The 55397-nt window shown below is 71.4% G+C and carries 61 protein-coding genes (2 of these 61 only partly in view); 18 read left to right on the top strand and 43 right to left on the bottom strand.

The window, feature by feature from the left end; genetic code table 11:
• The 18 genes from lepB (ACQPZF_RS33975) to allB form a co-directional block, all read right to left on the bottom strand.
• On the bottom strand, nucleotides 1-827 hold the 5' portion of the coding sequence (gene lepB / locus ACQPZF_RS33975) for a signal peptidase I (RefSeq protein ID WP_433264057.1). Its footprint begins 79 nt before the window's first position; only the first 827 of its 906 coding nucleotides appear in the window; the start codon lies at nucleotides 825-827; the stop codon falls past the left edge of the window.
• A 4-nt stretch (nucleotides 828-831) separates the two neighbouring features.
• Nucleotides 832-1746, bottom strand: coding sequence for a signal peptidase I (gene lepB / locus ACQPZF_RS33980; RefSeq protein WP_433264059.1), 915 nt, complete (start codon nucleotides 1744-1746; stop codon nucleotides 832-834).
• 34 nt (nucleotides 1747-1780) lie between these two features.
• Nucleotides 1781-2140 carry a 50S ribosomal protein L19 gene (rplS, locus tag ACQPZF_RS33985; RefSeq protein ID WP_184690378.1) on the bottom strand — a complete coding sequence of 120 codons (360 nt, stop codon included), beginning with the start codon at nucleotides 2138-2140 and terminating at the stop codon, nucleotides 1781-1783.
• Nucleotides 2141-2300: 160 nt separating this feature from the next.
• Nucleotides 2301-3038, bottom strand: coding sequence for a tRNA (guanosine(37)-N1)-methyltransferase TrmD (gene trmD / locus ACQPZF_RS33990; protein ID WP_433264061.1), 738 nt, complete (start codon nucleotides 3036-3038; stop codon nucleotides 2301-2303).
• Nucleotides 3028-3543 carry a ribosome maturation factor RimM gene (gene rimM / locus ACQPZF_RS33995; RefSeq protein ID WP_433264063.1) on the bottom strand — a complete coding sequence of 172 codons (516 nt, stop codon included), beginning with the start codon at nucleotides 3541-3543 and terminating at the stop codon, nucleotides 3028-3030. The genes trmD and rimM overlap by 11 nt, the downstream gene beginning before the upstream one ends.
• Nucleotides 3544-3551: 8 nt before the next feature.
• The gene (locus ACQPZF_RS34000) at nucleotides 3552-3791 is read right to left on the bottom strand and encodes an RNA-binding protein (protein ID WP_015104447.1); all 240 of its coding nucleotides are present in this window, start codon (nucleotides 3789-3791) and stop codon (nucleotides 3552-3554) included.
• Nucleotides 3788-4216 carry a 30S ribosomal protein S16 gene (rpsP, locus tag ACQPZF_RS34005; protein WP_433264066.1) on the bottom strand — a complete coding sequence of 143 codons (429 nt, stop codon included), beginning with the start codon at nucleotides 4214-4216 and terminating at the stop codon, nucleotides 3788-3790. The genes ACQPZF_RS34000 and rpsP overlap by 4 nt, the downstream gene beginning before the upstream one ends.
• Nucleotides 4217-4367: 151 nt before the next feature.
• A complete protein-coding gene (locus ACQPZF_RS34010) occupies nucleotides 4368-5123 on the bottom strand; it encodes a LamB/YcsF family protein (RefSeq protein WP_433264067.1) in 756 nt (251 codons plus the stop codon).
• Nucleotides 5120-5896, bottom strand: a complete 777-nt coding sequence (locus ACQPZF_RS34015) for a lysostaphin resistance A-like protein (RefSeq protein ID WP_433264069.1) — start codon at nucleotides 5894-5896, stop codon at nucleotides 5120-5122. Before ACQPZF_RS34015 ends, ACQPZF_RS34010 begins: the two co-directional genes overlap by 4 nt.
• Before the next feature lie 94 nt (nucleotides 5897-5990).
• The gene (locus ACQPZF_RS34020) at nucleotides 5991-7067 is read right to left on the bottom strand and encodes an amidohydrolase family protein (RefSeq protein WP_433264071.1); all 1077 of its coding nucleotides are present in this window, start codon (nucleotides 7065-7067) and stop codon (nucleotides 5991-5993) included.
• Nucleotides 7064-8596 carry a signal recognition particle protein gene (ffh, locus tag ACQPZF_RS34025; protein WP_433264073.1) on the bottom strand — a complete coding sequence of 511 codons (1533 nt, stop codon included), beginning with the start codon at nucleotides 8594-8596 and terminating at the stop codon, nucleotides 7064-7066. Before ffh ends, ACQPZF_RS34020 begins: the two co-directional genes overlap by 4 nt.
• A 36-nt stretch (nucleotides 8597-8632) precedes the next feature.
• A complete protein-coding gene (locus tag ACQPZF_RS34030) occupies nucleotides 8633-9190 on the bottom strand; it encodes an AAA family ATPase (protein ID WP_433264075.1) in 558 nt (185 codons plus the stop codon).
• A gap of 271 nt (nucleotides 9191-9461) precedes the next feature.
• On the bottom strand, nucleotides 9462-11813 hold the full coding sequence (locus tag ACQPZF_RS34035; RefSeq protein WP_433274836.1) for a [protein-PII] uridylyltransferase: 2352 nt from the start codon (nucleotides 11811-11813) through the stop codon (nucleotides 9462-9464).
• Nucleotides 11814-11832: 19 nt separating this feature from the next.
• Nucleotides 11833-12171 (bottom strand): P-II family nitrogen regulator, encoded by a 339-nt coding sequence (locus tag ACQPZF_RS34040; RefSeq protein WP_433264077.1) that lies wholly within the window; start codon nucleotides 12169-12171, stop codon nucleotides 11833-11835.
• A complete protein-coding gene (locus ACQPZF_RS34045; RefSeq protein WP_433264079.1) occupies nucleotides 12168-13514 on the bottom strand; it encodes an ammonium transporter in 1347 nt (448 codons plus the stop codon). The genes ACQPZF_RS34040 and ACQPZF_RS34045 overlap by 4 nt, the downstream gene beginning before the upstream one ends.
• Nucleotides 13515-13745: 231 nt before the next feature.
• Nucleotides 13746-15293 (bottom strand): alpha/beta hydrolase, encoded by a 1548-nt coding sequence (locus ACQPZF_RS34050; protein WP_433264081.1) that lies wholly within the window; start codon nucleotides 15291-15293, stop codon nucleotides 13746-13748.
• Nucleotides 15294-15411: 118 nt separating this feature from the next.
• Nucleotides 15412-16410: an allantoicase gene (gene alc, locus ACQPZF_RS34055; RefSeq protein WP_433264083.1), complete on the bottom strand. Its 999-nt coding sequence runs from the start codon at nucleotides 16408-16410 to the stop codon at nucleotides 15412-15414.
• Complete coding sequence (allB, locus tag ACQPZF_RS34060) at nucleotides 16407-17711, bottom strand: allantoinase AllB (RefSeq protein WP_433264085.1); 1305 nt, start codon at nucleotides 17709-17711, stop codon at nucleotides 16407-16409. Before allB ends, alc begins: the two co-directional genes overlap by 4 nt.
• A 119-nt stretch (nucleotides 17712-17830) precedes the next feature.
• Between allB and uraD the strand changes: the two genes are divergently transcribed.
• Complete coding sequence (uraD, locus tag ACQPZF_RS34065; protein WP_433264087.1) at nucleotides 17831-18334, top strand: 2-oxo-4-hydroxy-4-carboxy-5-ureidoimidazoline decarboxylase; 504 nt, start codon at nucleotides 17831-17833, stop codon at nucleotides 18332-18334.
• A 3-nt stretch (nucleotides 18335-18337) separates the two neighbouring features.
• The gene (gene pucL / locus ACQPZF_RS34070; protein WP_433264089.1) at nucleotides 18338-19210 is read left to right on the top strand and encodes a factor-independent urate hydroxylase; all 873 of its coding nucleotides are present in this window, start codon (nucleotides 18338-18340) and stop codon (nucleotides 19208-19210) included.
• Between the two features lie 49 nt (nucleotides 19211-19259).
• Here the strand turns inward: pucL and ACQPZF_RS34075 are convergent, their stop codons facing one another.
• On the bottom strand, nucleotides 19260-19478 hold the full coding sequence (locus tag ACQPZF_RS34075) for a hypothetical protein (RefSeq protein ID WP_433264091.1): 219 nt from the start codon (nucleotides 19476-19478) through the stop codon (nucleotides 19260-19262).
• Between the two features lie 112 nt (nucleotides 19479-19590).
• Between ACQPZF_RS34075 and ACQPZF_RS34080 the strand changes: the two genes are divergently transcribed.
• From ACQPZF_RS34080 to ACQPZF_RS34090, 3 genes are read left to right on the top strand one after another with little or no spacing between them, the layout of a single operon-like run.
• Nucleotides 19591-20448: a helix-turn-helix domain-containing protein gene (locus ACQPZF_RS34080; RefSeq protein WP_433264093.1), complete on the top strand. Its 858-nt coding sequence runs from the start codon at nucleotides 19591-19593 to the stop codon at nucleotides 20446-20448.
• Nucleotides 20449-20450: 2 nt separating this feature from the next.
• On the top strand, nucleotides 20451-20630 hold the full coding sequence (locus ACQPZF_RS34085) for a DUF397 domain-containing protein (RefSeq protein WP_433264095.1): 180 nt from the start codon (nucleotides 20451-20453) through the stop codon (nucleotides 20628-20630).
• 31 nt (nucleotides 20631-20661) lie between these two features.
• Complete coding sequence (locus tag ACQPZF_RS34090) at nucleotides 20662-20841, top strand: DUF397 domain-containing protein (RefSeq protein ID WP_433274838.1); 180 nt, start codon at nucleotides 20662-20664, stop codon at nucleotides 20839-20841.
• Here the strand turns inward: ACQPZF_RS34090 and ACQPZF_RS34095 are convergent.
• The 5 genes from ACQPZF_RS34095 to aceB form a co-directional block, all read right to left on the bottom strand.
• Nucleotides 20831-22198, bottom strand: coding sequence for a hypothetical protein (locus ACQPZF_RS34095; protein WP_433264097.1), 1368 nt, complete (start codon nucleotides 22196-22198; stop codon nucleotides 20831-20833). The genes ACQPZF_RS34090 and ACQPZF_RS34095 overlap by 11 nt on opposite strands.
• A complete protein-coding gene (locus ACQPZF_RS34100; protein ID WP_433264099.1) occupies nucleotides 22198-22758 on the bottom strand; it encodes a hypothetical protein in 561 nt (186 codons plus the stop codon). The genes ACQPZF_RS34095 and ACQPZF_RS34100 overlap by 1 nt, the downstream gene beginning before the upstream one ends.
• On the bottom strand, nucleotides 22755-26990 hold the full coding sequence (locus tag ACQPZF_RS34105; protein WP_433264101.1) for a CHAT domain-containing protein: 4236 nt from the start codon (nucleotides 26988-26990) through the stop codon (nucleotides 22755-22757). The genes ACQPZF_RS34100 and ACQPZF_RS34105 overlap by 4 nt, the downstream gene beginning before the upstream one ends.
• A gap of 82 nt (nucleotides 26991-27072) precedes the next feature.
• Entirely contained in the window at nucleotides 27073-28269 is a 1197-nt protein-coding gene (locus ACQPZF_RS34110) for a DUF6986 family protein (protein ID WP_433264103.1), read from the bottom strand.
• A 1-nt stretch (nucleotide 28270) separates the two neighbouring features.
• Nucleotides 28271-29800 carry a malate synthase A gene (aceB, locus tag ACQPZF_RS34115; RefSeq protein ID WP_433264105.1) on the bottom strand — a complete coding sequence of 510 codons (1530 nt, stop codon included), beginning with the start codon at nucleotides 29798-29800 and terminating at the stop codon, nucleotides 28271-28273.
• An 85-nt stretch (nucleotides 29801-29885) separates the two neighbouring features.
• On the opposite strand from aceB, the gene ACQPZF_RS34120 reads away from it, so the two are divergent.
• A complete protein-coding gene (locus ACQPZF_RS34120) occupies nucleotides 29886-30641 on the top strand; it encodes an IclR family transcriptional regulator (protein WP_433264107.1) in 756 nt (251 codons plus the stop codon).
• Nucleotides 30642-30708: 67 nt separating this feature from the next.
• Nucleotides 30709-31071: a hypothetical protein gene (locus tag ACQPZF_RS34125; protein ID WP_433264109.1), complete on the top strand. Its 363-nt coding sequence runs from the start codon at nucleotides 30709-30711 to the stop codon at nucleotides 31069-31071.
• A 3-nt stretch (nucleotides 31072-31074) separates the two neighbouring features.
• Here the strand turns inward: ACQPZF_RS34125 and ftsY are convergent, their stop codons facing one another.
• A complete protein-coding gene (gene ftsY / locus ACQPZF_RS34130; RefSeq protein ID WP_433264111.1) occupies nucleotides 31075-32397 on the bottom strand; it encodes a signal recognition particle-docking protein FtsY in 1323 nt (440 codons plus the stop codon).
• 84 nt (nucleotides 32398-32481) lie between these two features.
• Between ftsY and ACQPZF_RS34135 the strand changes: the two genes are divergently transcribed.
• Together ACQPZF_RS34135 and ACQPZF_RS34140 are read left to right on the top strand one after the other, a co-directional pair.
• Nucleotides 32482-33627 carry an anhydro-N-acetylmuramic acid kinase gene (locus tag ACQPZF_RS34135; RefSeq protein ID WP_433264113.1) on the top strand — a complete coding sequence of 382 codons (1146 nt, stop codon included), beginning with the start codon at nucleotides 32482-32484 and terminating at the stop codon, nucleotides 33625-33627.
• A complete protein-coding gene (locus ACQPZF_RS34140) occupies nucleotides 33614-35164 on the top strand; it encodes a sodium:solute symporter (protein WP_433264115.1) in 1551 nt (516 codons plus the stop codon). The genes ACQPZF_RS34135 and ACQPZF_RS34140 overlap by 14 nt, the downstream gene beginning before the upstream one ends.
• Nucleotides 35165-35197: 33 nt before the next feature.
• On the opposite strand, the gene ACQPZF_RS34145 is transcribed toward ACQPZF_RS34140, so the two are convergent.
• A complete protein-coding gene (locus ACQPZF_RS34145; protein ID WP_433264117.1) occupies nucleotides 35198-36133 on the bottom strand; it encodes a GNAT family N-acetyltransferase in 936 nt (311 codons plus the stop codon).
• Nucleotides 36134-36183: 50 nt separating this feature from the next.
• Here ACQPZF_RS34145 and ACQPZF_RS34150 point away from each other — a divergent pair, with 50 nt between their 5' ends.
• Genes ACQPZF_RS34150 through ACQPZF_RS34160 form a run of 3 tightly spaced genes read left to right on the top strand, consistent with a single transcriptional unit; the run spans nucleotide 36184 to nucleotide 37538 of the window.
• Complete coding sequence (locus tag ACQPZF_RS34150) at nucleotides 36184-36420, top strand: hypothetical protein (RefSeq protein ID WP_433264119.1); 237 nt, start codon at nucleotides 36184-36186, stop codon at nucleotides 36418-36420.
• Between the two features lie 47 nt (nucleotides 36421-36467).
• On the top strand, nucleotides 36468-36806 hold the full coding sequence (locus tag ACQPZF_RS34155) for a hypothetical protein (protein WP_433264121.1): 339 nt from the start codon (nucleotides 36468-36470) through the stop codon (nucleotides 36804-36806).
• Between the two features lie 15 nt (nucleotides 36807-36821).
• Complete coding sequence (locus tag ACQPZF_RS34160; protein WP_433264123.1) at nucleotides 36822-37538, top strand: lysophospholipid acyltransferase family protein; 717 nt, start codon at nucleotides 36822-36824, stop codon at nucleotides 37536-37538.
• 71 nt (nucleotides 37539-37609) lie between these two features.
• Here the strand turns inward: ACQPZF_RS34160 and smc are convergent, their stop codons facing one another.
• The 4 genes from smc to ACQPZF_RS34180 form a co-directional block, all read right to left on the bottom strand.
• On the bottom strand, nucleotides 37610-41287 hold the full coding sequence (gene smc / locus ACQPZF_RS34165) for a chromosome segregation protein SMC (RefSeq protein WP_433264125.1): 3678 nt from the start codon (nucleotides 41285-41287) through the stop codon (nucleotides 37610-37612).
• Between the two features lie 69 nt (nucleotides 41288-41356).
• A complete protein-coding gene (locus ACQPZF_RS34170; RefSeq protein WP_433264127.1) occupies nucleotides 41357-42001 on the bottom strand; it encodes an anti-sigma factor family protein in 645 nt (214 codons plus the stop codon).
• Complete coding sequence (locus ACQPZF_RS34175) at nucleotides 41998-42504, bottom strand: sigma-70 family RNA polymerase sigma factor (protein ID WP_433264129.1); 507 nt, start codon at nucleotides 42502-42504, stop codon at nucleotides 41998-42000. The genes ACQPZF_RS34170 and ACQPZF_RS34175 overlap by 4 nt, the downstream gene beginning before the upstream one ends.
• A gap of 33 nt (nucleotides 42505-42537) precedes the next feature.
• A complete protein-coding gene (locus ACQPZF_RS34180) occupies nucleotides 42538-42834 on the bottom strand; it encodes an acylphosphatase (protein ID WP_433264131.1) in 297 nt (98 codons plus the stop codon).
• A 64-nt stretch (nucleotides 42835-42898) separates the two neighbouring features.
• Between ACQPZF_RS34180 and ACQPZF_RS34185 the strand changes: the two genes are divergently transcribed.
• The 4 genes from ACQPZF_RS34185 (at nucleotide 42899) to ACQPZF_RS34200 (ending at nucleotide 45604) form a co-directional block, all read left to right on the top strand.
• The gene (locus tag ACQPZF_RS34185) at nucleotides 42899-43585 is read left to right on the top strand and encodes a CAP domain-containing protein (protein WP_433264133.1); all 687 of its coding nucleotides are present in this window, start codon (nucleotides 42899-42901) and stop codon (nucleotides 43583-43585) included.
• Between the two features lie 40 nt (nucleotides 43586-43625).
• Nucleotides 43626-44111 (top strand): hypothetical protein, encoded by a 486-nt coding sequence (locus ACQPZF_RS34190; RefSeq protein ID WP_433264134.1) that lies wholly within the window; start codon nucleotides 43626-43628, stop codon nucleotides 44109-44111.
• 140 nt (nucleotides 44112-44251) lie between these two features.
• Nucleotides 44252-44707, top strand: a complete 456-nt coding sequence (locus ACQPZF_RS34195; protein ID WP_433264136.1) for a hypothetical protein — start codon at nucleotides 44252-44254, stop codon at nucleotides 44705-44707.
• A gap of 45 nt (nucleotides 44708-44752) precedes the next feature.
• Nucleotides 44753-45604, top strand: coding sequence for a class I SAM-dependent methyltransferase (locus tag ACQPZF_RS34200; RefSeq protein WP_433264138.1), 852 nt, complete (start codon nucleotides 44753-44755; stop codon nucleotides 45602-45604).
• A 62-nt stretch (nucleotides 45605-45666) separates the two neighbouring features.
• Here ACQPZF_RS34200 and ACQPZF_RS34205 read toward each other — a convergent pair whose 3' ends face one another.
• Nucleotides 45667-46194, bottom strand: a complete 528-nt coding sequence (locus ACQPZF_RS34205) for a GNAT family N-acetyltransferase (protein ID WP_433264140.1) — start codon at nucleotides 46192-46194, stop codon at nucleotides 45667-45669.
• 189 nt (nucleotides 46195-46383) lie between these two features.
• Between ACQPZF_RS34205 and ACQPZF_RS34210 the strand changes: the two genes are divergently transcribed.
• A complete protein-coding gene (locus tag ACQPZF_RS34210; protein WP_433264142.1) occupies nucleotides 46384-47508 on the top strand; it encodes an NAD(P)/FAD-dependent oxidoreductase in 1125 nt (374 codons plus the stop codon).
• Between the two features lie 15 nt (nucleotides 47509-47523).
• Here ACQPZF_RS34210 and ACQPZF_RS34215 read toward each other — a convergent pair whose 3' ends face one another.
• Nucleotides 47524-48201, bottom strand: coding sequence for a response regulator (locus tag ACQPZF_RS34215; protein WP_433264144.1), 678 nt, complete (start codon nucleotides 48199-48201; stop codon nucleotides 47524-47526).
• Nucleotides 48202-48457: 256 nt separating this feature from the next.
• Here ACQPZF_RS34215 and ACQPZF_RS34220 point away from each other — a divergent pair, with 256 nt between their 5' ends.
• On the top strand, nucleotides 48458-48895 hold the full coding sequence (locus ACQPZF_RS34220) for a MarR family winged helix-turn-helix transcriptional regulator (RefSeq protein ID WP_433264146.1): 438 nt from the start codon (nucleotides 48458-48460) through the stop codon (nucleotides 48893-48895).
• 128 nt (nucleotides 48896-49023) lie between these two features.
• Here ACQPZF_RS34220 and mutM read toward each other — a convergent pair whose 3' ends face one another.
• From mutM to ACQPZF_RS34275, 11 genes are all read right to left on the bottom strand, one after another.
• Nucleotides 49024-49887: a bifunctional DNA-formamidopyrimidine glycosylase/DNA-(apurinic or apyrimidinic site) lyase gene (gene mutM / locus ACQPZF_RS34225; RefSeq protein WP_433264148.1), complete on the bottom strand. Its 864-nt coding sequence runs from the start codon at nucleotides 49885-49887 to the stop codon at nucleotides 49024-49026.
• Nucleotides 49888-49896: 9 nt separating this feature from the next.
• On the bottom strand, nucleotides 49897-50115 hold the full coding sequence (locus tag ACQPZF_RS34230) for a hypothetical protein (RefSeq protein ID WP_433264150.1): 219 nt from the start codon (nucleotides 50113-50115) through the stop codon (nucleotides 49897-49899).
• 5 nt (nucleotides 50116-50120) lie between these two features.
• A complete protein-coding gene (gene rnc, locus ACQPZF_RS34235) occupies nucleotides 50121-50924 on the bottom strand; it encodes a ribonuclease III (RefSeq protein WP_433264152.1) in 804 nt (267 codons plus the stop codon).
• Nucleotides 50925-50953: 29 nt separating this feature from the next.
• Nucleotides 50954-51136, bottom strand: coding sequence for a 50S ribosomal protein L32 (gene rpmF / locus ACQPZF_RS34240; protein WP_015104500.1), 183 nt, complete (start codon nucleotides 51134-51136; stop codon nucleotides 50954-50956).
• Between the two features lie 2 nt (nucleotides 51137-51138).
• Complete coding sequence (locus tag ACQPZF_RS34245) at nucleotides 51139-51726, bottom strand: YceD family protein (protein WP_433264154.1); 588 nt, start codon at nucleotides 51724-51726, stop codon at nucleotides 51139-51141.
• Nucleotides 51727-51948: 222 nt separating this feature from the next.
• Nucleotides 51949-52680, bottom strand: coding sequence for a DivIVA domain-containing protein (locus ACQPZF_RS34250; protein WP_433264156.1), 732 nt, complete (start codon nucleotides 52678-52680; stop codon nucleotides 51949-51951).
• Nucleotides 52681-52773: 93 nt separating this feature from the next.
• A complete protein-coding gene (locus ACQPZF_RS34255) occupies nucleotides 52774-53199 on the bottom strand; it encodes a ribonuclease domain-containing protein (RefSeq protein WP_433264158.1) in 426 nt (141 codons plus the stop codon).
• Between the two features lie 65 nt (nucleotides 53200-53264).
• Nucleotides 53265-53747, bottom strand: coding sequence for a pantetheine-phosphate adenylyltransferase (gene coaD / locus ACQPZF_RS34260; RefSeq protein ID WP_433264160.1), 483 nt, complete (start codon nucleotides 53745-53747; stop codon nucleotides 53265-53267).
• Nucleotides 53748-53801: 54 nt separating this feature from the next.
• Complete coding sequence (gene rsmD, locus ACQPZF_RS34265) at nucleotides 53802-54368, bottom strand: 16S rRNA (guanine(966)-N(2))-methyltransferase RsmD (RefSeq protein WP_433264162.1); 567 nt, start codon at nucleotides 54366-54368, stop codon at nucleotides 53802-53804.
• Between the two features lie 255 nt (nucleotides 54369-54623).
• Nucleotides 54624-55298: an SDR family NAD(P)-dependent oxidoreductase gene (locus ACQPZF_RS34270; protein ID WP_433264164.1), complete on the bottom strand. Its 675-nt coding sequence runs from the start codon at nucleotides 55296-55298 to the stop codon at nucleotides 54624-54626.
• Nucleotides 55250-55397 carry the 3' portion of an MBL fold metallo-hydrolase gene (locus tag ACQPZF_RS34275; protein WP_433264167.1) on the bottom strand. The gene runs 965 nt beyond the window's last position, so 148 of the gene's 1113 nt are visible here — the last part of the coding sequence; the start codon falls outside the window, past its right edge — the gene reads right to left on this strand; it ends in the stop codon at nucleotides 55250-55252. Before ACQPZF_RS34275 ends, ACQPZF_RS34270 begins: the two co-directional genes overlap by 49 nt.

Raw genomic sequence — 55397 nt, forward strand, 5'->3', positions numbered from 1 at the left:
ACCCCGGCCGGCGCGACGTCCTGCCACGCGGGCGCGCCCAGCGCCACGGCCTGCGGGTTGTGGTCGGACACGCCACCCCAGCGGGACGGCGGCAGCACGATCACCCGGGCCTTGCCCACCACGTTCTCCACCGGCACCAGCCCGCCGAGCCGTTTGTCGCCCTGGCACCGCGAGTCGCACGAGTCGTTCCGGTTGTCACCCATCACGAACAGGTACCCGTCCGGGATCTTCAGCTCCTCGAACGACTCCTGGAAGCTCCCGCGCGACGGCTCCCAGTACACGTACGGCTCGTCCAGCGGCTTGCCGTCGACCAGCACGCGGTTCTTGTCGTCGCAGCACTTCACGGTCTGCCCGCCGACCGCGATGATCCGCTTGACGAAGTCCTCCTCGCTCGCCGTCGGGATGCCGATCAGCGAGCCCAACCCCTGGAAGAACGACACCACCGGGTTCGCCGGCTCGGCGGGCGCGAAGTCCTGGTTCGTCCAGCTATCCGGACCGTGGAAGACGACCACCTCGCCCGCCGAGGGCTCGGTGAAGTCGTAGACCAGCTTGTCCACCAGCACCCGGTCGCCGAAGCACGGCGCGGCGCAGCCGTGCAGCGTCTGCTCCATCGACTCCGACGGGATCATGTAGACCCGCGCCAGGAACGTCTGGATCAGGAACGCCAGCCCGACCGCCACCACGACCAGGATCGGCAGCTCACGCCAGAACGAGCCCTTCCGCTTGGCCTTCTTCGAGCGCTCGCGGAACTCCTCGATCTTCTCCTCGTCGGAGGCGCGCTCGGGGTCCTCGTCGGACGAACCGCGGGAAGGTGCGACGTCTACCACTGGGTCAGCGTACCGATCCGGCCTGTGAGGCCCTGGTCAACCGCTTGCGGAGTTTCCGGCCGAGGAACACCACGGGCCACGCGGCGACCAGCCCCGCGCCGGCCGGGATGCCGGACTGCCACGCGGGCGCGTCCAGCGCCACCGCCTGCGCGTTGTGGTCGCCGATGCCTCCCCAGCGGGACGGCGGCAGCACGATCGCGCGCGCCTTGCCGATGACGTCCGACTCCGGCACGGTCCCGTTCACGCCGCCCCCGCCCTGCCGGCGCGAGTCGGTGGAGTTGGTGCGGTTGTCGCCCATCACCCAAAGCTGGCCCTCGGGCACCTTGACCGGTTCGAACGGGTCGTGGTCCGACGGGCTGGAGCCGGGCTGCCAGTAGATGTAGGGCTCGTCCAGCGGCTTGCCGTCGACCTTCAGCCGGTGCTGCTCGTCGCAGCACTCGACGGTCTGCCCGCCCACCGCGATGACGCGCTTGACGAAGTCCCGCTCGTCCGGCGGCGCGAGGCCGACCAGGGACAGACCGGATTGGAAAATTCGCACGATCGGGTTATCCGAACGAGGCGATTGGAAGTCGTTCGCGGTCCACGCCGGTGGTCCGCGGAACACGACGACCTCGCCCGGCTCGATGTCGGTGAAGTCGTAGACGAGCTTGTCCACCAGCACCCGGTCGCCGAAGCAGGGTGCCGTGCAGCCGTGCAGCGTCTGCTCCATCGACGCCGACGGAATCACGTACACGCGCGCGAGGAATGTCTGGATCAGGACGGTGAGCACGAGAGCCGTGCCCAGCAGCACGAGGATCTCGCGCCAGAGCGGGGCTTTTTTCTTCTGTTTGCCCTTACGGCCCGATGCCGAGTCCGCGGTGGACTCGGCATCGGGTTCCTGACCGTCTTCGTCAGCGGAGCTGTGCGCGGGTTCTGCCACGTGGGCAGGCTACTGGCTGCGCGTGAACCGGCCGTCAGGAGGCCGGCTTGGCCTCGCGCTTCTCCTTGATCTTGGCGGCCTTGCCGCGCAGGTCGCGCAGGTAGTAGAGCTTCGCCCGGCGGACGTCGCCGCGGGTGGCGACCTCGATCTCGGCGATGTTCGGGGAGTGCACCGGGAAGGTGCGCTCGACGCCGACGCCGAACGAGACCTTGCGGACGGTGAAGGTCTCGCGGATGCCGCCGTTCTGCCGGCGGATCACGACGCCCTGGAACACCTGGACCCGCTCGCGGGAGCCCTCGATGACGCGGACGTGGACCTTCAGCGTGTCGCCCGGCCGGAAGCTCGGGATGTCGGAGCGCAGCGACTGGGCGTCAAGAGCGTCCAGGGTGTTCATCGGTGGTCCGTCCTCGTCCTCACGTATACGTACTTCCCCGAGGCGCGAGACGTCTCAACTTGCACATCGCGCGGGGGCGGGCTTGCGGCGCACGCCGGACGACCCGGGTGCAGCAACCTGTCCAGTGTGCCAGATGGGTTGCGTCCCGACGAAATCGGGGCTATCGCAGCTCGTCCAGCAGCTTCCGGTCGTGCTTGTCCAAGGTGCCTTCGGGGAGGGCGTCGAGCAGTTCGGGGCGGCGCTCCCGGGTGCGGCGCAGCGACTGGTCGCGCCGCCAGCGGTCGATCGCCTTGTGGTTGCCGGACCGCAGCACCTCGGGCACCGGCAGGTCCCGCCACACCTCGGGCCGGGTGTACGAGGGGCCTTCCAGCAGGCCGTCGGAGAACGAGTCCTGCGCGGCCGACGCCGGGTTGCCCAGCACGCCGGGCAGCAGCCGGACCACGGCCTCCACCATGACCAGCACCGCGACCTCGCCACCCACCAGCACGTAGTCGCCGATGGACACCTCGTCCACGCGCATCCGCCGGGACGCGTCGTCCACGACGCGCTGGTCGATGCCCTCGTACCGGCCGCACGCGAACACCAGCCGGGGTTCGGCGGCGTACTCGTGCGCCAGCTCCTGGGTGAACGGCCGGCCGGCGGGCGTGGGCACGACCAGCCGAGGGGTCTCCCCCGCGCACACGGCGTCCAACGCCTCGCCCCACACCTGGGGCTTCATCACCATGCCGGGACCGCCGCCGTACGGGCTGTCGTCCACGGCCTTGTGCACGTCGTGCGTCCAGTCCCGCAGGTCGTGCACGTCGACGCTGATCAGGCCCTTGTCGATGGCCTTGCCGAGCAGCGCCGCGCGCAGCGGGTCCAGGTACTCCGGGAAGATCGTGACGACGTCAATCCGCATCGAGCAGGCCCTCGGGCGGGTCCAGCACGACGCGTCCGCCGGCCACGTCCACGGTCGGCACGATCTGCCGCACGAACGGCACCAGCACCTCGTCGGCCTCGCGGCGGATGACCAGCAGCTCGCCGCCCGGACCGTGCACGATCTCCAGCACGGTGCCGATCTCGGTGCCGTCGAGCAGCTCGGCCCGCAGGCCTTCCAGTTGGTGGTCGTAGAACTCGTCCGGGTCGCCGGTCGGCGGCAGGTCCTCGGTGCCCGCGAGCAGCAGCATGCCGCGCAGGGTCTCGGCGACGTCCCTGGTCAGGACCTCTTCGAAACGCACCAGCAGCCGCCCGGAGTGGTTCCGGGCGGCTGCGACGGTGAGGGTGCGGGACGTGCCGTCACGCAGCTTGCCGACCAGCGCCGAGCCGTGGGCGAACCGCAGCTCCGGCGAGTCGGTGCGCACGTCGACGGCGAGTTCGCCGCTGATCCCGTGCGCCTTGGCCACCCGGCCGACGACGACGTCCATGCGCGCGCTCAGCGGTCGGTGTCGACCACGTCGACACGCACGCCACGACCGCCGATGCCGGCCATCACGGTGCGCAGGGCGGTCGCGGTGCGGCCACTGCGGCCGATCACCTTGCCCAGGTCGTCCGGGTGGACGTGCACCTCCAGCGTACGGCCGCGCCGGGTCGTGACCAGGTTCACCCGGACGTCGTCCGGGTGGTCGACGATGCCCCGAACGAGGTGTTCGAGGGCGTCAGCCAACAAGCTCACGCCTCGTCCTTGGGAGCCTCGGCCTCGTCGGACTTCTTCGAGGCCTTCTTCTTCGGCGTGGTGGCCTCGGTCGTCGGCGCGTCACCGGCGGCGGCCAGCGCGGCGGCGAACAGGTCCGCCTTGCTGGGCTTGGGCTCCTTGACCTTCAGGGTGCCCTCGGCGCCCGGCAGGCCCTTGAACTTCTGCCAGTCGCCGGTGATCTCCAGGATGCGCTGGACGGACTCGGTCGGCTGCGCGCCGACGCCCAGCCAGTACTGCGCCCGGTCGGAGTCGACCGCGATGAACGACGGCTCCTCCTTCGGGTGGTACTTGCCGATCGTCTCGATGGCCTTGCCGTTGCGGCGGGTGCGCGCGTCGGCGACGACGATGCGGTAATACGGCTGACGGATCTTGCCAAGCCGCTGAAGCTTGATCTTGACGGCCACGGGTGTGGGTGCTCCTCAGGCTCTCGTTTGCTCAGGTGCGGGCGCTCCTCGCCCGCGTGGGGCACGGGTGGGAAAGCCCAAGTGTCTGGGCGCCATGGCACGGTGAGAGGGACCGACCGCGGCGAACAACAGGCCATTCTGCCAGACCGGCCTAGTCCACGACGAATCGCCCCAGCCGCACACCCGCTGCGGTGAGCGCTTTCCGCACTGATCGGGCGTGCTCTACGGCGCCTGGAGTGTCGCCGTGCAGGCAGATGGAGTCCACCTCCACCGCGATCGTCTCACCCGATATCGCGACGAGTTCACCGCGTCGGGCGAGCCGCAACACCTGGTTGAGCACGGCGTCGGAGCTGGTCAGGACCGCGCCGGGCCGGCTGCGCGGCACCAACGTGCCTTCGGGTGTGTACGCGCGGTCGGCGAACGCCTCGCGCACCGCGCGCAGGCCGACCCGTGCGGTGTGATGCAGCAGACGTGAGCCGGGCAGCCCGAGCACCGGCAGGTCGCCGAACGCCTTCACGCCGTTCACCACGGCTTCGGCCTGTGCGTCGTGGTGCACCGTCGCGTTGTACAAGGCCCCGTGCGGCTTCACGTAAGACACCCGGGTGCCGGCCGCGCGCGCACACGCTTCCAGGGCGCCGATCTGGTACAGCACCTCGTCGGCCAGCTCGGTCGGGTCGGCGTCGATGAACCTGCGGCCGAAGCCCGCCAGGTCGCGGTAGGACACCTGCGCGCCGACGGCGACACCCCGCTCAGCGGCCCGCGCGCATACCCGGCGCATGGTCGACGGGTCGCCCGCGTGGAACCCGCAGGCCACGTTCGCGCTGGTCACAACGTCGAGCAGGGCCTCGTCGTCACCCAGCCGCCAGATGCCGAAGCCCTCGCCGAGGTCGCTGTTCAGGTCGATCACGTGGGCATCACCCCGACCGACACGAGCAGCAGCGTCAGACCGGGCAGGAAGTTGTTGACCACGTGCGCCACGACGCTCGCGGTGAGCCGGCGGGTGATCAGGCGGGCGATGCCGATCGGCAGGGCGATCACGATCAGCAGCGACGTGCGCAGCGGCTCCAGGTGGCTGGCCGCGAAGATCAGCGTGGTGAGCACGAACGCGGCCCACTGGCTCCAGCCCTGGCGTTCGATCGCGCCCCACAGCAGGCCCCGGTAGATCAGCTCCTCGCAGATCGGGCCCACGAAGCAGACGTAGAGGAACATCGCGATCGCGGCGGACAGCGGCAGTGCCGCGCCGTCCACCAGCTCGCCGATCGCGGACGTCGCGTTCTGGTCGCCGACGACCCTCGACCAGACCAGCGCGGCCAGGTAGGTAAGCACGAGCCCGAGCAGGCCCAGCTTGAGCCCGATCTTCACGTCCGCCCAGTTCCAGCCCAGCCGCAGGTCCACCAGCGGGCCGTTGCCGCGCACGCGGGTGATCACCACGGCGACCACCGCGGCCAGCACGGTGGGGACCATCGAGCCGATCAGGATGAACGCCACCGACGTGCCGATATCCGTGCCGGAGGTGCGCGCGACCGCAGTGATGAACACGGCGGACAACACGAACACCGCCACGACCAATAGGAACGCGCCAAAACCCCAACGCTGCCCGGCCGGAGAGGGCGACGGCTCACGGCCGACCGCCCGGACGCCGGCGATCAGCCCTGTCGGGGGTTCATCCGGAGGGTTCACAGCAAACACCCTAGTCAGGGGGCGCTTGCGGACGGATAGTCGGCGGAGGCGAAAGAAGCCGCGGTGCGCCCGAACGAGCGCTACGCGCGGTATGTCAGTGGATGCGTCCGCGCAGCATGACCAGCGACGGGTGCCGCAGCGCGGCCAGGTCCTCGCGGGGATCGTCCCGGTACACGACGATGTCCGCCGCCGCGCCTTCCACGAGCGACGGGAAGCCCAGCCACTCCCGCGCCGACCAGGACGCGGCGGCCAGGGCGTCGTGCCGGGACAGCCCGACCGCGTGCAGGGCCTGGATCTCGTCCACGATCCGGCCGTGCCGGATGCCGCCGCCCGCGTCGGTGCCCGCGTAGACGGGGACGCCGGCCTCGATCGCCGACGCGATGGTGGCCTTGTTGCGCTCGTACAGCGCACGCATGTGGGTGGCGTACGCCGGGAACTTCTCCGCGCCCGCCGAGGCGATGTCCGGGAAGTTCTCGATGTTGATCAGCGTCGGGACCAGCGCGGTGCCGGCCGCCGCCATGGTGGCGATGGTGTCGTCGGTCAGCCCGGTGCCGTGCTCGACGCAGTCGATGCCCGCCGCCAGCAGTCCGGGCAGGGAGTCCTCGCCGAACACGTGCGCGGTGACCCGCGCGCCGCCGTCGTGCGCGACCTTGATCGCCTGGGTGAGCACGTCGTCCGACCACAGCGGGGCCAGGTCGCCGGTGCCGCGGTCGATCCAGTCGCCGACCAGCTTGACCCAGCCGTCGCCGTTCGCGACCTGCTCGGCCACGGCGGAGGGCAGGTCCTGCTCGTCCTCGATCTCGACGCCCAGGTACTTGATGTACCGCTTGGGCCGGGCCAGGTGCCGGCCCGCGCGGATGATCCGGGGCAGGTCCAGGCGTTCCTGCAACGGCCGGGTGTCCAGCGGCGAGCCGCAGTCCCGGATCAGCAGCGTGCCCGCGTCCCGGTCGACCAACGCCTGCTCGACCGCTTCGGGCAGGTCGACCGGGCCCTTGGCGCCCAGGCCGACGTGGCAGTGCGCGTCGACCAGGCCGGGCACCAGGTAGCCGCCGTCCACGACCGTGCGCGCGCCCGGCACCGGCTGGGTGCGGACGCGGCCGTTGACCACCCACAGGTCACGCGGGTCGCCGCCGTCGGGCAGCACGACCCCGCGCAGGTGGAGACCGCTCACTTGCCGAACTTCAACTTCGACGGGTCGAACCCGGGCGGCAGTTGGTCCAGGCTGCCCAGCCCCGGCGGCAGCTCGGGCATCCCGCCACCGGTCATCCCCGGAGGCATCCCGCCCGGCAGCATGCCCGGGAAGCCGCCGCGGACCTTCGGCTGCGTGGGACCGCGCCCCTTGCCCTTCTTGCCCTTCTTCCCCTTGCCCTTGCGGGTGTTCTTGCCGCCCGGCAGCCCGAACCGGCCCGCCATCTGCGACATCATCTTGCGTGCTTCGAAGAACCGGTTGACCAGGTCGTTCACATCGCTGACCCGGACGCCCGAGCCGTTCGCGATGCGCAGCCGGCGGGACGCGTTGATGATCTTCGGGTCGTCCCGCTCGGCGGGCGTCATGCCGCGGATGATGGCCTGCACGCGGTCCAGGTGCTTCTCGTCCAGGTTGGCGAGCTGGTCCTTCATCTGGCCGGCGCCGGGCAGCATGCCGAGCAGGTTCGCGATCGGGCCCATCTTGCGCAGCGCGAGCATCTGCTCCAGGAAGTCCTCCAGCGTCAACTGGCCGGACCCCATCTTCACCGCGGCGGCCTCGGCCTGGTCGGCGTCGAACGCCTGCTCGGCCTGCTCGATCAGGGTGAGCATGTCGCCCATGCCGAGGATCCGCGACGCCATCCGGTCCGGGTGGAAGACGTCGAAGTCCTCCAGCTTCTCGCCGTTGGACGCGAACAGGATCGGCTGGCCGGTCACCTCGCGGACGCTCAGCGCGGCGCCACCGCGGGCGTCGCCGTCGAGCTTGGTCAGCACGACACCGGTGAAGCCGACACCGTCGCGGAACGCGGTCGCCGTGTTCACGGCGTCCTGGCCGATCATCGCGTCGACCACGAACAGCACCTCGTCGGGCTGCACGGCGGCGCGGATGTCGACGGCCTGGCGCATCATCTCCTCGTCGACGCCCAGCCGGCCGGCCGTGTCGACGAGGACGACGTCGTGCTGCGCCCGCCTGGCCTCGTCGATACCGCGCCGGGCCACGTCCACGGGGTCGCCCACGCCGTTGCCGGGCTCGGGGGCGAACACCGGCACCCCGGCCCGCTCACCGACGACCTGCAACTGCGTGACGGCGTTGGGTCGCTGGAGGTCGCAGGCGACGAGCATCGGCGTGTGTCCCTGCCCGCGCAGCCACTTGGCGAGCTTCCCGGCCAGCGTCGTCTTACCCGCGCCCTGGAGACCCGCGAGCATGATCACCGTGGGCGGGTTCTTGGCGAGGTTCAGCCGGCGCGTCTCGCCGCCGAGGATGCCGATCAGCTCCTCGTTGACGATCTTGACCACCTGCTGGGCGGGGTTCAGCGCCTGCGAGACCTCGGAGCCCTTGGCGCGCTCCTTGACCTTCGCGATGAACGTCCGCACCACGGGCAGCGCGACGTCGGCCTCCAGCAGCGCCACGCGGATCTCGCGCGCGGTGGCGTCGATGTCGGCCTCGGACAGCCGCCCCTTGCCCCGCAGGTTCTGCAAGACGGAGGTGAGCCGGTCGGAAAGGGTGTTGAACACGATGCCGCCAGACCTCGCACGTCGTCGGACCATTGACTACCTGCCAGGGTAGCCGTTCGCACCCACCGACAGTCGCAGGCGGTCGGCGCGGGTGAGCACGGTCAACGCCTGCCACCCACGCGGGGCCTTGCCTTCGGCGAACCGCTTGCGCAACTGCTCGGCCCGCCGAACGTGCCGCGCGAAGGACCCCCGCCGGATCAACCGCCCCCGCCGCACCTGCCCGGACAGCGCCTCCTCGGGACTGGCGTCGAGCCAGAGGAAGTGCCGGGGCCGATTGCTGACGAACCCGACGGCAACCAGCCCGGCCCGCGTCGTCGGCCGCGTGGACGGCTCGTGCACCAGGAGGAGCCCCGCCGCCGTGACCGCGAACCAGAGGATGCGCAGCCGATGGACCAGGTGGACCAGGGGCCGGTAGAAGCGGTACGGCAGTGACGCGGGCAACACACCCCGGAGGTATCCGCGCACTTGGTCGGAGTCCAACACGACGGCAGACGCACCCCCGGTGTCCACCCCGGCGAGCAACGTCGTCTTACCCGCACCAGGCAGTCCGGCCAGCACGACGAGGGCTCGCGGCGCTACGGCGACGGCGGTCATCGCATCCATACTAAAGAGACGTTTCGGACCCGCAGGAGTTCCACTCCCAAACCGCCACCGAATCGACTACTCCCGATTGCCCCGACGCCTCCCCGGAGGCATGCCCCGAGGGCGGCCCAACCCCTCAGTGGGCCGCCCCCGGACCTTTCGTCGGTGACGCTCCCTCCGCCCAACCCCGGCGGCCCCCGCGTCACAGCCAGAAGCCTGCCCGCCGAGAACGACCAGGGGCAGCGTGAGCACCCGCTATAGGTTGTGCGTAGACCTACGCAATTCAGCGGGCGGCGCCCAACACCACCCGCTCGATCTCGGCCCGCGACACCGCGTCCAGCACTCCCGAACCGGTGATCGCGAACGAGTCGACCACAGTAGAGCCCAATGTGGACACCCGAGCCCAGACAACGTCCACTCCGGACCGCTCCAACGCATCCGCCACCCGGTGCAGCAACCCGATCCGATCCGCCGCCCGCAACTCCAGCACCACCGCCCCGCTCGACTCGTCGAACCACAGCACCTTCGGCGGCGGCGGGCCCAACGGCGGGCCGCCGTAGTCCCGTTCCTTCACAGCGAGCTTCTCCGCCAGAGCCAACGACCCGTCGACCGCCCGGGTCAACTGCTCGCGCAGCAGGCTCACCTCGGGCAGAGACCCGAACCGGGGCGACACCGTGAACACGTCCACCGCGGCCCCCTCATGGGACCGCAGCACGGCCGAGTGCACCTCCAGCGAGTTCAACGCCAGCACGCCCGCCGCCCGTGACAGCAGCCCCGGACGGTCCGGAGCGACCACGGTCACCGCAGCGAAGTGGTCGTGCGCGTCGATCAGCACGTCGGGTTTGCCGGAGACCGACACCGCCGCCGCCAGGTCCCGCTGACGCCGGTCCAACGGCTCGGGCTCGGGCAACGGGTCGCCCGCCATGGCCGTCCGGCACCGCGCCACCAGGTCGTTGATCAGCGAAGCCTTCCAGGCCGACCACACACCCGGCCCGGTCGCCAGCGCGTCCGCCTCCGCCAGCGCGTGCAGCAGCTCCAGCAGCACCGGGTCGCCGCCGAGCGTGTCGACCACCCGCCGCACGGTCGTCTCGTCCTCCACGTCCCGCCGGGTGGCGGTGTGCGGCAGCAACAGGTGGTGCCGGACCAGCGCGCTCACCGTGACGACATCCTGCGGCCACAGGCCCAGGCGCTCGGCCACCTGCGTGGTCAGGGCCGCTCCGACCTCGGAATGGTCCTGCTCCCGCCCCTTGCCGATGTCGTGCAGCAACGCGCCCAGCAGCAACAGGTCCGGCCGTGACACCCGCGTCACCAGCCGCGCCGCGTGGGCGGTCGCCTGGACCAGGTGCCGGTCCACGGTCCACATGTGCGCCGCGTCGCGTGGCGGCAGGTCGCGCACCGCGCCCCACTCCGGGAACAGCCGACCCCACAAACCGGTCCGGTCCAGTGCCTCCACCACGTCGACCAGCCCGGAGCCGCTGCCCAGCAACGCCAGCAGCTCGTCACGTGCCTCGCGTGGCCAGGGGCGGCGCAGTTCGGGCGCGGAATCGGCCAGCTTCGACAACGTCCCGGCCGCGATGGGGTGCTTGCTCCGCGCGGCGGCGGTGGCGACTCGCAGCAGCAACGCCGGGTCGCGGCTCGGCATGGCGTCACGGGCCAGCGCCACCTCGGTCCCGTGCAGCACGACGCCCTCGTCCAACGGCCGCCGGGCAGGTGTCCGCCGCAGCGGGGAACGGGCGAACACACCCAGCCCGCGCCTGGGCACGGCCGCACGCGCCGCACGCATGGCCACGTCCACCGCGTACACGATCGTGCGCGCGGCCGATGACGTCGCACGGGCCAGCGCGAACCGGTCCGCCAGACCCAGTGCCGACGCGACTTCGTCACCGTCCTGCGCCCGCAACACGTCACGCGGACGGCGGGCGACCCTGCGCAACTCGGTGCGCACGTCCAACAGCAACACCCGAGCCTCGTCGACCTCGGCGGAAGCCCGATCGGTCAACTGCGCGACGGACAGCGCGTCCAGCAGGGTCAGGTCCCGCAGCCCGCCCCGACCGTGCTTCAGGTCCGGCTCGACGCGGTGCGCGATCTCCCCGCTGCGCGCCCAGCGGCGCTGCGCCGACTCGGCCATCTCGTCCAGCCGGGTCCGCACACCCGAGCGCCACGCCTGCCGCGCGCTCTCCGCGAGCCGCCCGCTGATCTCCGGGTCGCCCGCGAGGTGCCGGATGTCCAGCAGCCCCGACGCGGTCCGCAGGTCCCCGGCCGCGACGCGCAGGGCCTCGCCCACGGTCCGCACCGAGTGGTCCAGGCCGATGCCGGAGTTCCACAGCGGGTACCAGAGCTGCTCGGCCACTTCATCCACGCCCTTGTGCCCGTTGTGCACCAGGACCAGGTCGAGGTCCGAGTAGGGCACCAGCTCGCGCCTGCCCAGTCCCCCGACGGCGACCAGGGCCAGTCCGCTGCCCGGCCCGCCGACGCCCGCCTGCGCGGCGTGCGCGGTGAGCCAGAACTCGTGCAGGTCCGTCAAAGCCTCGCGCAGCGGCTCGCCCGTCAGCCGGCGGCGACCTGGCGCGAGCAGGCGGTCACGTGCCCGCACCAGGTCGTCAGCCGTGACGACGGCCGTCTCGGTGTGCTCCATCACGGCCGTCTCCCGTTCCCTACAGAGCGTCGGATCCGCGCTCCCCGGTCCGCACCCGGACGACCGCCTCCACCGGGGTCACCCAGACCTTGCCGTCGCCGATCTTCCCGGTGCGGGCGGCCTCCACGACCGCGTCCAGCACCTTGTCGACGGCGGCGTCTTCGATCAGCACCTCGACGCGCAGCTTCGGCACGAAGTCCACGGCGTACTCGGCGCCCCGGTAGACCTCGGTGTGGCCCTTCTGCCGGCCGTAGCCCTGGACCTCGCTGACGGTCATGCCGAGCACGCCCAGTTGCTCCAGCGACGCCTTCACGTCATCGAGCGTGAACGGCTTGATGATCGCGGTGACCAGCTTCATGACTTGGTGCTCCCCTCAAGGACCGCGGTCGCGCCGGCGGCCACGCCGGGCTTGGTGTGGCCACGCGAACCGGACAGGCCGCTGCCGAACTCGTACGCCGTCTCCGCGTGCTCGGCCTCGTCTATGCCGCCGATCTCGGACTCCTCGTCGGCGCGGAAGCCGACGGTCAGCTTGACCAGGTAGCCGAGGACCAGGCTGAGCGCGAACGAGTACGCGAGCACGGCGAGCGCGCCCACCGCCTGCCGCCACACCTGGTCCACGCCGCCACCGTAGAAGAGCCCGTCGACCCCCGCAGGGGCCGCGCCGCTGGCGAAGAAGCCGATCAGGATGGTGCCGGACAGACCGCCGACCAGGTGCACGCCGACCACGTCGAGCGAGTCGTCGAAGCCGAAGCGGTACTTCAGGCTGACGGCCAGGGCGCACAGCGCGCCGGTGATCGCGCCGATCCCGATGGCGCCCAACGGGGTGACGGCGGAACACGCCGGGGTGATCGCGACCAGTCCGGCGACGATGCCCGAGGCGGCGCCCAAGGTGGTCGCGTTGCCGTCTCGGACGCGTTCCACGGCCAGCCAGGCGAGCATCGCGGCGCAGGTCGCGACCAGGGTGTTGACGAACGTGACGCCGGCCGTGGTGTTCGCGGCGAGGGCGGAGCCCGCGTTGAACCCGAACCAGCCGAACCACAGCAGGCCCGCGCCCAGGACGACCAGCGGCAGGCTGTGCGGCTTCATGCGGTCCCTGGGCCAGCCGACGCGCTTGCCCAGGACGATCGCCAGCGCGAGACCCGCCGCGCCGGCGTTGACGTGCACGGCCGTGCCGCCCGCGAAGTCGATGGCGAGGAGCTTGTTGGCGATCCAGCCGCCGGGGTCCACGACGTTGCCGGCGGCGTCCTTGCCGTCGAAGTCGAACACCCAGTGCGCGACCGGGAAGTACACGAGCAGCGACCACAGCCCGGCGAACAGCAGCCACGGCCCGAACCGGGCGCGGTCCGCGATCGCGCCCGAGACCAGGGCGACGGTGATGATCGCGAACATCGCCTGGAAGCCGACGAAGACCGTGGTCGGGATGGTCCCCGACAGCGCGTCCTTGCCCAGCAGGCCGTCCAGGCCGAAGAACTCGAACGGACTGCCCAGCAGCCCGGCCCCGACATCGGCGCCGAACGCGGTGGAGTAGCCGACCAGCACCCAGAGCACACCGACCACGCCGATCGCGCCCAGGCTCATCATCATCATGTTGAGCACGCTCTTGGACCGGACCATGCCTCCATAGAAGAAGGCGAGGCCGGGCGTCATCAGCAGCACCAGTGCGGAGCTGGTGAGCAACCAGGCGGTGTCCCCTGTATCCACGTCGACCTCCACTGCACGTCGGTTGCAGGGAGCATCGGGACGTCCTGTTTCGCCGGGCCGCGTGCCAGGTTTCACGCGGGTGAACTGTCCCCGTCCTGGTGTTACGGGCACGTTTCGCGTGGTTGAAGCGAACGCTCTCGCCGCCGGCCGGGCGACCACGGCGGGTCGTCGCCGGATCGCGAAAGGGGCCGCTCCTCGTCCGGAAGACGGAAGCGGCCCCTTTCGTGGCTGCTACTTGCCCCAGCCCGGCAGACCGGGCTTCGGGCCGACCGGGAGGTGAGGCGTCCCGGCACTGGACGCGGTCAGAGCCGGCGGCTCGACGGCGGCGCAGCGGGTGCCGTGACGGGGCACCTTCCGCTCGATCAGGTAGGAGTCGGTGGCGCCCCGCGTGCAGGCGCTGCGGTCGTAGACGCCGTGGCCCCAGCCTTCATAGGTCAGCAGGACCGTGGTGTCGCGGCTCTGCCGGTGAGCGCCGACCGCCCACTCGTAGCCGGTGGCCGGGTCGTGCAGGGCGTTCAGCATCAGGATCTTCGGCGCGTCCTCGATGCGCAGGCGGTGCTGCGGGTTGTTGACCTTCTCCGGCAGGCCGACGCAGCCGGCGAGCGCATAGTGGCCCAGGGACGAGCCGCGCATGTGCGGCGCGATCCGGTTCGCCTGCCGCACCAGGGCCGAGAACTCGCGGTGGTCGCGCACGGGCAGCGACCAGTCCTCGCAGAACACGGCCGGGAACGGGTTGTTCACGAGTTCGTCCGCGAAGGCCCGCGGGGACGCCTTGCCGGCGCCCAGCGCGACCAGCCAGTCCGCCAGGTTTCCCCAGTCCGGGCCGTAGAACGCGCTGAACGCGTTGTCGATGATCAGGTCGGCCGGGATCTTGCGGGTCGGGTCGCCGGGCGCGGTGACCTCACCGCGGTCCGCCTTCGCCAGCAGCTCGTCCCAGACCTTCGCCACGTCCTGGCCGTGCAGCGCGCACGACGCCGTCCGGTCGCACCACTTCACGAACTCGGTGAACGAGTCCTCCGCGGTGCGGGCCTCGGTCTCGTTGAACCCCCACGTGCCGAGGCTGTGGTCCATGTTGGAGTCGATCACCATGGTCCGGATGTTGCGGCCGTAGCGCTCGGCGTACTGCTGGCCGATCAGCGTGCCGTACGAGACCCCGTAGTAGTTGATCTTGCGCTCGCCCAGGGCGCGGCGCAGGGCGTCGATGTCGTCGACCACGCTGATGGTGTCGGCGTGGTCGTAGATCGGGCCGCTGTTCTTGCGGCAGTCGGCCGCCAGCTCGCGGTTGTACGCGCCGAGCGCCTCGAACTCCGCCTGGTTCGCCGGGTAGAGCGACGGCTGCTTCTGGAGCACGTCCAGTGAGCACTGCACCGGCTGGGTCCGGGCCACGCCGCGCGGGTCGAAGCCGATGATGTCGAAGCGCTCCTGCACCTCCGGGCTGAAGTAGCGGTTGGCGCCCAGGGCGAAGTTGACGCCGGAGCCGCCGGGGCCGCCGGGGTTGATCACCATGATGCCGATGCGCTTGGCCGGGTCGGTGGCCTTGCGGCGCGCGACGGCGAGGTCGAACTTCTCGCCGCGGGGCTTGGCCCAGTCGATCGGCAGTCTCAACGTGCCGCACTCGACCTCGGCGATTTCCCGACACGGCTTCCAGTCGATGGCCTGCAGGTCCGCGCCACGCGTGTCCGCGGAGTCCGCCGGGTCCGCCGACGCGAACGACGTCATGCCGACGACGAGCGCGAAGGCCGAGCCGACACCGCCTAACGTTCGGATGATCGGTCGCACAGGTTCCTCCCTAGTTCCTGGCACCCTGATGGGTGACCGCAGGCTTTCAGTGGGTGACCTGGCGCACAACCGACTGAAGTCGGACAGGTCGTACCCCCCTGGGTTGACGCGCGGCGGGCTAACTCGTGAGTTCCGTGAAACGCCGGGTCAGCTCGTCCAGACCAGCCGGTGTCAACCGGCCGAACAGGCGCAGCCTGGCCATACCGCCGTCCGGGTGGATGTCCAGCCGGGCGTGGGTCGCCTCCGGTCCGGACACCCGGAACCGGTGCCGGGTGTCGGGTTGCAGGCGGGTGCGGGGCAGCAGGTCGAACCAGTCGTCCGGGTCCTTGCGGACGTCACGGCCCCGCACGGACGCCCAGCCGGGGGCGTTGCCCTTGAAGTGGCTGGTGTCGAGTTCGGCCAGTGCCACGACGCCGGGCGCGGCGAGTGCGACCTCCACCCAGTCGTTGCCGTCGTCGCGGCGGCGCGCGGTCTCCCAGCCCTCGCCCATGCTCGTGGCGTGGCCCGGCGCGATGAGGTTGCCGGGAGCGCCGAAGAACATGTCGCTGCACCCAATGACGGACGCGCCGTTCTCCATGGCCGCCAGGTCGACCGCGTTCGGGAGGAGGAGGTCCGGGTCCGCGACCGGGTCGCCGAAGACGCGCAGGCGCGCCACGCCGCCGTCGGGGTGGATGGTGAGCCGCACGTGGGTGTAGCGGCGTTCCGCGTGGACGTCGAAGTAGTGCTTCCGGTCGCCCTCCAACGGCGCCCTGGGCACGACGACCTCCCAGCCGGCGAGTTCCTCCGGCGCCGGGTAGCCGGCGGCGCGGGTGGCTTCGACGGTCGCGGACGGCGGGTAGTTGCCCTTGAAGAACGCGGTGTCCACGACCACGCCCCGGATCACGCCGGGTAGGCCGAGGCGGATGATCGCGCTGTCGTCGCCGGGCTCGCGGCGGCGGCGGGTCTCCCAGCCGTCGTAGATCTGGCCCCGGTGCCCGAACGTGTGCGGGCGGTACTCGGGCTCCGCCTTGGTGATCAGGTTCTCGCGCTCGGCGAACAGGTCGTCGTTCGCCCACACCACGCTGCCGCCGACGGCGCGCGAGGCGAGGTCCGGGAGCCGGGTCCAGGTGGGGGTCATGCGTCTCCTCTGCTCAGCAGCCGTCCGTGCGGGTGGTCTCCGGTGATCCGCCTGCCGCGTAACCAGGTCTGCCGGACGACGCCGGCCAGCGGACGGCCGTGGTAGGGCGTGACCGGGTTGCGGTGGTGCAGCCTGGCGCGGTCGACCACGAACGCCTCGTCGGGGGCGAAGACCGCGAAGTCGGCGTCGCAGCCTTCCGCGATGCGGCCCTTCCGCCGCAGGCCGACGAGTTCGGCCGGGGTCCGGGCCATCCACCGGATCACGTCGGTCAGGGCGTGGCCGCGTCGACGGGCCTGCGTCCACACCGCCGGGAGGCCGAGTTGGAGGCTCGCGATGCCGCCCCACGCGGTGGCGAAGTCGCCCTCCTTGAGGTCCGGGGTGCACGGTGAGTGGTCGCTGACCACGAGGTCGACGGTGCCGTCCGCCAGGCCACGCCAGAGCTGCTCGCGGTTGGCGGCGTCGCGGATCGGCGGGCAGCACTTGAACTGGGTGGCGCGGTCCCCGATCTCCTCGGCGACGAAGGTCAGGTAGTGCGGGCACGTCTCGGCGGTCACCCGCAGGCCCTGGTCCTTGGCGGCCCTGAGGTGGGCCAGCCCTTCACCGCTGGACAGGTGCAGCACGTGGACCCGTGCCCCGGTCTCGCGGGCGAGGTCGACCAGGTCGCCGATCGCGCGGGACTCGGCCCGGTGCGGTCGGGAGGCCAGGAAGCCCGGGTAGTCGGGGCCGGGTTCGGTGACGTGGTGCGGGTGTTCGGCGTGCACGATCGTGAGGGCGTCGAGGTCACGGAGCCCGGTCAGCGCCGCGGTCAGGTCCGGCAGGTCGACGTGGGGGAACTCGTCCACGCCGGAGTGGATCAGGAAGCACTTGAACCCGAACACGCCCGCGTCGTGGAGCGGCTTCAACGCGTCCAGGTTGCCGGGGACGATGCCGCCCCAGAAACCCACGTCCACGTGCGTGTTGCCGTCGGCCGCCGCGCGCTTGACGTCCAGGGCGGCGGTGTCGGTGGTGGGCGGCAGGCTGTTCAGCGGCATGTCGATGATCGTCGTGACGCCACCGGCCGCCGCCGCTCGGGTCGCGGTGGCGAAGCCCTCCCACTCGGCGCGGCCGGGGTCGTTCACGTGGACGTGCGTGTCGACCAGTCCGGGCAGCAGCACCTCGTCGTCGGCCAGTTCGATGACGCGCTCGGCGGCGAGGTGGCCGGCCGCGGTGACGGCGGCGATCCGGCCGTCGCGCACGCCGACGTCGGCGGCCGTCTCGCCGTCCGGAGTGATCACCCGGTTCGCCCGGAACACCAGGTCCATGGGGTCACTCTCGGCCGGCCGATCGGCCACGCGCAAGACAGTTGACACGCCTGAATGCCGCTCGTAACGTCTTCCCGATACGGAAAAGGCTTTCCGCGATACAGAAACTTGGGAGGGCAGTGTCCGACCTGGAAGGGTTCAACTCCGCACCGGCGGCAGCACTCCGCCCGCTGCTCACCGAGTGCCTCGCCGTGCCGCGCTGGGTCGACGCCGTGCTCGCCGGACGGCCGTACCCGTCCGAGGACGCCGTGCTGGCCACCGCCGACCTGGCGGCCGAGCTGAGTGACGAGGAGGTGCGCGCCGCTCTCGCGGGTCACCCCCGCATCGGCGAGAAGGCCGGGCACGACGGTGTCTCCGCGCGCTGGTCCGCCGCCGAGCAGTCCGGCGTGGCCGAGACGCCGGCCGAGCGGTTGAGGGCCGCGAACCAGGCTTACGAGGACCGGTTCGGCCACCTCTACCTGGTGTGCGCGACGGGTCTGAGCGGCGCGCAGGTGCTGGCCGACCTGGCATCCCGCCTGGAGAACCCGCCGCACGTCGAACTCCGCGTGGTGAGCCGGGAACTGGCCAAGATCGCCGCGTTGCGCCTGCGGAAGGTGCTCCACCCCGACTCGCGAGGGAGTTGACCGATGGCCATCCTCCTGGGGCCCAATCAGTACGGGAAAGCCGAGAACCGGCTCGTGACGGTGACCCGCGACGGGGCCGTGCACACCATCAGGGACCTCACGGTCAGCACCTCGCTACGTGGTGATCTGGTGGACACGCACCTGACCGGGGACAACTCCGCCGTGCTGGCCACGGACACGCAGAAGAACACGGTCTACGCGTTCGCCAAGGAGTCTCCGGTCGGCGAGATCGAGGACTTCGCGCTGCGGCTGGGCCGGCACTTCGTGGCCACGCAGGAGGCGATCACCGGGGCGCGGGTGCTGATCGACGAGCACTCGTGGCAACGCATGGGGGACCACTCGTTCGTGCAGGGCAGCAACGAGAAGCGGACTACGGCCGTGACGGTGGAGTCGTCGGGGGCGTGGGTCGTGTCCGGCCTGCGCGACCTGGTGGTGCTCAAGTCGACCGGCTCGGAGTTCCACGGGTTTCCGCGTGACCGGTACACGACTTTGCAGGAGACGAACGACCGGATCCTGGCGACGTCCGTGACGGCCCGGTGGCGGTACCAGGGGACGGGGATCGACTGGGGCGAGAGCTTCGCTTCGGTCCGGGCCATTTTGCTGCGGACGTTCGCGGCCACGCACAGTTTGTCGTTGCAGCAGACGCTGTACTTGATGGGTTCGGCGGTGCTGGAGGAACGGCCGGAGGTCGCCGAGGTGCGCCTGTCGATGCCCAACAAGCACCACTTCGAGGTCGACCTGAGCCCTTTCGGGCTGGAGAACGACAACGAGGTCTTCTACGCCGCCGACCGGCCTTACGGCTTGATCGAGGGTTCGGTGCTGCGCGACGACGCCGAGGACCCCGGCTCGGCGTGGCACACACTGCCCGCCTTCTGACGACACAACACCGCCCCGGTCAAGCACTCGGCCGGGGCGGTCACCCGATCTAGTGACTTTTGAAAGCCGCGTCCGCTTTGGCCACCACGTCCGGCCACTGCTCCTTGAACTGCTCGAAGCCCCTCCGGGTGAAGAAGAGCGCTGCGTGGGTGCCGCCGGAGAACTCCAGTTCGACCTGCTCACCGTTGTCGTGGACCGAGCTGATGAGGGTGAAGTTCTCCGAGATGTCGACCTGGGTCGAGACCTCGACCGGACTGCCGCGATACATGGAAGCCTCCCGTAGAGTGCGATAGCGGCTGGAATGTAAGGACTAGACGGTCAGTCAGGACGATAGTCTGTAAGTTCCGTTAGATCATTGCCCTGGAAGGGTGAGTGTTCGGGTGCCCGACGCACAGCAGACAGTCGAGCGGATGCAGTTGGGCTTGGCGCTACAGGAGCTGCGGCAGCGGGCGGGCAGGTCTCAGCAGGACGCTGGCACCGCGATCGGCAAGTCCTACGTCCGCATCAGCCAGGTCGAGCACGGCAAGGGCGCACTGAAGCAGCATGATCTGTTGACACTGCTCGATCTCTACGGTGCGACAGCCGAGGAGCGCGAGACGATCCTCGCCATCGGGGTGGAAGCGCGGCGGCGCGCACCCAAGCGGGCCTATACCGATGTCCTGCCGGATGCCTTCCAACGCCTCGCCGACCTGCAAGCCAATGCCTCCGCGATCCGGCAGTACACATCCGGCACCTATCCCGGACTGATCCAGTCGCCGGACTACGTTCGAGCGCTGATCAAAGTCGCCGGCAGCGTTTGGTACGACTCCACCGAAGCCGACACCAAAGTGGCCTTCCGGCTCGAACAGCAGCGTCGAGTGCTCGAAGCACCCCAGGCGAAGAAGTTGACCTTCGTCTTCACCGAGGACGCCTTGACCAACTCGCTGGGTGGCGCAGCGGTCATGCAGGGCCAAATCCTCCACGTGCTGCAACTGCTGACGAAGCACCCCGGGATGACGGTCCAGATCCTGCCTTCCGGGACTGCGGACAACCCCGTGCTCGGCGGCAGCTTGATCATCCTGGACTTCGTGTCGGCTCCGCGCATCGGTTACGCCCCCGCGGTCTATGGGCCGACCACCTACTACAACCAGCCGACCGACACCCAACCGATGGCGAGGGCTTTCGAACGCGTCCACGAACTGGCACTCTCGCCCGAGGCGTCCAAGGCCCTGCTGATCGAGTCGTTGAAGGGAACCTGACCATGCTCCGCGACACCGGCTGGTTCAAGAGCAGCTACAGCGCCGCCGCCAACAACGACTGCGTGGAGGTCCGCCTCACCAGCTCCGACGCACGGATTCGCGACTCCAAGAACCCTGCCTGCGCTGCACTGTCGATCTCCGGCAAGCGCTGGACCGCCTTCATCACCGACCTCAAGCGCTGAACCCGCACCTCGCGCCGAAGGAGACGTGACCATGCGCCACGACACAGACTGGTTCAAGAGCAGCTACAGCGCCGCCGCCAGCAACTCCTGTGTCGAGGTGCGTCTAACCGGCTCCCAGGCGGGCGTCCGAGACTCGAAGAACCCTGCCGGCCCTCGACTGTCGGTCTCCGGCAAGGGCTGGGCCGCGTTCACCACCGCACTCAAGCGGTAGCGTCAGGCTTCGGGTGCTCGTAGTGGATGGCGGACGGGTCGGTCGCCCCGCCACGATAAAGGAACTGGCTGAGGCTGCCCCACGTCTTCTGCTCCTCCGCCAACGTCCCAGGCAGCGCCAGCCTCAACTCCTCCAACAGCTTCCACCGATACAGATCAAAGGCCGTCCGCAGCCGCTCGGTGTAGGCAAGTGCCGCATGAGTGGCGTTCTGATACAGGAGATACGCGAGCACCACCAGCCCGGCAGTCCACAGTAGAGCAACCTCAACCCTCAACACCGGCTGCCAGAACCCAGCGAACGTGTGAAAAACCAACAGCCCAGCCAACGCCAACACGACAGGAGTCATGCGGGCCGCTCTGCGGCACAACGCGAAAGCGCACAAGGCGATCGCGATCACGGTCAGCCAGGCCGCCACGCCGTCGATCCGGGGCAGTCGCCACACCAGCCACCACGTCAGCGGCACACCGAACAGCGGCAGGAACGCCGCCATCGTCAGCAGCAGGTCCACCGAGACCTTGGCGTCCTTCACCGTCTCCGCGAAGTCCTTGGGCAGCACCGGTTGCAGGCGCGTCCACAGAACCACCGCATCCAGCCTGTACCGGATCGACGGGTGTTGTTCGGCCGCTCGCACGACGTTGCCCATGGCGGTCGGCTGCACGTCCGCCGGCGGCTGGGGGTAGCGGAAGAACAGGTTCTGCTGGATTTCGGCTCGTTGGTCGCGGACGTCCTGCTCCACCACCGCCAAGTGCCCGTCGAGCTTCAGTGCCAGGGCGGTCACCGCGTGCACCTGTGCGTCGGGCTTGTCACGCACCGAGCGGACCAACTCGGTCAGTTCGGCGGCGGTGTCGTCCGGCCACGTGGGCGGGTGTTGGGTGAGCAGTGCGTCGAGCTTGGAGAACGACTGCGAGAACGCGTCGTCCGACAGCGTGCCCGGGGTGGTGTCGGCCGGGTCGGGCAGGGTGGCTCGTTCGACGGCCAACGCCTCTTCGCGTCGTTGCAAGGCCTCGTCCTCGTCGATGAGCGCCTTGCGGGCGGCGCGCTGCCTGCGGGCCAGCCAGTCGCGGGGTTTGGCGGCCCAGGTCGGCCAGTAGCCCTGGCACATGCGGTCCTGCCATTCGCGCAGGTTGCCCAGCACGAACGTCAGGAACGCGACCAGGATCAAGAACGCCGCGATCAGCACCACCTGGACCGTGGCCGGGCGGGCGCTCCAGGACTTGACCGCGCCGTCCACGCCGGCGGTGGTCGTCCACACCACGACGACCGTCCCGCCCAGGAACACCAGCACCGGGAAGAACGTGGAGATCAGGGCGCGCTTGTCGAAGTAGCCGGTGATCTCGCGCAGGACCGAGGCGAACATCAGGCGTCCGCGTCCATCGCGCCGTGGAAGAACACGCGGCGGCAGTTGGGTGGTCGGCCGTTCTCGCCCGGCGCCCTCGGGAGCTGGAACGACGGCGGCGCGCACTTGCGGCACACGTACCGCAGGGCGGGCACGTCCGGGTTTCCGGAACGGACGCCGGCGGTGTCCAGCAGGTCCAGCGGCAGGGCTTCGGCGATCGCCGCCCGCGGCACCACGCCGGACGGCTGGCCGTCGCGTTCCACCAGCACGAAGCGCAGTCCCTCGCGGCCCACCAGTTCGGCCAGGTCGAAGAGTTCGTCCACGTCCAGCTCGTCGGGGTCGCCGCCGATCACGACCAAGGCCGGGAAGCGGTGGGCCAGCGCCGTCAGCGTCTCGGCGGTGCTGCCCAGGTCGGCCAGCTCCGGCCGGCCCAGCACGCCCAGGGGGTGGCCGTCGGAGGTGACCACGACGACGTACTCGGCGTCCACCCGGTCCAGCGCGGCTCTCGCCTGCGGCACCTCCACGTCGTCCCGCACGACGACGTGGCTCCTGGTCAACGACGACAACAGCACCGCCCTCACCGCCAATCACCCACGAGCACGAATGCCGCCCAATGGTAGGGATGCGCGAACGGCCGCGCGCCGTAGTCCACCGGCGGCGTCGCTTCCGCTTTCAGCGTCAGCAGGCTGAGCTGCCGCGCGGCACGGGCGCGCAGCCACCGGGCGGGCTCGCCGCGTGCCCCGTCCAGCGTCGGGGCGACCTCTCGGCAGGTCGCCAGGGCGGCCTCCAGGTCGCCGGCCATGGCCTGCGCGCCTGCCCGGTCCAGCAGCAACGCCGCCGTGGTGAGCTTGTCGGGAGTGGTCGCCAGGCGTTGGTCGCAGTACGCGACGACGTCCCGCGCGGTGGTGTCGGCCAACGCCCGCTGGGCGCCGTTCAGCGCTCTGGCCAGGTCTTCGCCGGCGCGCAGGCGGGTGTAGAAGTCGGTCATCAGCAGCGCCGTGGACAGGTCGTCCACCTCCCACAGGCTCACCACCAGCGACGGCGCGCCCGCGTACAGGACGGCGCGGGTCAGGCCGATCAGCTCGTCGCCCGCCCGGTTGGCGTTGACGCCGCTCTCGCACGCGCTGAGCGTGACCAGGTTCGCGGTGAGGGTGAGCTGGAAGATGTCCTCCACGGTCAACCGGTCCTCGGCGAGCAGCACCGCCGAGTCGACGGCCCGGTCGTCGTCGAACCGGCCGTGGCAGGCCAGGTGGATCAGGTCGGGGCCCGGTTCGGCGGTCACGGCCGCCAGCAGGCGCTCGCGGGACGCGTGCACGCCGACCGCCGGCTCGGCCTCGAACAGGGCCGCGACGAGGTCCGCCTCCTGGCGGGAGTGCACCAGGTCGCCCCGCGAGTCGCCGAACACCAGCGCGGTGCGCCACTGGCGGCTATCGGCGCGCCGGCGGTACCTCAGGAGCGAGGCGCTGGGCACCCGGCACACCGGGTTGCGCTCGATCAGCAACGCGTGCAGCGGGACGTAGTGCAGGAGGCCGTGCGGCACCAGGAGCACCACGTCGCCGGGCGCGCAGTGGTCGGCGATCGGCGCCAGCAGCGGGCCGAACGCCTCGGCGAAGTCGGCCGGGTCCAGGTTCCGCACCGGGTTGTCGAAGAAGTACCCGACCGCCTCGGCGAGTTCGGCCGCGGTCAGATCCCACTCGTAGACCTCGGGTTCCGGGCGGTCCGGGGTCATCACGAACAACTGCGTGCGGTCGTCGGCGACGAAGAACTCGGCCAGCACGCAGCGGCGGTCCTCGGCCAGCAGGGCGTGGATCTCGGCCCCGGACAGGGTTTCGCCGGCCACCGACTCCTTGCTCTTGACCTGTTCCAGGGCGAGGAGGCGGGCCAGCCGGTCCACCGCGCTCTGCTCGCCTTTCAGTTCGCGTTCGAGTTCGGTCAAGGGCACGTCGCGGCCGTTGTTCAGCTCGCGGTAGCGGAGCTGGAGCTCGATCTCGGCGGCCGGGTCCGGCGACTCGGCCAGCGACTCCAGGGTGGTGAGGCGGCGGCGGGCGCGTTCCCAGTTCCGCCGCAGCTTCTCGGTCTGCTCGGTCGGTTCGACGTGGCCGAGGCTGAGCTGGTCCACGAACGCGCGGGCCTTCGAGCGTTCGACCAGTTCCAGCGCGGCCGTCGGGTCGTCGGCGGCGACCGCCACGGCCACCGCGACCTCGTAGACGGCCAGCAGGCGTTCCTGCCACGACATCCGCGACCGCTCGTCGAGCAGCCTGCCGCGCAGGTCGTCGGCGGTGTCCAGGGCGGCGTGGTAGCACTCCAGCGCGCCCCGGTAGTCGCGCAGCTCGGTCAACGCCTGCGCGCGCACCACGTGCCTGCCGTAGACCAGGGGCAGTTGCGAGCCCTCGGGTAACGGGTGGCGCTCCATCAGGCGTAACGCCTTGCGTGCCTTGCCCTGCTGGATGTACGCGGTGATCAGGTTGCTCGCGAACACGGACGCGTCGTAGGAGTCGGGCGCGACCGCCTTGAGCGCCTTCTCCATCACCTTGGCGGCCTTCGGGAAGTCCCGCAGCGACAGGTGGATCGTCGCTTCCAGGTTGGCCAGCTTGTGCCGGGCGTCCACCTGGCCGGGCTCGATCAGCTCCGCCAGCTCCGGCAGCAGCGCCAGCGCCTCCTCGGCGCGACCCGCGTCACGGAGCAGGATCGCGTGGTGGTGCAGGCGGGCGAACCCGTCGCCGGTGTCCCGGTCGGCGGCCTCGTCCAGCGCGCCGTCGACGTCGCCGATCCGTTGCAGCGCCTGGGAGCGGAGCATGGAGATCCAGTTGTGCAACGAGCTCTGCGCGGCCACGCTGAGTTCCAGGTGGTCGAGGTCGACCATGGCGACCTGGCGTCCGCTGTCCTGGGCGTCCTCGTCCACGCGGGCCAGCGCCGGGTTGTTGTTGTGCACCGGCAGGCGGCCGATCCCGACCATGGCGTCCTCGGCGGACGCGAGGTGGTCCATGGCCTTCTGCACCTCGTACAGGCGCAGGTAGTTGTCCGCCAGGCGCAGGTCGATCATGGCGATCAGGATCGGGAGGCCGTCCGCCGCCGCACGGGCCGCCGTCAGCTCCGTCACGGACCGGGCCCAGCGGCGCTCGCTCTGCTCGCCCTGACTCGCCCGGTGCCAGCGGACGAACACCTCGTCCAGTTCCGGCACCGCGTCCACCAGGCCGAACTCGTGGTCCGGGAAGTCCTTGAGCAGGAAGTGCAGCCCCGCCAGGCGGTCCAGAATCGACGGCTGGGCGCAGGCCCGCTCGACCAGCCAGCGCAGGTGCACCCTCGGGTACTGCTCGTCGGGCGCGAGTCGCACGGCCTCGGTCAGCAGGTCCAGCGCCTTGTGGACGCGATCCTCGGTGAGCTGGTTCCAGTGCTCTTCCTCGTTGCTGTGGGTCACCTGGGCCATGCCGAGCCAGGCGTGCACCTGCCAGTCGTCCGGGAGCTGTTGGCGCGCCTTCTCCAGGACCTCGTCGGCTCGGGCGGGCTGCCAGGTTTCCAGCAGGGCGTGGCCGAGGGCCTTGAGCAGGGGCGGGTGGTCCGGGTGGCGGTCGGCCAGCCCGGTCAGGGCGTCCACGGCGGCCGGGGGCTCGCGGTCCTGGCTCGCCAGGGTGTCCAGGTCGGCGATCGCCTCGTCCAGCAGGCCCGCCGCCTCGTGCGCGGCGGCGCGGGCGAGGGTGGCCGGGGTGGAGCCGTGCCGTTCGAGCTGGGCGGTGAAGTGGGCCACGGCCTCGGTGAACTCGCCCTCGGCCATCGCCAGCTCACCCAGCACCGCGTAGGCCGCGCCGGCCGTGGGCGCGTCGCCGGTGGCGGCGATGTGGTGCGCGTCGGCCTTGGCCTCGTCGACCCGGCCCAGGTCGACCAGCAGGTGCAGGCGGGTGATGCGGGCGTAGTCCGCCAGGTCCTGCGGCGGGAGGTCGCGCTGGTACTGGACGGTGGTCTGGCCTGCCGGGGGCTCCTGGGGCGGGACCTCCCGGGCCTGCTCGATGACGGTGTCCAGGTCCGCCAGCGCCTGTTCGGGCCGGCCTGCGCCCAGGTGCATCTGGGCTCGGGCGAACCGGTACTGGAGGTCTTCCGGCTTCAGCTCCATCGCCTTGGTCGCGGCCTCGATCGCCTCCTGGTCGCGGTCCAGGTAGTACAGGGCGCGGCTCAGCCCGATCAGCGGCCCCGGCTGGCCGGGGAGGAGTTCGCCGAGCCTCGTCAGGGCCAGGACGGCGTCCTCGTGGTGGTCGAGCCGGGCGGCGGAGTGGCCGAAGAAGTACCACGGGAACGGGGAGTCCGGGAACAGCTCCGCCATCCGGCGGGCCAGCGCCTCGGTCCCGGCGAAGTCCTCCTGGCGGTAGTACAGGTGCTCCGCCACGGCGGCCAGCACGTCGTGGACGGTCTCCGGCGTCGGGCCCTCGACCCGGAAGTCCTCCGCCTCGATGACGCCGTTGTGCGGGGCGAGGTCGATGACCGTCCCGGCGTAGCGGGTGGCGGCGTCGTGGTTGCCCGCTTCGAGGTGGAGCATCGCCAGGCGCAACGACGAGCCGAGTTCGGCCGGGCCCATGCCGGTGCGCTTGGCCAGCGCCCGCAGGTCTTCCCAGGGCTGGGTCCGCGCGGCCGGCGGCAGGACTTCCCCGGTGAGGTCGTCCAGCTCGTTGGTGAGCACCATCGTCCAGGCGAGTGCGTCGCCGTCGCCTTGCGCGGCTTGGCGTCCGGCCTCGGCGAGGCTGCTCTTGACGATCAGGACGGCCTGGTCGTGGTTGCCTTCTTCGAGCGCCTGCCGGGCGCTGTCCAGGCGTTCGGCGAACATGGGACCTCCGGCGGGGATGGTCGTCCCTCGTTGGGTCGCCGGGGGTCGTGATCGCGTTACTCGTTACCGAGCTGTGCCCGGATCAGCGACGCCGGGCCAGCGCGCGCAGGGCGGGGAGGTCCAGGCCGGTCAGCCGGCGGACCTCGTCGGCGTCCAGCGCGCCGCAGTCCAAGGCGCGGATGAACGACGTGGACAGGGCCTGGGCGGTGGCGGGTTCGTCGAGCACCGCGCCGCCGACGCGGTCCACGTAGGCCTTCAGGCGTTTCGCGTCGGGTTCCGCGTTCTCCAGGTAGTAGGCGTGGACGGCCGCGTACCGGGTGACCAGTTGGGCCGGGTGGAGGTCCCAGCCCTGGTAGAAGCCGTGCGCCAAGGCACGTCCGACCAGTGCGTAGTGGGTCCGCCAGCCGTGTTCGACCTGCTCGCCGACCGGCAGGACGTTGGTGGAGCCGTCGGACAGGGCCACGCCGGTGCCGGCGGCCGAGACCTGCATGACGTTCCTGGCGAAGTCGCACGCCCCGTGGGCGAGGTGCTGGTGCGCCGCGCCCAGGCCGCAGCCCGCCGTGTAGTCGTACGTGCCGAAGTGCAGGCCGGTGACCCGACCCCGGCCCGCTTCGATGAACGTCGGGACGGCCAGCCTGCCGTGGCTGTCCACAATGGACTGGGCGGTCTCGATCTGGATCTCGAAGCGGAGGTCGTGGTCGAACATGTCCAGGATGTCGCCGAAAACCTCCACCTGGGAGACGGACGTGACCTTGGGAAACGTGATCACGAAGTTCGGCGGGACGTCGCCGAGGGTGGTGAGGAAGATGTCCAGGGTCCGGATGCCCCGGTCACGCAATGCCTTGGTGTCGAACGACTTCATGCGCAGGCCGACGCGCAGGGGCGCGGTCCGGTCGGCCAGCCAGGTCCGGACGATGCCGGCGGTGCGTTCCGCGTCGTCGTCCTCGGTGGGCTTGGCGCCGTAGCCGTCCTCGAAGTCGATCCGCAGGTCTTCGACCGGTTCGGCGGCGAGCTTGGCCTGCACCCTCGCGTGCAGGATCGCGGCGAGGGTGTCGGGGACGTCGAGGATCCTCGCCAGGTCGGCGGCGGTCGGGGCGTGGCGGTCCAGCGCGGCAAGCGCTTGCGCGCCCCAGTCCCGCACCGTCGTCGGGGTCACCTCGTCCGCCGGGACGTAGCAGGTGTGCACCGGTTGACGGCCCTCGGGCGTCCGCTGGTCGACGTCGGACAGCCGGGCGGTGGCCGCCGCGACCGCCGACGGGTCCAGGGACGTCCTGGGCACGTCAGGCGATCCGCTCGTAGGCGGGCAGGGTCAGGAAGTCCGCGAAGTCGTCCGCCAAGGCCACCTGCTCGAACAGTTCCACGGCGAGGTCGAGGTGTTCGCCGTCCAGTTTCGCCTTGGCGTCGCGGAGGATCTCGCGGACCAGTTCCCCGGTCACCGGAGTGCCGTCGTCCAGCACCACGTCGTTGTGGACCCACTGCCAGAGCTGCGAACGGGAGATCTCCGCCGTGGCCGCGTCCTCCATCAGGTTGTGGATGGCCGCCGCGCCGTTGCCGCCGAGCCACGACAGCAGGTAGCGCACGCCGACATCCACGGCGCTCTCCACGCCCGCACGGGTCGCGTGGCCGCCGGCGGACTTGAGGTCGAGCAACTGGTCGGCGGTGACGTCCACGTCCTCGCGCAGCACGTCGAGCTGGTTGGGCCGGTCGCCGAGCCTGGCGTCGAAGATCTCCCGGCACACCGGGACGAGGTCCGGGTGCGCCACCCAGCTTCCGTCGAAGCCGTCGCCCGCCTCGCGGTTCTTGTCGTCGCGGACCTTGGCCAGCGCCTGCTCGGTGACCTCGGGGTCACGGCGGTTCGGGATGAACGCCGCCATGCCGCCCATCGCGAACGCCCCGCGCTTGTGGCAGGTGCGCACCAGCAGTTCGGTGTAGGCGCGCATGAACGGCGCGGTCATGGTGACGCTGTTGCGGTCCGGGAGGACGAAGTCCCCGCCCTGGTCGCGGAAGTACTTGATGATGCTGAACAGGTAGTCCCAGCGGCCCGCGTTGAGGCCCGAGGCGTGGTCGCGCAGCTCGTAGAGGATCTCCTCCATCTCGAACGCGGCGGGGATCGTCTCGATCAGCACGGTGGCGCGGATGGTGCCGTGCGGAACGCCCAGTTCGTTCTGCGCGGCGGTGAAGACGTCGTTCCACAGGCGGGCTTCGAGGTGGCTCTCCATCTTCGGCAGGTAGTAGTACGGCCGGCCGAGTTCGGCGTTGTGGAAGAAGTGCAGCCCGAAGTCGACCAGCGCGCCCACGGCGGGCGCCCCGTCGATCTCGATGTGCCGCTCGGGCAGGTGCCAGCCCCTCGGGCGGACGACGATCGTGGGGCGGTCGCCGTCGCCGAGCGAGTAGTGCTTGCCTTCCGGCGACCGGTAGTCGATCGTGCCGCGTGCGGCGTCGTAGAGGTTGACCTGACCCGCGACGACGTTGTGCCAGTGCGGGGTGTTCGCGTCCTCCAGGTCGGCGAGCCAGACCCGCGCACCCGAGTTGAGGGCGTTGATGGTCATCTTGCGCTCGGTGGGACCGGTGATCTCGACCCGGCGGTCGCGCAGCGGCTCGGGCGCCTCGGCGACCCGCCAGTCGCCTTCGCGGACGTGCCGGGTCTCGGCCAGGAAGCCCAGGGGACGGCGGGCTTTCCGGCGGGCCAGCAGCTCGTCCCGGGTGGCGGCGAAGGCGCGGTGGAGGCCGGCGACGAACTCCAGGGCGTCCGGCGTGAGGATCTGCCCGCCACGCTCGACTTCGTCCCCGAGCACGCGGATACCGGTCATGGTGGTGCCCCACCTCTCTGGCGACGACTTCTACTCTGCGGACTATAGTTTTTGCATCGCGGAACAGCAACGAGGGGTGATCCGGATGGCACGGGAGTCCACGGGCGGCGTCCAGTCGTTGCGACGCGCCTTCGACCTCCTGGAACGGCTCGCCGACGCGGGCGGCGAGGCGAGCCTGTCCGAGCTGGCCGCCGTCTCGGGGCTGCCGCTGCCGACCATCCACCGGCTCATCCGCACCCTCGTCACGCTGGGGTACGTCCGCCAGAACAGCAACCGCCGGTACACCCTCGGGTCGCGGCTGATCAGGCTCGGGGAGAGCGCGTCCCGGCAGTTCGGCACGTGGGCGCGGCCGTTCCTGGCGGAGCTGGTGGACTCGGTGGAGGAGACCGCGAACCTGGCCGTGCTGGACGGCGACGAGGTGGTGTACGTGGCCCAGGTGCCGTCGCGGCACTCGATGCGGATGTTCACCGAGGTGGGCCGCCGGCTGCTGCCGCACGGGACCGGGGTCGGGAAGGCGATGCTGTCCCGGCTGCCGCGCGCGGAGGCGCGGGCGCTGCTGGAGCGGACCGGGCTGCCCGCGTACACGCCGAACACCATCACCGATGCGGGTGAACTGCTGGCTTCGCTGGACCGGATCGCCGAGCAGGGCTACGCGCTGGACGAGAGCGAGCAGGAACTCGGCGTCCGGTGCGTCGCCGTGCCGCTGGACGGCGGGCCGACCAGGGCGGCCGTGTCCGTGTCGGGGCCCGAGGGGCGGCTGACGAAGGAGGCCGTGGACCGGATCGTGCCCGAAGTGCTCGCGATCGCCCGCCGCCTGTCCGCCCAAGCCGCGAGGGCTTGAAATCGCCGCCACACGATCGGATGACCCGATGAGGTCGAAAAAGGGCTCTCGGGTAATGATCTCCGGCGTGGGAACGACGTATGAGGGCCGCATCCTGACCCTGCACTGGGACGACCGCCAGGTGGTGGGCCGGTGGAGCGACGGCGTGGAGCTGGACCCGGTGCCGGTGGGACAGCCCGCCGACCGCGTGCAGTGGCTGGTGGACCTGATCGCCGAGTACCGCCGGGCGTTCCCGGGCGCGCGGGTGCGGGCGACGAACCGCGCCGGGTGGCGGGAGCCGTCCTCCGGACGCCTCCGGTACGTGGTGCCGCAGGAAGACGCCGCGACGCCGTCCTATGTGGTCCGGTCGGCGCTGGAGCCGTTGCACTACCACGTGTCCCCGGCGCGGCGGCAGGCCAAGGAGTGCTGGCACCGCTGCGCCGACGTGTAGCCGTTAGCCGAGCAGGGCGTCCACGAACGCGACCGGCTCGAACGGGGCCAGGTGGTCCGCGCCCTCGCCCAGCCCGACCAGCTTCACCGGGACGCCCAGCTCGCGCTGCACCTGGAACACGATGCCGCCCTTGGCGGTGCCGTCGAGCTTGGTCAGCACGATGCCGGTCACGTTCACCACCTCGGCGAACACCCGCGCCTGGGTGAGGCCGTTCTGGCCGGTGGTGGCGTCGAGCACGAGCAGCACCTCGTCCACCGCGGCCTGCTTCTCCACCACGCGCTTGACCTTGCCCAGCTCGTCCATCAGGCCGGTCTTGGTGTGCAGGCGGCCGGCGGTGTCGATCAGCACCGTGTCGACGCCCGTGTCCATGCCCCGCTTGACCGCCTCGAACGCCACCGACGCCGGGTCCGCGCCTTCGGCTCCCCGCACGGTGTCCGCGCCGACGCGCGAGCCCCACGTCTGCAACTGGTCGGCGGCGGCGGCGCGGAACGTGTCGGCCGCGCCCAGCAGCACGGAGCGGCCGTCGGCCACCAGCACGCGGGCCAGCTTGCCGGTGGTCGTGGTCTTGCCGACGCCGTTCACGCCGACGACCAGCACCACGGCGGGCTTGCCGGAGTGCGGCAGGGCGTGCACGGCGCGGTCCATCTCGGGGTGCAGCGCGTCGACCAGCACGTCCCGCAGCAGCGTGCGGGCGTCGTCGGACGAGCGCACGCCGCGGGCGACGATCTGCCGGCGCAGCGCGGTCACCACCTGGTCGGTGACGTTCGAGCCGAGGTCGGCCATCAGCAGCGTGTCCTCGACGTCGGTCCACGAGTCCTCGTCCAGGTCGCCCGCGCCGAGCAGGCCCAGCAGGCCCTGGCCGAACGTGGAGCGGGACCGGGCGAGCTTGCCGCGCAGCCGCTCCAGCCGGCCGGCCGTGGGCTCGATCTCGTCGATCTCGGACGCCTCTTCGGGCAGCGGCACCTCGACGAAGCCGCGCTTGACCGAGTCGCGCGGCACGGCCGCGTCGTCGCCCACGCCGGGCTGGCCGTCGACCTCGGTGCGGTCCGCGACCGGGTGCCGGACCGGCTCGGGTTCGACGGTGCGGGGCTCGACGGCGTCCGGCTGGACGGGCTCGGGTTTCGTCTCCGCGCCCGGTTCGACCGCGGTCGAGGGTGCGGCGAACGTGACGCCGCCGCCCGCCTGGTAGCCCTTGACCGGCTTGTCCTGCTCGCGCTCGGCCAGGCTGATCCGCCTGCGTCTGGTCAGCACGACACCCGTGACGAGGGCGACCGCGAGCAGCGCCGCGACGACAACGACGATCCAGATCAGCAGTTCCGTGGACACCCCGCAATCCTCGCACGCCACTGTCTGTGACCATCCAACGAAGCAGGTTGATATCCGGCAACTTTCCCACCAGACCCCTTGCGCATGCGGGCGGTGTGCAATAGGACACAGGGCGTGCGGGTGATCGGGCTCATCTCGGGGACGTCGATGGACGCCATCGACGTGGCGGTCGGCGACTTCACCCTGGACGGCCCGACCGTCGTGCTGGAGCCCGTCGCGCACGGCGAGCACCCGTTCCCGGCGGACCTGCGCGAGCCGCCGGCCGACGCCGCGGACCTGTGCGCGCTCGACACCCGGCTGGGGCAGGCGTTCGCCGAGGCCGCCCGCGCGCACGACGCGGACCTGGTCGCCTCGCTCGGCCAGACCGTGCACCACCAGGTGGTGGACGGCCGCTGCCTGGGCACGCTCCAGGTCGGGCAGCCCGCGTGGATCGCCGAAGCCACCGGGCTGCCGGTGATCGCCGACTTCCGGGTCCGGGACGTCGCGGCGGGCGGCCACGGCGCTCCGCTGGCGAGCACGCTGGACGCGCTGTGGCTCGCCGAGCTGCCGAACGCCGTCGCGCTGAACATCGGCGGCATCGCGAACATCACCCGGATTTCGCCCGAAGGTGTGATCGCCTACGACACCGGGCCGGGCAACGCGCTGATGGACGCCGCGATGACCGCCCTGTCGAACGGGCTGCGCCCGCAGGACACCGACGGCGAGTTCGCCGCCCGCGGCCACGTGCGCGCCGACCTGCTGGACCGGCTGCTGGCCGACCCGTACTACGCGCGGCACGCGCCCAAGTCGACCGGCAAGGAGCATTTCAACCGCGCCTACCTGGACCGCGTGACCGAGGGCCTGGTCATGCCCGCCGAGGACCTGCTCGCCACGCTCACCGAGCTGACCGCCCGCACCGTCGCCGCCGGGTGCGCCGGCGCGTCGACCGTGGTCGGCTCCGGCGGCGGGATGCGCAACCCCGTGCTCGTGGACTCGTTGCGGAAGAAGGTGAACCTGCGCGGCAGCGACGAGCTGGGCCTGCCCGCCGACGGCAAGGAGGCCTACCTGGCGGCGCTGCTGGGCTTCCTGACCTGGCACGGGCTGCCCGCGAACGTGCCCGCCGCCACCGGCGCGGCCGGCCCGCGCCTGCTCGGCTCGATCACCCCCGGCCGCGCCCCGCTGCGCCTTCCCGAACCCGCGGCCACCCCCGTCACCGGGCTCAGAATCGGAGGACACCGTGCGCGCACTTGATGTCGCCATCATCGGGCTGTTCCTGGTGGGCATGCCGCTGCTGGGGGTGTGGATCGGCGGGCGGCAGCGGTCCGCCACGGACTACTTCGTCAGCGAGCGGCGCATCTCGTGGTGGGTGGTGTGCGTGTCGGTGGTGTCGGCGGAGACGTCGACGCTGACCGTGTTGTCCGTGCCGACCATCGCGTACGGCGGGACGATGACGTTCCTGTCGCTGGCGATCGGGTACCTGATCGGGCGGATCGTGGTGTCGTTCGTGCTGCTGCCCAAGTACATCGCGGGCGAGTTGGTCACCGCGTACGGGTTCCTCGGCAAGCGGTTCGGCGGCGGGCTGCAGAGCACGGCGTCGGTGACGTTCCTGGTCACCCGGCTGCTGGCGGACGGGCTCCGGCTGTTCGCCACCGCCATCCCGGTGAAGGTGGTGCTCGCCGCGTACGGGGTGAACGCGTCGTACTGGCTGATCGTCGTCGTGCTGGGCCTGGCGATGGTGGTCTACAGCTTCCTGGGCGGCGTGCGCGCGGTCGTGTGGGTCGACGCCATCCAGATGCTCTGGTACGTGCTCGGCGCGGTCGTGGTGATCGTCGTGCTGTCCGGGAAGCTGCCCGACGGGTGGTTCTCCTCGGCCGCGGACGCCGGGAAGTTCCAGATCTTCGACTTCGCCGCCAGCCCGTTCACCTCGCCGTACGCGATCCTGACGGCGTTCGTCGGCGGCGCGGTGCTGTCCATGGCGTCGCACGGGGCGGACCAGTTGATCGTGCAGCGGCTGATGGCCACGAAGGACGTGCGGGCGGCGCAGAAGGCGCTGATCGCCAGCGGCGTCGTGGTGTTCATCCAGTTCGCGCTGTTCCTGTTCATCGGCGTGATGCTGTGGGCGTTCTACCGGGGCGCGAACCCCGTCAAGGACCTGAAGCTCAACAACAACGACGAGCTGTTCGCGAACTTCATCGTGCGGGACATGCCGTCGGGGGTGTCCGGGTTCGTGATCGCGGGCATCCTGGCGGCGGCGCTGTCTTCGTCGTTGGGTGCGCTGGCCTCGTCGACCGTGACGGACGTGTACCAGCGGGTGGTGCGGCGGCCGATGAGCGAGGCCGAGGTGTTCCGGCAGGGTCGCATCTGGACCGTGGTGTGGGCCGGCCTGCTGGTCGTGTGCGCCGGGCTGTTCGCGACCTTGACCCGCCGTGGTAACCCGATCGTGGAGCAGGGGCTGTCGATCGCCGGGTTCACCTACGGGGCGCTGTTGGGGGCGTTCCTGCTGGGGTTGCTGTTCCGCAAGGCCAGGCAGACCGACGCGATCGTGGCGTTCGTGGTCACGGTCGCGGTGATGGCGTTCGTGATCCTCGGGGTGAAGTTCGTCGGGCCGGAGGCCGCGCTGACGATCGACTTCTCGGCGGCGACGGCGAACTCGAAGGTTCTGGCTTATCCGTGGTACACGCCGATGGGCGTGCTGGTGACGCTGACCGTCGGCGGCCTGTTGTCGCTCCGGCATAAGGGGTACACGCCGCCCGACGTGCAGGACGTGGTCAGCGCCAAGGCCGCGTGACTCGTGGGGGCCGCCGGGAGGGCGGCCCCTGCTTCAGGCGGCGGGCGTCGCCCGGTAGGCGACCAGTTCGAGGTGGAGGCGGAAGCCGAGGCGGTCGAACATGCGTTGGGACGAGGCGTTGCCGGCCAGGATCGACGCGGCGGCCTGCGGGCGCGCGCCGAAGCGTTCGGCGAGCTTCCAGACCAGTTCGGTGACGAGCGCCGCGCCCACTCCCCCGCCCCGCACGCCGGGTTCCACCGCCACGAAGTCGATGTAGTACTCCCCGGGCTCGGCCTTGCCCGCCGCGTAGCCGAGCACGGCGTCGCCGTCCATCGCCACGACGACGGTGTGCTTGCCGTCGCCGTCCACGAGCTTGCGGCCGGACAGGTAGGTCTTGGGGAAGCAGCGCTCGTGCAGCACGGCCACGGCCTCGTGCACGGCGGCATCCGTTGGCAGGACGCGCATCTCGCGGGCCGGACCGGTGCGGGGGCAGCTCGCCTCGCGCATCAGCAGGCCGCGCAGCCCGTCGCCGTCGAGCACGTAGATGCCGCTGGCGCGGCCGGCGGTGAAGCCGTGCCGCTGGGCGAACGCGGCCAGCCTGCGGTGCTCGGTGTGGCCGTAGACCTCGCGGTCCTCGATGCCGTGCAGCAGGGGCGCCGCCTTCTCGTACAGGGCGTCGGAGGTCTGGTCCCAGATCCGGCTGCCCGCCGGGTGGTTCACCGGCACGTCCACGAACGGGCCGTGCAGGAACACCCGCTTCAGCTCGGTGTCCACCTCTACGCTCAGCACCCCGCACAGCCGCCCCGAGTCGTCGGTCGCGACGACCGTGCAGGAGGGCCAGTCGGGTTCGAATTCGGCGAGTTCCTCGGTCAACTCGCCGAGCGTCTCACCGAGGTAGCCGATGTGGTGCGCGGTGTCGGCTTGGAGCCGGACTAGCAGCGCCAGCACGGCACGCAGGTCGTCCTGGCCGGCGAAACGGATGTCATACATGTCCGGAATAGTCACTCGCGGGGTCGCCGAACGCGAGGGAGTTTTCGGGCATGGACGCAGACGACGTGACCAGGGCCGTTCCGGCGGGTGCGGCGTTCCTCGGCCAGGCGGTGGGCGCGGGTTGGGCGGTGGTGGTCGAAGGACCCTCGCGGAGTGCGTCGGACGGCGGCTGTTCCCGGGGCGGCGACCCGTGGCGGACGCTGCTGTGGGCCAACGGCAGGCAGCCGCTGGGCGACTTGCCGCGCCGGAGCGGGTGGCGCTGGAGCCCCGACCCGCGCGAGTCGTAACGCGCCTATCTCTTGCCGCCGGGCGTGGGGTGGTGGACCCTCAAGATGTGAGTGAGGAAACGATCCAACTCGAACTCAACGACAGCGGGGTGGCGGTAGACCTGCCGATGCCTGCCAACCAGCGGGATCAGGTGCAGGAGGTCCCCTACCGGCCGGTGGAATTCCGGGACGACGACTTGCCGAGCGCACTCCAGCGTGCCTCTTCCTGGCTGCGTCAGACCCAGGACTGGCTGGGTGAGCCGGTCGACGTGATCGCCATCCACCTCGACTACGACGACACCAAGGGTTCGCCTTACTACAACCTCAAGCTGCTGTGCAACGACGAGGACCTGGCCGGGGTGCCGCGCGTGGTCCGGGAGCACGAAGGCACAGTTACCCGCCAGTAGCGTACCGTTCAGGTCATGTCGGATCGCGTGTACCCGCCGGTGATCGCCGCGGCCAAGCTCCTGTTCCGCGTGCTCGACCTCCGCGTCACCGTGGACGGCGCGCGTCATGTGCCGATCACCGGCGGGGCCGTGCTGGCGAGCAACCACGTCAGCTACCTCGACTTCGTCTTCGCCGGCTTCGGAGCCCTGCCCTCCCGCCGGCTGGTGCGGTTCATGGCCAAGCACGAGGTGTTCGAGCACGCGGTCTCGGGGCCGTTGATGCGTGGGATGCACCACATCCCCGTGGACCGCGCGGCCGGCCAGGAGTCCTACCGGCAGGCGTTGGCCGCGCTCCGGTCGGGCGAGGTGGTGGGCATCTTCCCGGAGGCCACCATCAGCCGCTCGTTCACCGTCAAGGACGTGAAGAGCGGCGCGGTGCGCCTGGCGGCCGAGGCCGGCGTGCCGCTGCTGCCGGTGGCCTTGTGGGGCACGCAGCGGCTGTGGACCAAGGGCCGGCCGAAGAACCTGACGCAACGCCACGTGCCCGTGACGATCATCGTCGGCGAGCCGGTCGAGCCGACCACGGACCAGGACCTGCGCACCCGGATGCAGGAACTGCTGGACGAGGCCCAGGCCCGCTACCCGGAGCCCGGCGAGGGCCAGTGGTGGCACCCCGCCCACCTCGGCGGCGCCGCGCCGACACCCGAGGAAGCCAAAGCCCTCGACGCCCGCCCGGTCACCGACACCCGCTGACGCCCGCTGTCGCCGGCGGAGTCTACGAACGCGTTGCAGCACACCGATTCTGGTCGGCTCATGTACCGGAACTAAGCCTCGGGCCCGGCTTCGGCAGCAGGCTCCGCGGCGGACTCGGCATCGGCGACGGGCACAGCAGGCGCGGCGGCGGGCGTGGACTTGGCGGTCGGCTTCAGGTCTTCCCGGCCACGCAGGCGCTGCGAGATCACCTGGCTGATCCCGTCCCCCCGCATGGAGACGCCGTACAGCGCGTCCGCGATCTCCATGGTCGGCTTCTGGTGCGTGATGATCAGTAGCTGCGAACGCTCGCGCAACTGCTCGAACAGCCCGATCAGGCGGTGCAGGTTGGTGTCGTCCAAGGCCGCCTCGACCTCGTCCATCACGTAGAACGGCGAAGGCCGCGCGCGGAAGATCGCGACCAGCATCGCCACCGCCGCCAACGACTTCTCGCCACCGGACAGCAGCGACAGCCGCTTGACCTTCTTGCCCGGCGGCCGGGCCTCCAGCTCGATGCCGGTGCTCAGCATGTCGTCCGGCTCGGTCAGCACCAGGCGGCCCTCGCCGCCGGGGAACAACACCTTGAACACGATCTCGAACTCGCGGGCCACGTCCTCGTACGCCGACGTGAAGACCTCCAGGATCTTCTCGTCGACGTCCTTCACCACGGTCAGCAGGTCGCGCCGGGTCGCCTTGATGTCCTCTAGCTGGTTGGACAGGAACTTGTACCGCTCCTCCAGCGCCGCGAACTCCTCCAGCGCCAGCGGGTTGACCTTGCCCAGCAGCGACAGGTCCCGCTCGGCGCGCTTGGCCCGCCGCGCCTGGGTGTCCCGGTCGTACGGGATCGGCTGGGGCGCGGTGACCGGCTCGCCCCGCTCCTTCGCGGCCTCGTACTCGGCGACCTCGGCCTGCGACGGCGGGATGTACACGTCCGGCCCGTACTCGGCGACCAGGTCCTCCAGGCCGATGCCGAAGTCCTCGGCGACCTTGGTCTCCAGTTGCTCGATGCGCATCCGCTGCTCGGCCCGCAGCACCTCGTCCCGGTGCACGGCGTCGGTCAGCTTCTCCAGCTCCACCGACATCTCGCGCACCAGGTTGCGCACCTGCGCGAGATACGTCTCGCGCTGCGCCTTGCGCTCCTGCGCGCTGTCCCGTTCACGGGCCGCGCGCTCCAACGACGCGGCGATCCGCTCCAGCGCGACCTCGCCGCCCCGGACCACGGCCTTCGCCACCACGGCGCCCCGCGCACGGGCCGCGTGGGCGCGCTGGGCACGTTCCCGCGCCTCCCGCTCGGCCCGCGCCGCACGCCGCAGCCCCTCGGCCTTGCCCTGCAACGCCCGCGCCCGCTCCTCGGCGGTGCGCAGGTGCAGCCGCGCGTCGACCTCGCCCTGACGGGCCGCGGCCAGCTCGGCGGCGGCCTCGTCGCGCTGCGCCGTGTCCGGCTCGTCGTCCAGCGGCTGCTCCTCGGCGACCAGGAGGCGTTCCTCCAGCTCGCCGAGCTTGAGCAGGTTCTCCTCGCGGGCCGCCTCGACCTTCTCCCGCTGCGCCCGCACGCGCTCGACCTCGGCTTCGGCCGACCGCACGGCCGCCGCCAGGCGGTTGAGCCGCTCCGACGACCGCGCGCGCCGCACCTTGGCCTCGTTGAGCTGCTCCTTCAGCGCGGCGACCTCGCCGCGCCGCGCCTGCTGCTCGGCCCGCGCGCCCTCCAGCGCCGCCGCCGACTGCTGCAACGCCCGTTCCGCCAGCGCCAGCTTCTCCGACGCCTCGTCCACGGCCGCCTGGACCTCGATCACGCTCTGGCTGCGCCCGGACCCGCCGACCGCCCAGTCCGTGCCGAACACGTCACCCTCGCGGGTCACGGCGCGCACGTCCGGCCGGGCCTCCACCAGGGACCGCGCGGCGGCCAGGTCGTCCACCACGGCCAGCCGGTCCAACGCGCGGTGCAACGCGGGCCGCAGCGCCTCGGGGGCCTGCACCGCGTCCACCGCCCACCGCGCCCCGTGCGGCAGGACCGGCCACGCGGACCGGTCCACCGGCCCGGCACCGCCCACCAGCACCCCGGCCCGGCCGGTGTCCTGCTCCTTCAACAGCTCCAGGGCGGCCACCGCGTCGGACCCGGACGCCACCGCCACCGCGTCGGCGATCGGACCCAGCGCCGCCGCCAGCGCCACCTCGTGCCCCGGCTCGACGGTCAGCAGGGCCGCGACGGAACCCAGCAGGCCGGGCAGCCGCGACGCCAGCAGCGCGCCCGCGCCGTCCTTGCGGGTCAGCCCCAGCGACAGGGCGTCGACGCGGGCCTTCCACGACGCGATGTCCCGTTCGGCCGTCCGCTCGGCCTTGACCAGCTCCTCCACCCGCCGCCGGGCGGCGTCGTCCGCCTCCGCGGCCAGCTTGTGCCGGTCGTCCAGCCCGACGTCGTCCTCGTCCTCGGTGCCGGTGACCTCACGCGCCTCGGCCAGCTCCTGGGACGCGACCTCGACCCGCTGCACGGCCTCGGCCAGCGCGACCGACATCCGCTCGATCTCCTCGGCGGTCGCGGACGTCTTCGAGCGCAGCGCCTCGACCTGCCCGGACAGCCGGGCGAGCCCCTCGCGCCGGTCGGCGATCGCCCGCACGGCCGCGAGGTGCGCCTTCTCCGCCGCCGACACCATCCGCTCCAGCTCGGCCCGCGTCTCGACGGCCTCGGCCAGCCCGACGCGGGCCTCCGTCACGCCGTCCTGGAGCTCCTGCTCCAGCATCGCGGTGTGCTCGGCCTCGGCGTCCAGCTCGTCCGGGTCGCGCCCGCCGCGCGGGGCCTCCACGGACGCCGACAGGTGCCGCTCGCGCTCCACGGCCAGCCGCACGGTGCCGCGCAGCCGCTCCTCCAGCGCCGACAGCCGGTACCAGGTGTCCTGGGCGCGCTGGAGCTTCGGCGCGTCCGCCGTGACCTGGTCCTCCAGCTCGTTCTGCTGTAACTGCGCCTGCTGCAGCGACCGCTCGACCTCGGCCCGGCGCGCCCGGGCCGCCGCCTCGTCCTGCTCCTCGCGGGCCAGCGCCTCGCGCTGCGTCACCAGGTCGTCGGCCAGCAGGCGCATCCGGGCGTCCCGCAGCTCGGACTGCACGACCTGGGCGCGGCGGGCGATCTCGGCCTGCTTGCCCAGCGGCTTGAGCTGGCGGCGCAGCTCGGCGGTGAGGTCGGTGAGGCGGGTCAGGTTCGCCTGCATCGCCTCCAGCTTCCGCAGCGCCTTCTCCTTGCGCTTGCGGTGCTTGAGGACGCCCGCGGCCTCCTCGACGAACGCCCGGCGCTCCTCCGGCTTGGACTCCAGGATCGCGGCGAGCTGGCCCTGGCCGACGATCACGTGCATCTCGCGGCCGATGCCGGAGTCCGACAGCAGCTCCTGGATGTCCATCAGCCGGCACGAGTTGCCGTTGATCTCGTACTCGGTCGCGCCCTCGCGGAACATCCGGCGGGTGATCGACACCTCGGTGTACTCGATCGGCAGCATGCCGTCGGAGTTGTCGATGGTCAGCGTCACCTCGGCGCGGCCGAGCGGGGCGCGCCCGGAGGTGCCCGCGAAGATGACGTCCTCCATCTTGCCGCCGCGCAGGTCCTTCGCGCCCTGCGTGCCCATCACCCAGCGGAGCGCGTCGAGCACGTTGGACTTGCCGGACCCGTTGGGACCGACGACGCACGTGATGCCCGGCTCGAAGCGCAGCGTGGTAGCCGAGGCGAAGGACTTGAACCCCTTCAGCGTCAGGCTCTTGAGGTGCACCGGGGCAGAGTACCCGCGAGCCGTCCGGGCCAGTCGCCAGGCGCGCCGCCGGCCGGCCCGACCAAGGGCTCACGGACGCACCGAGACCAGCACCTTCTGGTCCACCACGACGTCCAGCCGCTCGATCTGGTCGAGCCGGAACGACGTCGAACCGGGGATCCGCTCGTCCGCGCCGTGGTCGGTGCCCCACCAGCCGCCGACCTCGGTCTTCCCGGTCCGGTCGTGCACCAACAGCTTGCAGCGCTGACCAGGGGGGATGCTCTGGAGGCTCAGCCACAGCTCGGTGCCCCAGGACTTGGCCACCAGGTCGGCCTGCGCGGACACGCCGGTGCCGCCGTCGCTGGCCTGCCACCGCACCGGGGCGGCGTCCGGCCGGAAGGCCAGCACGGCGACCGCGACCACCACGGCCACCAGCACGCCGACGCCCGCCAGCACCGGCCACCGGCGCTTCGCGACCGGCTCCGGCTCGGGTTCGGGCGCCGGTTCCGGGGCCGGCAGCGGGAACAGGTCCGGGCCCGGCGCCGGATCCTCGAACGGCAGCTCCAGGTCCTCCAGCCGGACCTGGCTGAGCAGGCCGGGCAGCGGGGCCAGCCGGAGCATCTCGCGGCGGCAGATGGCGCAGCCGCGCAGGTGCCGCTCGAACGCCGACCGCTCGGCCGGGTCGAGCGAGCCGAGCAGGTACGCGCCGAGCGCGACCGTCTGGATGCAGCTCACGACTCGGTCACCCCGCGCTCCTCCAGGGCGTCGCGCAGGGCGCGCAAGGCGTAGAAGCACCGCGACTTGACCGTGCCGGGCGGGATGCCCAGGACGGCCGCCGCCTCGTTGACCGTGCGGCGGCGGTAGTACAGCTCGACCACCACCGCGCGGTGGTCCGGGCTGAGCGCGCGCAGCGCCTCGGCCACCTGCCAGCTCTGGAGCACGTGCTCCACCTCGTCGGCGACCGGCGGCAGGTCGGTCGGCTCGATGGGCACCTCGGAGTTGCGCCCGCCGCGCCGTCGGAATCCCGAGATGACCAGGTTCCGGGCCACCGTATAGAGCCAGGGGCCGGCGTCGGCAGGGGTCAGTTGGTCCACGTGCTTCCAGGCGCGCAGCAGCGTCTCCTGGACCACGTCCTCGGCCTGCTGGTGGTCACCGCCGACCAGGCGCAGGACGTAACCGTGCAGCGGACCACGCCAGCGGCCGTATAGCTGCCTGACCACGTCCTCGCCTCGGTCCACACCGGTTTACTACGCCACCGGACCCCTGTGCGTTCAACGCTCCGCGAAACCCGTCAGGCCGCCGCGGGCCTCGGACCAGCGCTCCACGACCGATTCCACCCGACCGGGTGTATCGCCGGAACGCAATGCCGCCAACAGCGAACGGCACGCCTCCTCGGTCCCTTCGGCGTTGACCTCCACCCGGCCGTCCCGGAGATTCGACGCGCTGCCGACCAAGCCCAGCTCAAGGGCCCTGGCCCGGGTCCACCACCGGAAGCCGACACCCTGCACGTGCCCACGCACCCAGGCCGTGAGACGCACGGTCCGCTCTACTCCAGCCACAACTACCATCCTGACATTTCACCCATTAGTGGTACGGTGCGCGACCGTGACTGCGCGGCGCGGTAACCGATCCGTGGTAGGCGGACTCGTCGGCCTGCTCCTGGGGGCCGCCGGCGCGACCGGTGTGGCCTTCGCCAGCCCCGGACAGCTCGGTCCCTTCGCCGCGCCCACCACAGCACAGCAGGCGCGGGGCGACAATTCGGGCGTCGGCGGGGTGGGCGGTGTCGGCTTACCCGCGACGACCACCGAGCCGACCCTGATCGCGCCGACGACGACCGAGCCGACGACCACCACGACCACGGCGGCGACGACCACCTCGACCGAGACCACGACGACCACCACCGAGCCGACCACCGCGCCTCCGACGACCACCACCACGACCGTTCCCCCGGTGTCCCAGCAGCAGCGCGTCGTGGACCTGGTGAACGAGGCGCGCGCCGCCGCCGGCTGCGGGGCGCTGAAGGTGGACGACCGGGTCGTGCGGGCCGCTCAGGGCCACAGCGACGACATGTCGGCCCGCGACTACTTCTCGCACGAGACGCCCGAGGGCGTCGACTTCGCCGCCCGGATGCGCGCGGCGGGCTACCCCGAGCCGGGCGGCGAGAACATCGCCAAGGGCCAGCGCACGCCCGAAGCGGTCATGAGGGCGTGGATGAACTCCGACGGGCACCGCCGCAACATCCTCAACTGCAGGTTCGCCGTGATCGGCGTGGGACTGGCCGCCGACGGCTGGTACTGGACCCAGAACTTCGGCTGGTAGCGAGCCATTCGCCGGCCGTCCACTCGGAGAGGGAGAACGCGTGACCGACGGGCTGTACGAGACCCCGGAACCCGACCGTCGACGTCCGCGCGTGTCGCCGAACGTCCTGCTCGCCGCGTCCGGCGTGCTGGTGGCGACGATCTTCGCGGCCATCGCGTCGATCGCGGGCGCCTCGGAGGACGCCGCGCCCGCCAAGCCGACCCCCCGCGAGGACGTCGTGTCGCGCAGCACGCTGACCACGGTGCCGAAGACGTCGGCGACGTCGGTCACCGCCACCACGACCGCCGAGACGACGACGTCCGACCAGGCGACGACCACCACCACCACGCCGTCCAGGCGCACCCGCGTGACGACCGTGACCCGCCCGGACGGCACCACCACGACCACGACGGTCGAGGACACGCCTCCCGTGCAGCCGCCCGCCACGACGACCCCGGCGCCGACCACCACCACCCCCGACCCTCCGGCCAGCAGCACCACGACACCTCCGGTCGTCACGTCATCGAGCACCACAACCTCGGGCTGAGCCAAACGAGGGCGTCGCGCAGGGGTGACGGTTCACCACACGAAGGTGTGGAGGACCGCTCCGGCGATGAGGAGCCCGCCGCCACCCGCCGATAACTCGGACACCTGACCATCCGACCAGGTCCTCCCAAGGGAGATGGTGTGTTCGAGGAAGATCAACAGGCGTCGCCGAAGCGGAAGGCCTCCTCGGTGGCGCTGCTGGCGGCCGGCGGCGCGGTCGTCGCCACCGTGATAGCCACCCTCGCATCCCTGCTGACGCAGAGCGGCGACGAGCCGGACGCGGGTCCACCCCGGCCGCAGGTCGACATCCACGCGACCACCGGCACCTCCGTGCAAGTGGCGGCGGACGGCCGCACGTCCACCGTGGTGATCACGGTCTCGACCGGCGCCACCAAGCCGGCGCAGGGGCCGGAGACCGCCGCCCCGAACCCGGAGGAGCCGAGGGCCCAGCCGCCCACGACGACGGAGCCCGCGCCGCAGCCGACGACGACGTCCCAGCCGCAGAGCAACCCGCCCACGTCGTTCGAGCCGTCGCCGGGCCCGTCGTCGTCCAGCTCCGCGACGAGCCCGAGCCCGACGCCGAGCACGGAGCCCTGAGAAACGGCGTGCGTCCCCGTGGGCCGGTCGTTAGGCTCCGGTCGGGTGAGCGACTTCACCGAGGTGCGGGTCGATCCGTCCAACTCCCGCCAGTTGGACGCCTGGGACGGCGACCAGGGCGCGCTCTGGGCGGACCGCGCCGAGCGCTTCGACGACGGCGTGGCCCGTTACCACCACCGGCTGCTCGACGTGGCGGCCGTCGAGCCGACGTCGCGGGTCCTGGACATCGGCTGCGGCACCGGGAAGACGACCCGGGACGCGGCCCGGCGCGGCGGTTCGGCGCTGGGCGTGGACCTGTCGTCGCGAATGATCGACCTGGCGCGCCGGCAGGCGGAGCGGGAACACGTGTCCAACGTGTCCTTCGAGCAGGCCGACGCGCAGGTCCACCCGTTCCCCGAGGCGGGTTTCGACCTCGCGGTCAGCCGGCACGGGTCGATGTTCTTCGGCGACCCGGTGGCCGCGTTCGCCAACATCACGCGGGCGCTGCGGCCCGGCGGCCGGCTCGTCCTGCTGACCTGGCAGCCGATGGCGCGCAACGAGTTCGTCACCGCGTTCCGCACGGCGCTGGCGGCCGGCCGCGACCTGCCCGCGCCGCCGCCGGACGCGCCGGGCCCGTTCTCGCTGAGCGACCCCGAGCGGGTGCGGCGGCTGCTGGCGTCGGCCGGGCTGGTCGACATCCGGCTCGACGGCCTGAGCGAGCCCATGTACTTCGGCCGTGACGTGGCGGACGCGTTCGCGTTCGTGTCCCGTCAGCACGGCGGCTCGGTGCAGGACCTGGACGCCGACACGAGGGCCCGCGCGCTCGCCGGCCTGCGGAGCAGCCTGGCGGCGCACGAGACCGACGAGGGCGTCTGGTACGACTCGGCGGCCTGGCTCATCGAGGCTCGGCGGCCCTGAGCCGAGCAGCGGACCCCGCAGGTCCGGCCGGCCGCGCACCGATACCGCCGGAGGTCTGCCGGCTACCAGACGTCCCCGTCACGCCAGTCGCACGCCAGCGGCCCGTCCAGGTCCAGCGAGGCCGTCACGGGCAGCACGAAGACGCCGCCGTCGTCGTCCTCGGTGCGTTCCGGCCCGCCCGGGGCCAGCACCGAGGACGGACCGCGCCACGGCCGCCACCCGCGAGCCGCGTAGAAGTCCAGCGCGTCCTCGGACGCGCTCAGCGCCCCGACCTCGTACGCGCCGCGCACCACGCCCTCCAACGCCGCCATGACGCTCGCGCCGTGCCCGCGCCCACGCCGGTCCGCCCGAACCGCCACGGCCTCGATGTACCCGGCGCGCAACGCCCGCCCGCCGTGCAGCAACCGGCGCTGCACCACCGAACCGTGGCCGATCAGCTCGTCGCCCTCCCACACCAGCGCGTGCACACCACCCAGCGCGTGCTCCCAGTCCTCGTCGGCGAAATCGCCGTCGAACGCGTCGTCGCACAACTTGCGCGCCGCCGCCAGCACCGCCGGGTCCACTCCGGACGTGTGCGCCGTAGTGATCATCGAGCCGCCAACCCCTTGTCCACCGATGACATCACGGTGCGCGAGGTCCCCGACCGCCCGGCCGGCCGTTTCACGCACGTGATGACAACGGTCACGTCGTCCACGGAGTGCCCGTGACGTGAATCACAGCAAAGCGCTGTCACGGACCTCGCCGCCGTCCCGCTCCACCAGTGACGAAAGGACGGGGACATGACGAAGCACAGGCACGCCGGCGGGGACCGGATCGTGGTCGTCGGCGCCGGCTATTCGGGACTCGCGGCGGCCAAACTGGCGGCGAAGTGGACCGACGCGCGGGTCACCCTGGTCAACGCCCGCGACGGGTTCGTGGAGCGGGTCCGGCTGCACCAGCTCGCCGCCGGGCAGACCTTGCCGGACCGGCCGCTCGCCGACCTGCTGCGCGGGACCGGCGTCGAACTCGTGGTGGACCGCGTCACCGCCATCGACCCGGAGACCCGCAAGATCGAACTCACCGCCGGCGCGCTCGCCTACGACCGGCTGATCTACGCGCTCGGCAGCCACGCGGACCTGGACTCGACGCCCGGCGTCCGCGACCACGCCCACAGCGTCGCCACCCGGGAGGACGCCGAGCGGCTGCGGGACGCGCTCGCGCACGCCCGCACGGTGGCGGTCGTCGGCGGCGGCCTCACCGGGATCGAGGCCGCCGCCGAGCTGGCCGAGAGCCACCCCCGGTTGACGGTCGTCCTGGTCACCGGAGGGGTCCTCGGCGCCGCGCTGTCCGCGAAGGCACGGCGCTACCTGCGCACGACGTTCGCCCGGCTGGGCGTGGCGATCCGCGAGGACGCCCACGTGACGTCCGTCGACGCGACCGGCGTGCGGCTGGCCGACGGGAGCCGGGTCGACGCCGACACGGTCGTGTGGACGGCGGGCTTCCGCGTCCCGGACCTGGCCCGCGAAGCCGGTTTCGCGGTCGACGGCAACGGCCGGGTGGTCGTGGACCAGACGCTGGCCTCGGTGTCGCACCCGGACGTGCTGGCCGTCGGCGACGCCGCCGCGATCCGCCGCCCGGACGGGCTGGAGCTGCGCATGGCGTGCGCGACGGGGACGCCCACCGCCCAGCGGGCCGTGCGCGCGCTGGCCGACCGGATGCGGGGCCTCGAACCCAAGCCGTTCCGGTTCTCCTACATCAACCAGTGCATCAGCCTCGGGCGCAGGCACGGCCTGATCCAGTTCGTGCGCGGCGACGACAGCCCCCGCGACGCGGTGCTCACCGGACGGCTCGCCGCACGCTACAAGGAGGCCGTGGTGCGCAGCACGATCCTGTTCGAGCGCCACCCCAGGCTGCCCGCGGGCTGAGCGCTCCCGGCGGCGTCACAGCTCGAAGCGGTACCCCATCCCCGGCTCCGTCACCAGGTGCCGGGGATGCGACGGCTCGGGCTCCAGCTTGCGCCGCAACTGGGCCAGGTACACCCGCAGGTAGTGGGTCTCCTTGGCGTACTGCGGGCCCCACACCTCCTGCAGGAGCTGCTTCTGCGCCACCAGCCGGCCCCGGTTGCGGGCCAGGATCTCCAGCAGGCCCCACTCGGTCGGCGTGAGGTGCACCTCCTCGCCCTCCCGGATCACCTTCTTCGCCGCCAGGTCCACCGTGAACGACGACGTCTCCACTACGGCGTCCTCGCCCTCCGCCACGGCCGACCGGCGGACCGCCGCGCGCAGCCGCGCCAGCAGTTCATCCATGCCGAACGGCTTGGTCACGTAGTCGTCCGCGCCCGCGTCCAGCGCCTCCACCTTGTCGGTCGAGTCGGTGCGCGCGGACAGCACGATGATCGGCACGGACGTCCAGCCGCGCAGCCCGGCGATCACCTCGGTGCCGTCCACGTCGGGCAGCCCGAGGTCGAGCACGACGACGTCCGGCTTGCCCTCGGCGGCGGCCTTGAGGGCGCTCGTGCCGTCGTGGGCGGTCAGCACCGAGTAGCCGCGTGCGGACAGGTTGATCCGCAGGGCGCGCACGATCTGCGGTTCGTCGTCGACCACGAGCACCTTCGTCACGGTGCGAGACTACGTCGCGGCTCGCCGGGCCCGCCCGACACGACTCGGTTTTCCGCCCTTTCTGATGCCACCTTGATGCCGGCTACCACGGCTTTTATGCCGATTTAGCGGGTGGTGGACCGCATCGGTGCGGAAACGGTGAGTACATATGGGTGCGAATGAATCCATTCGCTGGACATCCGTAGTGCGATAGTGCGAATGTCCTGTCCGAATTCGGACACTTGCTCACGGTCAGTGAGCCACGAGGAGGTCCTCGATGACCACCAGTGTGACCAACCAGGACGCGTTACAGCTCGTGGTCGCCGTGCACCGGCTGGTCCGCAGTCTGCGGCAGTCGGCGCCCGTAAGGCGGTTGCAGCCCACGCAGCTCCTCGTACTCGCCGAGCTGGCCACTCAGGGGCCTATGCGCATCGGTGAGATCGCGGTGCGCGCGTTGTGCTCGCAGCCGACGGCGACCACGGTGGTGACCGGGCTGGAAACCGGCGGCCTGGTGCGGAGGGAAGCGGATCCGGCGGACGGCCGGGCGACGATCGTGGAGCTGACCGGCGCGGGCCGGGACACGATCCTGTCGCTCGCGCACGGCGAGGCCGAACTGCTGTCCGAACGGCTGTCGCGACTGTCCGAAGAGGAACGCGACCACGTCCGCTCCGTCACGCCGCTGCTGCGCAGGCTCGCCGAGCCGAAATCACGCTGAACCCCCGACGCCTGCTCACCGCCGACGACGCCGGCCCGCCCGCCGACGACTTCGGCGCTACCCTGCCGACTCCGGCTCACCGCCGACGACTTCCGCACACGCGTCGGCGGGGGCGGGGTTCGCGCGATTCACCGCAGGACGCGCGGCCTCGGCTGGCAGCGCGGGCACGAGTAGGACGAGCGGTTCATGAAGGGTTCGCGCACGATTGCGGCCCCGCACCTCGCGCACGGCCGGTCCTCCTGCCCGTAAACGTTCAGCGAACGGTCGAAGTAGCCGGATTCGCCGTTCACGTTGACGTAGAGCGCGTCGAACGACGTGCCGCCCTCACCCAGCGCCTCGCGCATCACCTGCGTCGCGTGCGCGAGCACCTCGGCCGCTTTGGCCCGGGTGAGTCTCGCGGTCGGGCGCAGGCTGTGCAGGCGGCTGCGCCACAGCGCCTCGTCGGCGTAGATGTTGCCCACGCCGGACACCAGCGTCTGGTCCAGCAGCGCCCGCTTCACGTCGGTGCGCCGCCGCCGCATCGCCGCGACCGCCGCGTCCGGGTCGAACGCCGGGTCCATCGGATCCCGCGCGATGTGCGCGACCGGCTGCGGCAGCGGGGTGCCGTCCACCTCCACGATCTCGGCGAGCGCCAGGCCGCCGAACGTGCGCTGGTCCACGAACCGCAGTTCAGGGCCCCCGTCGGCGAACCGCACCCGGACCCGCAGGTGCTTCTCGTCGGGCGCGCCCGCCGGTTGCACCAGCAGTTGGCCGCTCATCCCGAGGTGCGCGAGCAGCGCGTCCCCGTCGGACAGGTCCACCCACAGGTACTTGCCGCGCCGCCGCGCCTCGACCATCGTCCGACCGGCCAACCGGGACGCGAAATCCGCCGCACCGGGCAGGTGGCGGCGGATCGCGCGGGCGTGCAGGACCTCGACCGCGGCGACGGTCCGGCCGGCGACGTGCTCGTGCAGACCTCGGCGGACGACCTCTACCTCAGGCAGCTCGGGCACGTGACGCGGTCAGTCCTCGGTCTCGGTCGCCTCGGCGGCCTCCAGCTCCTCCAGGAGCTCGTACGCGGCGGCCTGCGGCTTGGTGGGCTTCAGCATCCAGCCACCGGCCTGCGTGGTGTCGCGGACCAGGACGAGGCCCTGGATACCGCCGCTGCGGGAGGCGTTCAACGGTCGGGAGTGGCGGTGGTCGCGCACGCGCCGGTTGGTCCGGACGTTCGTGGCATACATCGGCGTCAGTCTTCCTCGGTGGGTGAGGTTTGCGGTGGAGCCTGGTTGGCGGCGTGGCCGTTCGGGGACGCGGCGGCTTCCTGCTCGACGCGGATCCGTTCGGACAACACGCGGTAGGCGGCCTCGGCCGCCTTCTGCTCGGCTTCCTTCTTCGTGCTTCCATCGCCGGTGCCGTGGGACTGGCCACCGACGAGCACCGTGGCGGTGAACTCCTTGCGGTGGTCCGGGCCCTGGTCGTCCACCCGGTACTCGGGCACGCCCAGCCCCGCCGATGCGGTGAGCTCCTGCAAACTGGTCTTCCAGTCCAACCCCGCGCCGCGCAACGGCGCCTCCGCCAACAGCGGATCGAAGAGGTGGTGGACGAGTTGACGCGCGGTCTCGATGCCGAACTGCAAATAAGCCGCGCCGATGACGGCCTCCAGGCCGTCCGCGAGGATGCTCGCCTTGTCCCTGCCGCCGGTCAGCTCCTCGCCGCGACCGAGCAGCAGATGCCCTCCCAGACCGTCGTCGCCGAGACCCCTGGCCACACCCGCCAGCGCGTGCATGTTCACCACACTGGCACGGAGCTTCGCTAGCTGCCCCTCGGGCAGATCCGGGTGGGTGCGGTACAGGTGATCGGTGACGACGAGCCCGAGCACCGCGTCGCCGAGGAACTCCAGCCGTTCGTTCGGCGGGAGCCCACCGTTCTCGTAGGCGTACGACCGGTGTGTCAGAGCAAGCGTCAGCAGCTCGGCGTCCAGAGGGACGCCGAGCGCTTCGAGCAACGGGGCGCGGTCGGCGGACCGACCGCGCGACGACCTACCCCCCACGTTTACCGCTACCTTCGCCTTCGGAGGAATCAGGCCGGCTGGACGACCTGGCGGCCGTCGTACTGGCCACAAGCCGGGCAGGCGACGTGCTGCGGCTTCGGCTGGCGGCAGGCCCTGTTCGAGCAGGCCACCAGGTGCACGGCAGCGGTCTTCCACTGAGCGCGGCGCGAGCGCGTGTTCGAGCGCGACATCTTCCGCTTCGGGACGGCCACGACTAGTTCTCCTCTGGATTGTCACGATTCCCGTCGAACCGCTCCTGGAGGGCGGCCCAACGGGGGTCAATCGTCTCATGCCCGTGGTCGGGCCCGAGCTCAGCCAGCTTGCCACCGCAGTCGACGCACAGCCCGAGGCAGTCCGGCGAGCACAGCGGCACCTGCGGCAGGGCGAGCACGATGGCGTCCCGCACCACAGGTTCGAGGTCGATCAGATCGTGTTGCAGCCGACTGACCTCGTCCTCCTCGGTGGTCTCGTCGGTGGTGCTGTCGGGATACGCGTACAGCTCCGTCAGCTCCACCTCGACCTCGGCGGACAGCGGCTCCAGGCAGCGCGAGCACTCCCCTTCGACCGCCGTCCCGGCCGTGCCGGTCACCAGCACGCCCTCGACCACCGACTCCAGCAGCAGATCGAGTTCGACGTGCCCACCCGGCGGCACCGCGATCACCCCGAGCAGACCGACCCCTTCGGCCGGCACCGTCCGCTTCAGGGCGCGGCTGGAGCCCGCGCGACGCCCGAGGTCCCTGGTGTCGATGACCCAGGGCCCGGTCGCTGTGGGACGCGTGGACGCGTGACGGTGCTCAGACATGATGTTTGGTGTTTGCCGACGGGTGACTTACCACGGCCAGCCGGTCAAGGGTACGGGACAATCGCCGCTGACGTGAAATCGGCAGGTCGACGACGTCCGGTCGGGCGTTCCAGGGGTCCGGGGCAGGTCGGTCGGCGGGTCGGCCCCGGGCGTTCCAGGGGTTCTGGAGCAGGTCGGTCGACGGTCCGGATCGAACGTTCGGGGCCGCGGGCGTCGCGAGGATCAAGAGCGCACGTTCGGCTCGTGGTAGTCGAACGGGGCCGCGGCGGCGGCCACCGCCGGCCCGCGCAGGTGCGAGCGCCCCTTGCCGACGGAGCGCAGCGTGTGGGCGAGCAGGTCCTCGAAGTCGGCCAGCTTGCCGTCCACGTAGGCGTCGCACTCGCTGCGCAGCCGGATCGCCTCCGACTGGGCGGCGTCCAGCACGCGGGAGGACTCGGCGTGCGCGGCCCGGACCACCTCGGTCTGGTCGACCAGCCGGGCCTGCTCGGCACGGCCCTCCTCGATCGCCCGCTCGTAGTTGGCGCGACCGGCCTGCACCATGCGGTCGGCCTCGGAGTGGGCGCGGCCCACCAGGTCCTCGTACTCCTGGCGCCCCGCCGAGATCGTCCGCTCGGCCTGGTCCTCGGCCTCGGCGACCATGCGCTCGGCGCGGGCACGGGCCTCGGACAGCATCCGCTCGGCCTCGTGCTGCGCCTCGGCGACGATCCGCTCGGCGTCGGCACGGGCCTTGCTGGTGGTGGCCTCCAGCTCGTGCTGGGCCTTGCCGACCAGCTCGTCGCGGTGGTCGAGCACGTCCTGGGCGTCGTCCAGCTCCGCCGGGATGGCGTCGCGCACGTCGTCCAGCAGTTCGAGCACATCACCGCGCGGCACGACGCACCCGGAGGTCATCGGCACGCCACGCGCTTCCTCGACGATCGTGACCAGCTCGTCGAGGGCCTCGAACACCCGGTACACGGCACACTCCCCACACCCACACAGCGGTACCCGTCCTAGTGTGCCCTGCCGATCACCCCGGCGTGGGTAGATCGGCAGGGCGTGTCCCGCGCCTCAGCGGCCGATGTCGACCAGCACGAAGCTCGCGTAGTGGTCGGCGGTGTAGAAGTAGAGCTTCGGAGAGGCGTTGCCGGTCACGATGCGCCGGGCGCCGCGCGTGGAGCTGCCGGGGGTCTTGACGGTGTACTCCTTGTAGTACCCGGTCGCACAAGCCGGGAGGATGCGCTCCCGGTTCTGGAAGGTCTGGTTGTCCTGCCGGTACGGGTAGGGCCCGCCGCGCTGGATGAGGCGGACGGTGTCGGTGGCCTGGGCAGGCAGGCTGGACAGGGCGACCTCGCGGAACGCGGAGGTGTCGCCGCAGGCCGCTTGGAGGGTGGTGACCTCGGCCGTCGCCGCCGGGGTGGCCAGGCCGAAGGAGCCGACGAGAACCAGCAGCAGGGAGAGCAGCGCCTTGGCGCCACGTGACGTGATCTCGCTCATGCGAGCGAACGCTAATCACGTCGAGTGAGCACGCCACCACGGCGGGGTTAACCCGCCGTGACCGGTCAGCGGCGTTCCGCGAGGCGTTGCGTCAGGCGGGCCATGATCGACGGCGTGAGCAGCGTGGACACGTCGCCGCCGTAGGTCGCGACGTCCTTGACCAGCGAGCTGGCCAGGAAGCTGTAGATCGGGTTGGTCGGCATGAACAGCGTCTCGACCCCGGTGAGCTGGTGGTTCATCTGCGCCATCTGCAGCTCGTAGTCGTAGTCGCTGACCGCGCGGAGACCCTTCACGATCGCCTGGATGTCGTTCTCGCGGCAGTAGTCGACCAGCAGGCCGTGCCACGAGTCGACCCTGACGTTCGGCCACTGCGCGGTCACCTCGCGGAGCATCTCCGTGCGCTCCTCCACCGAGAACAAGGTCTTCTTGTTCTTGTTGATGAGCACGGCGACGACGACCTCGTCGAAGAGCTTCGCCGCTCTCCCGATGATGTCCAGGTGTCCGTTGGTGGCCGGGTCGTAGGAGCCGGGGCACACGGCACGCGTCATGGTTTCGGACGGTAGCACCCGATCGGACGCGTCCAGCCTGGTCCGTGGTCGGCATCACCCGTGGGTGACGCGGTGTTCCGCCCAGTACAGGGCCGTGTCGCCGTAACGCTTGGTGCGCAACGATTCCAGCGGACGAGGCCAGATCGGTTCAGCACTGCGCGCGGCGCGCTCCACGATGACCAGCGAGTCGCCCCCGGTCCAGCCCTGGTCGACCAGGGCGTGCAGGACACGCCCGAGTTCTTCGTCGGTCACCGCGTACGGGGGATCGGCGAAGACCACGTCACAGGGCTCGTCGGCGGGCGCGCCGACAACGGCTTCGGCGGTGCGGTTGACCACCGTCGCCCCGGGCAGCCCGAGCGCCTTGGCGTTGGCCTTCAACACTTCGGCAGCCCGCTTGTCGGACTCCACGAAGGTGGCGTGCGCCGCACCTCGTGAGAGCGCTTCCAAGCCGAGCGCCCCCGAGCCCGCGTAGAGGTCGAGGACACGCGCCCCGTCGAGATCGACCAGCGCCTCGAGAGAGCTGAACAACGCCTCCCGCACCCGGTCGGACGTGGGACGGGTGCCACGGGGAGGCACTTGCAGACGACGGCCCCCGGCAACACCCGCGACGATCCTGGTCACCCGCCTATCGTCGCAGGCGCCCACGACCTGCCGGACGAACGCCCACGCGGTCCGGCCGACACAACCCCGCCGGAGGCATCCGGCCCGGCCCACCTCGCCGAGCCCGACCGGTCCCGGCCAGCCGACCGGTTTCGGCCGGCCCGGCCAAGCCCGCGTGGCCACGCAATGCCCCGCCTCGCCCCGTCAGGCGGTACCCGACCGGCAGACGAGTCGGCGTCTCGTCGCGCCCGGAGGAGATGGCGTCCTCGGACAAGATCAGCGGCCCAGGGCCGCGCCGCCGTTGACCGCGATCACCTGGCCGGTGATGTGGCCCGCTTCCGGCGAGGTCAGGAAGGCCACGGTCGCCGCGACGTCCGCCGGCGTGCCAGGGCGGCCGTTGGCCGTCTGGGCGATCAAGGTCTGACGGCGTCGATCCGTCATGCGGTCGCCGAAGAACTCGGTGTCCTCGACGTAGCCGGGTGACACCACGTTGGCCGTGATACCCCGGCCACCCAGGCTGAAGGCCAGCTCGGCGGTCCACGCTTCCACCGCCGCCTTGGCCGCCCCGTAACTGCCGCCGCCCCGTCGGCCGGCGATGGAGCCGATCGTCACGATCCTCGCCTGGTCCGTGAAGCGCGGCTCCAGCGCCGTGGTCACCAGGACGGCGGTGATGACGTTCGACTCGTAGTTCGCCAACCATTGCGACCGGACGTCGTCGCCGCCCACCGCCCCTCCGGCGTTGTTCACCAGAACGTCCACAGTGGACGGAAGCTCGGCCAGCGCAGCCTCCACCGCCTCGGGTGACGCCGCGTCGAAGACCACGGGCCGGGCGCCGATCTCCCGCGCCGTGGCCGCCAGCACGTCAGCCCGCCGGCCGGTGATCACGACGTCGAGACCGCGTTTCACCAACTCCTCGGCGATCGCCCGGCCGATGCCAGTGCCTGCCACCACCCGTCTACCGCCGGAGGATCGTCCACGTCGATCCTCTCGCCCGGACGCGGGACGGCGAGCGGGATCTCCCAGGCCTTCGCCTCCCGCCACACCCGGTCC

Origin of the sequence: Actinosynnema sp. CS-041913 (assembly GCF_050942485.1) — a bacterium.
Classification (GTDB): Bacteria; Actinomycetota; Actinomycetes; order Mycobacteriales; family Pseudonocardiaceae; genus Actinosynnema.

Excerpts from the sequence above, each read along its gene's own strand:
- allB (WP_433264085.1), bottom strand. The coding sequence starts at position 17,711 with ATGGACCTGGTGTTCCGGGCGAACCGGGTGATCACTCCGGACGGCGAG.
- ACQPZF_RS34075 (WP_433264091.1), bottom strand. The coding sequence starts at position 19,478 with ATGTATCGCGGCAGTCCGGTCGAGGTCTCGACCCAGGTCGACATCTCG.
- alc (WP_433264083.1), bottom strand. The coding sequence starts at position 16,410 with ATGACCCCCACCTGGACCCGGCTCCCGGACCTCGCCTCGCGCGCCGTC.
- pucL (WP_433264089.1), top strand. The coding sequence starts at position 18,338 with ATGGCCATCCTCCTGGGGCCCAATCAGTACGGGAAAGCCGAGAACCGG.
- ACQPZF_RS34085 (WP_433264095.1), top strand. The coding sequence starts at position 20,451 with ATGCTCCGCGACACCGGCTGGTTCAAGAGCAGCTACAGCGCCGCCGCC.
- ACQPZF_RS34205 (WP_433264140.1), bottom strand. The coding sequence starts at position 46,194 with ATGATCACTACGGCGCACACGTCCGGAGTGGACCCGGCGGTGCTGGCG.
- ACQPZF_RS34210 (WP_433264142.1), top strand. The coding sequence starts at position 46,384 with ATGACGAAGCACAGGCACGCCGGCGGGGACCGGATCGTGGTCGTCGGC.
- ACQPZF_RS34220 (WP_433264146.1), top strand. The coding sequence starts at position 48,458 with ATGACCACCAGTGTGACCAACCAGGACGCGTTACAGCTCGTGGTCGCC.
- coaD (WP_433264160.1), bottom strand. The coding sequence starts at position 53,747 with ATGACGCGTGCCGTGTGCCCCGGCTCCTACGACCCGGCCACCAACGGA.
- ACQPZF_RS34255 (WP_433264158.1), bottom strand. The coding sequence starts at position 53,199 with ATGAGCGAGATCACGTCACGTGGCGCCAAGGCGCTGCTCTCCCTGCTG.
- ACQPZF_RS34180 (WP_433264131.1), bottom strand. The coding sequence starts at position 42,834 with ATGGTAGTTGTGGCTGGAGTAGAGCGGACCGTGCGTCTCACGGCCTGG.
- ACQPZF_RS34160 (WP_433264123.1), top strand. The coding sequence starts at position 36,822 with ATGTCGGATCGCGTGTACCCGCCGGTGATCGCCGCGGCCAAGCTCCTG.
- ACQPZF_RS34095 (WP_433264097.1), bottom strand. The coding sequence starts at position 22,198 with ATGTTCGCCTCGGTCCTGCGCGAGATCACCGGCTACTTCGACAAGCGC.
- ACQPZF_RS34035 (WP_433274836.1), bottom strand. The coding sequence starts at position 11,813 with ATGGAGCACACCGAGACGGCCGTCGTCACGGCTGACGACCTGGTGCGG.
- ACQPZF_RS34040 (WP_433264077.1), bottom strand. The coding sequence starts at position 12,171 with ATGAAGCTGGTCACCGCGATCATCAAGCCGTTCACGCTCGATGACGTG.
- ACQPZF_RS34150 (WP_433264119.1), top strand. The coding sequence starts at position 36,184 with ATGGACGCAGACGACGTGACCAGGGCCGTTCCGGCGGGTGCGGCGTTC.
- ACQPZF_RS34245 (WP_433264154.1), bottom strand. The coding sequence starts at position 51,726 with ATGTCTGAGCACCGTCACGCGTCCACGCGTCCCACAGCGACCGGGCCC.
- ACQPZF_RS34145 (WP_433264117.1), bottom strand. The coding sequence starts at position 36,133 with ATGTATGACATCCGTTTCGCCGGCCAGGACGACCTGCGTGCCGTGCTG.
- ACQPZF_RS34230 (WP_433264150.1), bottom strand. The coding sequence starts at position 50,115 with ATGTATGCCACGAACGTCCGGACCAACCGGCGCGTGCGCGACCACCGC.
- aceB (WP_433264105.1), bottom strand. The coding sequence starts at position 29,800 with ATGACCGGTATCCGCGTGCTCGGGGACGAAGTCGAGCGTGGCGGGCAG.
- rimM (WP_433264063.1), bottom strand. The coding sequence starts at position 3,543 with ATGGACGTCGTCGTCGGCCGGGTGGCCAAGGCGCACGGGATCAGCGGC.
- ACQPZF_RS34135 (WP_433264113.1), top strand. The coding sequence starts at position 32,482 with ATGCGGGCGGTGTGCAATAGGACACAGGGCGTGCGGGTGATCGGGCTC.
- trmD (WP_433264061.1), bottom strand. The coding sequence starts at position 3,038 with ATGCGGATTGACGTCGTCACGATCTTCCCGGAGTACCTGGACCCGCTG.
- ACQPZF_RS34105 (WP_433264101.1), bottom strand. The coding sequence starts at position 26,990 with ATGTTCGCCGAACGCCTGGACAGCGCCCGGCAGGCGCTCGAAGAAGGC.
- ACQPZF_RS34120 (WP_433264107.1), top strand. The coding sequence starts at position 29,886 with ATGGCACGGGAGTCCACGGGCGGCGTCCAGTCGTTGCGACGCGCCTTC.
- ACQPZF_RS34030 (WP_433264075.1), bottom strand. The coding sequence starts at position 9,190 with ATGACCGCCGTCGCCGTAGCGCCGCGAGCCCTCGTCGTGCTGGCCGGA.
- ACQPZF_RS34090 (WP_433274838.1), top strand. The coding sequence starts at position 20,662 with ATGCGCCACGACACAGACTGGTTCAAGAGCAGCTACAGCGCCGCCGCC.
- rplS (WP_184690378.1), bottom strand. The coding sequence starts at position 2,140 with ATGAACACCCTGGACGCTCTTGACGCCCAGTCGCTGCGCTCCGACATC.